The 57,671-nt window shown below is 70.6% G+C and carries 43 protein-coding genes and 2 pseudogenes (2 of these 45 running past the window's edge); 24 read left to right on the top strand and 21 right to left on the bottom strand.

All coding sequences use genetic code 11. The annotated features are described in order from the left end of the window. The 4 genes in view from ACWGKQ_RS01585 to ACWGKQ_RS01570 are tightly spaced (at most 4 nt apart) and all read right to left on the bottom strand, a layout consistent with a single transcriptional unit that may run on beyond the window. A protein-coding gene (locus tag ACWGKQ_RS01585; RefSeq protein ID WP_453289839.1) for an ABC transporter ATP-binding protein crosses the window boundary here: on the bottom strand, positions 1-338 show its 5' portion. Its footprint begins 448 nt before the window's first position; 338 of the gene's 786 nt are visible here — the first part of the coding sequence; the start codon lies at positions 336-338; its stop codon lies off the left edge, out of view. Then, positions 335-1,201 (bottom strand): ABC transporter permease, encoded by an 867-nt coding sequence (locus ACWGKQ_RS01580; protein WP_453289838.1) that lies wholly within the window; start codon positions 1,199-1,201, stop codon positions 335-337. Before ACWGKQ_RS01580 ends, ACWGKQ_RS01585 begins: the two co-directional genes overlap by 4 nt. After that, on the bottom strand, positions 1,198-2,295 hold the full coding sequence (locus tag ACWGKQ_RS01575; protein ID WP_453289837.1) for an ABC transporter permease: 1,098 nt from the start codon (positions 2,293-2,295) through the stop codon (positions 1,198-1,200). Before ACWGKQ_RS01575 ends, ACWGKQ_RS01580 begins: the two co-directional genes overlap by 4 nt. A 4-nt stretch (positions 2,296-2,299) precedes the next feature. Beyond that, entirely contained in the window at positions 2,300-3,886 is a 1,587-nt protein-coding gene (locus ACWGKQ_RS01570; protein ID WP_453289836.1) for an ABC transporter substrate-binding protein, read from the bottom strand. 229 nt (positions 3,887-4,115) lie between these two features. Here ACWGKQ_RS01570 and ACWGKQ_RS01565 point away from each other — a divergent pair, with 229 nt between their 5' ends. Next, positions 4,116-4,685 (top strand): Lrp/AsnC family transcriptional regulator, encoded by a 570-nt coding sequence (locus tag ACWGKQ_RS01565; protein WP_453289835.1) that lies wholly within the window; start codon positions 4,116-4,118, stop codon positions 4,683-4,685. Positions 4,686-5,439: 754 nt separating this feature from the next. Here ACWGKQ_RS01565 and ACWGKQ_RS01560 read toward each other — a convergent pair. Then, positions 5,440-6,624: a M20 family metallopeptidase gene (locus tag ACWGKQ_RS01560; RefSeq protein WP_453289834.1), complete on the bottom strand. Its 1,185-nt coding sequence runs from the start codon at positions 6,622-6,624 to the stop codon at positions 5,440-5,442. Between the two features lie 44 nt (positions 6,625-6,668). Next, complete coding sequence (locus tag ACWGKQ_RS01555) at positions 6,669-8,222, bottom strand: AbgT family transporter (RefSeq protein ID WP_453289833.1); 1,554 nt, start codon at positions 8,220-8,222, stop codon at positions 6,669-6,671. 139 nt (positions 8,223-8,361) lie between these two features. Between ACWGKQ_RS01555 and ACWGKQ_RS01550 the strand changes: the two genes are divergently transcribed. Next, positions 8,362-9,387, top strand: coding sequence for an Lrp/AsnC family transcriptional regulator (locus ACWGKQ_RS01550; RefSeq protein ID WP_453289832.1), 1,026 nt, complete (start codon positions 8,362-8,364; stop codon positions 9,385-9,387). A 239-nt stretch (positions 9,388-9,626) separates the two neighbouring features. On the opposite strand, the gene ACWGKQ_RS01545 is transcribed toward ACWGKQ_RS01550, so the two are convergent. The 3 genes from ACWGKQ_RS01545 to ACWGKQ_RS01535 all read right to left on the bottom strand — a co-directional run bounded on the left by ACWGKQ_RS01545 (position 9,627) and on the right by ACWGKQ_RS01535 (position 13,196). Continuing rightward, on the bottom strand, positions 9,627-11,840 hold the full coding sequence (locus tag ACWGKQ_RS01545; RefSeq protein WP_453289831.1) for a bifunctional polysaccharide deacetylase/glycosyltransferase family 2 protein: 2,214 nt from the start codon (positions 11,838-11,840) through the stop codon (positions 9,627-9,629). Beyond that, positions 11,837-12,571, bottom strand: a complete 735-nt coding sequence (locus tag ACWGKQ_RS01540; RefSeq protein ID WP_453289830.1) for a hypothetical protein — start codon at positions 12,569-12,571, stop codon at positions 11,837-11,839. Before ACWGKQ_RS01540 ends, ACWGKQ_RS01545 begins: the two co-directional genes overlap by 4 nt. Positions 12,572-12,716: 145 nt before the next feature. Further along, positions 12,717-13,196 carry a DUF1877 family protein gene (locus tag ACWGKQ_RS01535; RefSeq protein ID WP_453289829.1) on the bottom strand — a complete coding sequence of 160 codons (480 nt, stop codon included), beginning with the start codon at positions 13,194-13,196 and terminating at the stop codon, positions 12,717-12,719. A 460-nt stretch (positions 13,197-13,656) separates the two neighbouring features. Here ACWGKQ_RS01535 and ACWGKQ_RS01530 point away from each other — a divergent pair, with 460 nt between their 5' ends. Both ACWGKQ_RS01530 and ACWGKQ_RS01525 read left to right on the top strand, forming a co-directional pair. After that, positions 13,657-14,289, top strand: coding sequence for an RNA polymerase sigma factor (locus ACWGKQ_RS01530; RefSeq protein WP_453289828.1), 633 nt, complete (start codon positions 13,657-13,659; stop codon positions 14,287-14,289). Between the two features lie 86 nt (positions 14,290-14,375). Further along, positions 14,376-15,152: a hypothetical protein gene (locus ACWGKQ_RS01525; protein ID WP_453289827.1), complete on the top strand. Its 777-nt coding sequence runs from the start codon at positions 14,376-14,378 to the stop codon at positions 15,150-15,152. A gap of 889 nt (positions 15,153-16,041) precedes the next feature. On the opposite strand, the pseudogene ACWGKQ_RS01520 reads toward ACWGKQ_RS01525, so the two are convergent. Both ACWGKQ_RS01520 and ACWGKQ_RS01515 read right to left on the bottom strand, forming a co-directional pair. After that, positions 16,042-16,485, bottom strand: a pseudogene (locus ACWGKQ_RS01520) (GtrA family protein); the annotation flags it as partial. Between the two features lie 169 nt (positions 16,486-16,654). Continuing rightward, the gene (locus ACWGKQ_RS01515; protein WP_453289826.1) at positions 16,655-17,290 is read right to left on the bottom strand and encodes a PepSY domain-containing protein; all 636 of its coding nucleotides are present in this window, start codon (positions 17,288-17,290) and stop codon (positions 16,655-16,657) included. 136 nt (positions 17,291-17,426) lie between these two features. Here ACWGKQ_RS01515 and ACWGKQ_RS01510 point away from each other — a divergent pair, with 136 nt between their 5' ends. The 3 genes from ACWGKQ_RS01510 (at position 17,427) to ACWGKQ_RS01500 (ending at position 19,992) form a co-directional block, all read left to right on the top strand. Then, positions 17,427-18,104 carry a response regulator transcription factor gene (locus ACWGKQ_RS01510; RefSeq protein WP_453289825.1) on the top strand — a complete coding sequence of 226 codons (678 nt, stop codon included), beginning with the start codon at positions 17,427-17,429 and terminating at the stop codon, positions 18,102-18,104. Next, complete coding sequence (locus ACWGKQ_RS01505; protein WP_453289824.1) at positions 18,097-19,557, top strand: ATP-binding protein; 1,461 nt, start codon at positions 18,097-18,099, stop codon at positions 19,555-19,557. Before ACWGKQ_RS01510 ends, ACWGKQ_RS01505 begins: the two co-directional genes overlap by 8 nt. 108 nt (positions 19,558-19,665) lie before the next feature. Next, on the top strand, positions 19,666-19,992 hold the full coding sequence (locus ACWGKQ_RS01500; protein ID WP_453289823.1) for an SDR family oxidoreductase: 327 nt from the start codon (positions 19,666-19,668) through the stop codon (positions 19,990-19,992). A gap of 89 nt (positions 19,993-20,081) precedes the next feature. Here the strand turns inward: ACWGKQ_RS01500 and ACWGKQ_RS01495 are convergent, their stop codons facing one another. The 3 genes from ACWGKQ_RS01495 to ACWGKQ_RS01485 all read right to left on the bottom strand — a co-directional run bounded on the left by ACWGKQ_RS01495 (position 20,082) and on the right by ACWGKQ_RS01485 (position 27,497). Further along, the gene (locus tag ACWGKQ_RS01495; protein ID WP_453289822.1) at positions 20,082-22,946 is read right to left on the bottom strand and encodes a PKD domain-containing protein; all 2,865 of its coding nucleotides are present in this window, start codon (positions 22,944-22,946) and stop codon (positions 20,082-20,084) included. Between the two features lie 383 nt (positions 22,947-23,329). Continuing rightward, entirely contained in the window at positions 23,330-26,404 is a 3,075-nt protein-coding gene (locus ACWGKQ_RS01490; protein WP_453289821.1) for an FG-GAP-like repeat-containing protein, read from the bottom strand. A 604-nt stretch (positions 26,405-27,008) separates the two neighbouring features. After that, on the bottom strand, positions 27,009-27,497 hold the full coding sequence (locus ACWGKQ_RS01485) for a TetR/AcrR family transcriptional regulator (RefSeq protein ID WP_453290002.1): 489 nt from the start codon (positions 27,495-27,497) through the stop codon (positions 27,009-27,011). Between the two features lie 238 nt (positions 27,498-27,735). Here ACWGKQ_RS01485 and ACWGKQ_RS01480 point away from each other — a divergent pair, with 238 nt between their 5' ends. The 6 genes and pseudogenes from ACWGKQ_RS01480 (at position 27,736) to ACWGKQ_RS01455 (ending at position 36,077) form a co-directional block, all read left to right on the top strand. Then, positions 27,736-29,289 carry an MDR family MFS transporter gene (locus tag ACWGKQ_RS01480; RefSeq protein WP_453289820.1) on the top strand — a complete coding sequence of 518 codons (1,554 nt, stop codon included), beginning with the start codon at positions 27,736-27,738 and terminating at the stop codon, positions 29,287-29,289. A gap of 249 nt (positions 29,290-29,538) precedes the next feature. Further along, entirely contained in the window at positions 29,539-30,981 is a 1,443-nt protein-coding gene (locus ACWGKQ_RS01475) for an aldehyde dehydrogenase (protein ID WP_453289819.1), read from the top strand. Positions 30,982-31,246: 265 nt separating this feature from the next. Next, positions 31,247-31,582, top strand: a pseudogene (locus ACWGKQ_RS01470) (Rieske 2Fe-2S domain-containing protein); the annotation flags it as partial. Between the two features lie 459 nt (positions 31,583-32,041). Next, a complete protein-coding gene (locus ACWGKQ_RS01465; RefSeq protein WP_453289818.1) occupies positions 32,042-34,237 on the top strand; it encodes an MMPL family transporter in 2,196 nt (731 codons plus the stop codon). Between the two features lie 5 nt (positions 34,238-34,242). Then, the gene (locus ACWGKQ_RS01460) at positions 34,243-35,442 is read left to right on the top strand and encodes a sensor histidine kinase (protein ID WP_453289817.1); all 1,200 of its coding nucleotides are present in this window, start codon (positions 34,243-34,245) and stop codon (positions 35,440-35,442) included. After that, complete coding sequence (locus ACWGKQ_RS01455) at positions 35,439-36,077, top strand: response regulator (protein WP_453289816.1); 639 nt, start codon at positions 35,439-35,441, stop codon at positions 36,075-36,077. The genes ACWGKQ_RS01460 and ACWGKQ_RS01455 overlap by 4 nt, the downstream gene beginning before the upstream one ends. Before the next feature lie 92 nt (positions 36,078-36,169). Here ACWGKQ_RS01455 and ACWGKQ_RS01450 read toward each other — a convergent pair whose 3' ends face one another. After that, positions 36,170-36,505: a hypothetical protein gene (locus tag ACWGKQ_RS01450; protein WP_453289815.1), complete on the bottom strand. Its 336-nt coding sequence runs from the start codon at positions 36,503-36,505 to the stop codon at positions 36,170-36,172. Positions 36,506-36,525: 20 nt separating this feature from the next. Between ACWGKQ_RS01450 and ACWGKQ_RS01445 the strand changes: the two genes are divergently transcribed. After that, positions 36,526-39,927, top strand: a complete 3,402-nt coding sequence (locus ACWGKQ_RS01445) for an AfsR/SARP family transcriptional regulator (RefSeq protein ID WP_453289814.1) — start codon at positions 36,526-36,528, stop codon at positions 39,925-39,927. 142 nt (positions 39,928-40,069) lie between these two features. On the opposite strand, the gene ACWGKQ_RS01440 is transcribed toward ACWGKQ_RS01445, so the two are convergent. Further along, a complete protein-coding gene (locus ACWGKQ_RS01440; RefSeq protein WP_453289813.1) occupies positions 40,070-40,831 on the bottom strand; it encodes an ATP-binding cassette domain-containing protein in 762 nt (253 codons plus the stop codon). Between the two features lie 171 nt (positions 40,832-41,002). On the opposite strand from ACWGKQ_RS01440, the gene ACWGKQ_RS01435 reads away from it, so the two are divergent. Both ACWGKQ_RS01435 and ACWGKQ_RS01430 read left to right on the top strand, forming a co-directional pair. Next, complete coding sequence (locus tag ACWGKQ_RS01435; RefSeq protein WP_453289812.1) at positions 41,003-42,016, top strand: substrate-binding domain-containing protein; 1,014 nt, start codon at positions 41,003-41,005, stop codon at positions 42,014-42,016. Positions 42,017-42,056: 40 nt separating this feature from the next. Beyond that, entirely contained in the window at positions 42,057-43,079 is a 1,023-nt protein-coding gene (locus ACWGKQ_RS01430; protein WP_453289811.1) for an ABC transporter permease, read from the top strand. A gap of 294 nt (positions 43,080-43,373) precedes the next feature. On the opposite strand, the gene ACWGKQ_RS01425 is transcribed toward ACWGKQ_RS01430, so the two are convergent. Next, on the bottom strand, positions 43,374-43,898 hold the full coding sequence (locus ACWGKQ_RS01425) for a DUF5994 family protein (RefSeq protein WP_453289810.1): 525 nt from the start codon (positions 43,896-43,898) through the stop codon (positions 43,374-43,376). Positions 43,899-44,460: 562 nt separating this feature from the next. Between ACWGKQ_RS01425 and ACWGKQ_RS01420 the strand changes: the two genes are divergently transcribed. From ACWGKQ_RS01420 to ACWGKQ_RS01400, 5 genes are all read left to right on the top strand, one after another. Then, positions 44,461-45,702, top strand: a complete 1,242-nt coding sequence (locus ACWGKQ_RS01420) for a PP2C family protein-serine/threonine phosphatase (protein WP_453289809.1) — start codon at positions 44,461-44,463, stop codon at positions 45,700-45,702. Positions 45,703-45,915: 213 nt separating this feature from the next. Then, entirely contained in the window at positions 45,916-47,241 is a 1,326-nt protein-coding gene (locus tag ACWGKQ_RS01415) for an aminotransferase class I/II-fold pyridoxal phosphate-dependent enzyme (RefSeq protein ID WP_453289808.1), read from the top strand. A gap of 34 nt (positions 47,242-47,275) precedes the next feature. Next, complete coding sequence (locus ACWGKQ_RS01410; protein ID WP_453289807.1) at positions 47,276-48,169, top strand: dihydrodipicolinate synthase family protein; 894 nt, start codon at positions 47,276-47,278, stop codon at positions 48,167-48,169. Between the two features lie 15 nt (positions 48,170-48,184). Beyond that, positions 48,185-49,432: an MFS transporter gene (locus ACWGKQ_RS01405; protein ID WP_453289806.1), complete on the top strand. Its 1,248-nt coding sequence runs from the start codon at positions 48,185-48,187 to the stop codon at positions 49,430-49,432. A gap of 184 nt (positions 49,433-49,616) precedes the next feature. After that, positions 49,617-51,491: a DNA/RNA non-specific endonuclease gene (locus tag ACWGKQ_RS01400; protein WP_453289805.1), complete on the top strand. Its 1,875-nt coding sequence runs from the start codon at positions 49,617-49,619 to the stop codon at positions 51,489-51,491. Between the two features lie 88 nt (positions 51,492-51,579). Here the strand turns inward: ACWGKQ_RS01400 and ACWGKQ_RS01395 are convergent, their stop codons facing one another. Beyond that, positions 51,580-52,440 (bottom strand): DUF427 domain-containing protein, encoded by an 861-nt coding sequence (locus ACWGKQ_RS01395; RefSeq protein WP_453289804.1) that lies wholly within the window; start codon positions 52,438-52,440, stop codon positions 51,580-51,582. A gap of 49 nt (positions 52,441-52,489) precedes the next feature. Beyond that, complete coding sequence (locus ACWGKQ_RS01390) at positions 52,490-53,359, bottom strand: alpha/beta fold hydrolase (protein WP_453289803.1); 870 nt, start codon at positions 53,357-53,359, stop codon at positions 52,490-52,492. 234 nt (positions 53,360-53,593) lie between these two features. On the opposite strand from ACWGKQ_RS01390, the gene ACWGKQ_RS01385 reads away from it, so the two are divergent. Then, positions 53,594-54,130: a CGNR zinc finger domain-containing protein gene (locus tag ACWGKQ_RS01385; protein ID WP_453289802.1), complete on the top strand. Its 537-nt coding sequence runs from the start codon at positions 53,594-53,596 to the stop codon at positions 54,128-54,130. Here ACWGKQ_RS01385 and ACWGKQ_RS01380 read toward each other — a convergent pair. Beyond that, the gene (locus ACWGKQ_RS01380; protein ID WP_453289801.1) at positions 54,121-54,489 is read right to left on the bottom strand and encodes a hypothetical protein; all 369 of its coding nucleotides are present in this window, start codon (positions 54,487-54,489) and stop codon (positions 54,121-54,123) included. The genes ACWGKQ_RS01385 and ACWGKQ_RS01380 overlap by 10 nt on opposite strands. 196 nt (positions 54,490-54,685) lie before the next feature. Here ACWGKQ_RS01380 and ACWGKQ_RS01375 point away from each other — a divergent pair, with 196 nt between their 5' ends. Beyond that, the gene (locus ACWGKQ_RS01375; RefSeq protein ID WP_453289800.1) at positions 54,686-55,732 is read left to right on the top strand and encodes a lytic polysaccharide monooxygenase auxiliary activity family 9 protein; all 1,047 of its coding nucleotides are present in this window, start codon (positions 54,686-54,688) and stop codon (positions 55,730-55,732) included. Between the two features lie 26 nt (positions 55,733-55,758). Continuing rightward, complete coding sequence (locus ACWGKQ_RS01370; protein ID WP_453289799.1) at positions 55,759-57,396, top strand: flavin monoamine oxidase family protein; 1,638 nt, start codon at positions 55,759-55,761, stop codon at positions 57,394-57,396. Between the two features lie 75 nt (positions 57,397-57,471). Here the strand turns inward: ACWGKQ_RS01370 and ACWGKQ_RS01365 are convergent, their stop codons facing one another. Further along, positions 57,472-57,671, bottom strand: partial view of a DUF6479 family protein gene (locus ACWGKQ_RS01365; RefSeq protein WP_453289798.1) — the 3' portion only. Its footprint extends 94 nt past the window's final position; the window shows 200 of its 294 coding nt (coding positions 95-294); the start codon falls outside the window, past its right edge; the stop codon is at positions 57,472-57,474.

The following is a 57,671-nucleotide window of genomic DNA, read 5'->3' as shown; positions in this document are numbered from 1 at the left end:
TGGTCGGTGAGCTGGTGTCCGATGCTGAGCATGGGGTGCAGGCTGGTGGACGGGTCCTGGAACACCATGCTCACCGATCGCCCGCGCAGTGCGGCCAGTCGGCGTGGGGGCAGGGTCAGGAGGTCCGTGCCCTCCAGCTCGATACGACCGCCGGTGCGGGAGCCCGGCGGCAGCAGACCGAGCGCCGCCAGACCGGTCATGGTCTTGCCCGATCCGCTCTCTCCCGCGAGCCCGTGCACCTGCCCCGGCCGTACCGCGAGGTCGACACCGCCGAGGATGCGACGGCCCCCCAGATCGAGGGTGAGGCCGCTGATCTCCAGCACAGTGGCAGTGGTCATGCCACACGCTCCTTCTCCGCGCCGATCGTGCGGGCCGTGCCGGGGTCGAGGGCGTCCCGGAGCGTGTCGCCGAGGAAGTTGAAGGCGAGGACCACGGTGAGGATGGCCAGGCCCGGGAACACCCCGATCCACCACTTGTCGAACTGCTGGGTGCCGTCCGCCACCATCGCGCCCCACTCGGCGGTCGGCGGCTTCGCACCGAGCCCGAGGAAGGACAGCCCGGACAGCAGCAGGGTCGCGGTACCGATGTCGAGGGTGGCCAGGACCAGCAGCGGGCCGAGCACGTTGGGCAGGATGTCGACGCGCAGCGAACGCCAGGCGGAGAAGCCCAACAGCCTTCCGCTGAGCACGAATTCACGGTTGCGCAGCCCCATCACGAGGCCCCGGGTGACACGGGCGTACGACGGCCAGGACACGACCAGGACGGCCAGCACCGCGTTCTGCAGGCTGGCGCCGAGCGCGGCGGCGACCACCATCGCCAGGATGACGGTGGGGAAGGCGAACACCAGGTCCGCGATCCGCATCACCGTCTCGTCCACCCACCGCCCGAAGAACCCGGCGCAGGCCCCGAGCACTCCGCCGACCAGCAGCGACATGGCCACCAGCAGCAGGGCGAGCGGGATGGAGACCCGGGCGCCGTACAGGACGCGGCTCAGCACGTCCCGGCCCAGCTCGTCCGTGCCGAACCAGTGCCCGGCGCCGGGGGCGGCCAGCCGGGGCAGGTCCTGCGCGAGGGGGTCGTGCGGGGCGAGCAGCGGGGCGGCGACCACGATCACCAGCCAGAACGAGGCGACCAGGCCGCCGGTGACCGCGAGGGGACGGCGCCAGGCGGGCGGCAGCCGTTTCAACAGACTGAGTCTCACTGCACCCTCACCCTCGGGTCGATCACGCCGTACAGCACGTCCACGGCGAGGTTGACGGTCAGGTACACCAGTCCGACGACCAGTCCGACGCCCATCACGGCGGGCAGGTCGAGGGTGGTCGCGCTGCGGTAGGCGTAGGCGCCCAGGCCGGGCCAGGCGAAGATCGACTCCACCAGGACGGTGCCCGACAGCAGGGCCCCGAAGGCCAGTCCGGCGACCGTGACGACGGGGACGAGGGCTGCCCGGAGCACGTACTGGAAGAGGACGGTCCGGCCGGGCAGGCCCTTGGCCCGGGCCGCGCGGACGTAGTCCTGGTTCAGCACCTCCAGGACGGCGGAGCGGGTGAAGCGGGTCAGCAGGCCGACGGTGTACGCGGTCAGCACCAGGGCGGGCAGGGCCAGATGACCCACCGCGCTCCAGAACACCGGCCACTGCCCCGCGAGTGCCGCGTCGACCGTGTAGAGGCCCGTGACGTGCGGTGGGGCGGTCATGCCGGGGTCGAGACGGCCGCTGCCCGGGGCCCAGCCGAGCCGGTAGAAGAAGACGTAGAAGGCGAGCAGCGCCAGCCAGAAGGTCGGCACCGAAACCCCCAACAGGCTTATGACACGCAGGAGTTGGTCGGTGAAGCGGTCCCGGCGCAGCGCCGCGACGACACCGAACGCCACGCCCACGACCAGCGAGACCACGATCGCGGCCCCGGCGAGTTCCAGGGTGGCGGGGACGGCGGCGGACAGGTCGGTGAGGACCGGCTGGTGGCTCTGCTGGGACTCGCCGAGGTCGCCGTGGAGCAGGTTGCCGAGGTAGGTGACGTACTGGACCGGCAGTGGCTTGTCGAGGCCGTAGTGGTGACGGAACTGGGCGACGATCGCCGGGTCGCCGATCGCGCGCTGCCCCAGGCTGGCCGCCGCCGGATCGCCCGGGACCAGGTTGGTGAGCACGAACGTCACCAGGGTCACGCCGACGGCGAGCAGGACGGCGGTGGCGGTGCGGCGGAGCAGGAAACGGGCGAGGGGGTGACGGGCGAGGACACGGCGGCGGGGGAGAGGCCGGCCGCCGCCTCCTCCTCCGCCACCGCCCGTGTCCTCGCCGCTCACACGCTTACTTGGCACCCAGCGCGGCGACATCGATCGTCCATACGGGGTTGTAGGCGACACCGGTGACGGACGCGGCGGAGACGGTGTTGCGGCTCGGCTGCATCAGCGGGACGAAGGGGCCGTCGGTGTTCAGCTTGGTCTGGATCTGCTCGTACAGCGTCTTGCGGGCGTCGTCGCCGATCGTGGTGGCCGCCTTGTCGCCGAGCGCGGTGAGGGCGGGGTCGGCACCGGCCTTCCAGCCCGCGCGCAGGCCGACCAGGTTGCCGGGCAGGAAGGCCAGGTAGTCGCTGGGATCCGGGTAGTCCGGGCCCCAGTACCAGAGGCCCAGCTGCTCCTTGCCGCCCCGGTAGTTGTCCAGTTCCGTGGTGGTTGGCGCGGGCGCCAGCGTGACGGTGATGCCGACCTCCTTCAGCTGTGCCTGGACCCGTTCGGCGAGGGTCTGGAGGGACAGGCCGTCGACGGTCAGGTCACTGGCGTAGCCGAGCGTCACGGACGGCTTGCCGATCCCGCTCGCCTTCAGGGCCGCCTTCGCCCCGGCGAGGTCGCGGCCGGCGGCCTGGGAGCCGGGCAGCGCGCCGAGGAAGGTGGAGGGGATGATCCCGGCGGGCTGGACGGAGCCGCTGCCGGCGAGCGACAGCAGGCTCGTGTAGTCGATGCCCTTGCGCACCGCCTCCGCGAACTTCGCGTCGGCCGTCGTACTGCTGACCTTGGTGTTCTGGTTGAGGAGCAGGAAGATCACGTCGGAGGACGCACCGCTGTCCACCTTGAGCCCGCCGCCGAGCCCGCTGACCTGGTCGGAGGTGAGGTCGAGGGCGATCTGGCTGTCGCCGCGCTGCACGTTCAGCTTCTGGGTGGGCGCCTGGACGTTGCGAAGGACGATCTTGTCGTACGTGGGCTTGTCCGAGCCGGTGTACTTGGGGTTCTTCTTCAGGACGACCTGGGTGTTGGTGTCGAAGGAGGTGAGCGTGTACGGGCCGGAGCCGGCCGACGTGGTGTTGAGGTACTTCTCCGCCGCGTCCGCCGGGGTCGCCGAGCCGCCGTGGGCCTGGACCGTCTTCGCGCTGAGGATGCCGAGCGCGGGGTTGGGGAGGATGAAGGGCAGCGCCGGGTTCGCCTTCTTGGACACCAGGGTGACGGTGGAGGCGTCCGTCTTGGTGACCGTGACGCCGTCGAGCAGGAACGACGGGTTGCCCTTGAGCGCGATCACCCGGTTCAGCGAGAACACCACGTCGTCGGCGGTGACCGCGCTGCCGTCCGCGAACTTCGCGCCCGTCCGCAGGTGCAGCGTGAGCGTCTTGCCGTCCGTGGACTGCTCGTACGAGGAGGCCAGCCCCGGCACCGGCTTGGTGACGTCGCCGCCCTTGAAGGTCAGCAGCGTCTCGTAGAGCGCCTTGTCCACGATCTGTCCGGTCGGCTCGAACTCACGGCCCGGGTCGGCGGTCTTCAGGTTGAACGACGTGTCGATGACCAGGGTCTTGCCGGCCGAGGAGGCGGAGGCGCCCGTACCACCGGAGCAGGCGCTCAGCGCGAGTGCCGCGACCGCGACGAGAGAGAGTGCCGCCGGGTACGACCCGGCACTGAATCTGGGCATGCGTGCCTCCGTGAGCAGGGCGGAGCGGAAGAAGGCCGGGCGGGTGCGGGAGGTCGACCTGGACGATTCGCCGTTAGGGTGGGCCGAAACTAACCAGGACTCTCGGCCGACGGGACCAGCGCGAGACGAAAATCGACGGAGAGGCGCGAACATGGAAGATCAGTCCACTCCGGAGCCCCCGGGTGAACGGCGCTCTGGACGGATCGGCATCGGCCTTGCCCTGGATTCGGTGCATTTCAAGATCCTCGACGTCCTCCGCACCCAGGGCCGCATCTCCGTCGCGGCCCTCGCGGATCGCGTCGGCGTCTCCCGCGCGAACGCCTACACCCGCCTCGAAGCCCTCCGCGCCGACGGCGTGATCAACGGCTTCAGCGCCCGCGTCGACCACACCCGGGTCGGCCTGGAGATCTGCGCCCTGATCTTCGTCACGGTCCGCCAGGAGCTGTGGAAACAGTTCCGCACCGCGCTTGCCCAGATGCCGGAGGTGGAGTACTGCGCGGTCACCACCGGCCAGCACGACGCCATGATCCAGATCCGGGTGGCCGACGTCACCGCGGTCCATCGTCTGGTCACCGACCGGCTCTCCACGATTCCCGCGGTCCGCGCGACCGAGACCGTGATCATCCTCGACGAGGTGCTCCGCCGCCCCTACGTCCTGCCGTCCGTGCCCCGCCCCACCGATGCGGCGCCGGGTACCCCTCAGGACACCCCCGGAGCCAGCCAGTTCGGCATGACCCGCTTCATCCGCGCCGCCGAGGGACGGGCCGACCTCCAGCGCGCTTCCGAGCCGGAGGTATGACAGCGAAGGCTGTCACCATCCATGTGCGCACGCGCGACGATGCCCCTGACCGGACACCGGAGCGAGTCGCGACCCGGGGCGCCGGCCGCCCTGCACGGGCACCACCCGTCCGTTCATCGCGCCGTGCCCTCGGTGTGCCCATAAGAGCGGTCAACCGCGGTCAGTAGCGGTGCGACCGGGCGAGCGACGCGTCGCCACGACGACAGATCAACGCAGGTCGGGACCTACCAGCAGGTGCTGGTCCGTCCGGCGTACAGAGATCGGGCACGCGGAGGGCGCGAGGTCCCCGTCGGCTCATCGGCTGCCGTTTCCTCCCTCCCCAACTGCGCGGCCCGACACGGCGCTTGGCGTGAGGACGACCGGCGTAGCCGCGAAGTCTTCGACCTGTTCACCTCGCTCGGCCAAGGAGAACGGGAATGATCCAGCCCATGGCCCTCGTCGCCGGATACGACGCCGACGTCCGTCGCCGAGCCGCGCCGCTCGTCACGGGCTTGTCCGCGACGGCAGGCTCTCCTCCGTCGTCGAATACGCCGACACCCACCACGTGGCCGTGACCCTCTTCCCGGACGAGGACGCCCACAGTCCCGCCGGCACCGAGTGACCCGCACCGGCGGCGATGAGCTCCGGCCGGTCGCCCTCGCCTCCCTCACCGGCCGTCGCAGCACCCTCGTGACCCGCCCGTCGAGATCGCCGGTTTCGGGGACGGGCGCCCGATGCCGCATCGCCCGGCTGTCCCGCCGGATACGGCCGTCGCTCAGCCGCGCAGTGGTTCCGTCAGCCGTCCCAGCAGTCCGGCGACCAGGGCCGTCTGCGTGGGCACGGTGTCGGGGTAGACGAACTCGCCCTGTGCATGGGCCCCGTCGCCGACCGCGCCCATTCCGCACAGCACCGGCAGGCCGAGAGCTGCGACGAAGTTGGCGTCGCTCGCGCCGCCGACGGCGGTGTCGGGGAGCTCGCGGCCCTGTTCGGCGGCGACCTCCCGGGCGAGGGCGAGGAGCGGGGCGGAGGCGGCGTTGAGGGTCATCGGAGGCCGGTTCCAGGCGTGGTCGACCTCGATCCGCACCCGGGGGTCGGTGACCTCGATGGCGTCGAACTCGGCGTCCACGCGGGCCTGTTCGGATGCGCTGGTGACCCGGATGTCGATGGTGGCGGTGGCCCGCCCGGCGACCACATTGGTGGCCGAACCGCCGTTGATCAGACCGGTGTTGATGGTTGTACCGGCCTCCGGGCGGGCGATCTTCGAGGCGGCGAGCACGAATTCGGAGAGGGCCAGGATGGCGCTGGCCCCGTCCTGCGGCGCGAGCCCGGCGTGGGCCTCGATGCCGACGGCGGTGGCCGTGAAGATGCCGGAGCCCTTGCGGGCGGTCTTCACGGCGCCGCCCGCGGTCGGCTCGAGGACTAGCGTGACGTCGACCTTCGCAGCGACCTCCTCGATGACCGGGCGGGAGGAGAGGGAGCCGATCTCCTCGTCGCCGTTGAAGAGGAAGGTGACGGTCGGGAGCGGAGTACCGGTCTCGCGGGCCAGCTTCAGGGCCCAGATGCCCTGCGCCAGACCGGTCTTCATGTCGAAGATGCCCGGTCCACCGAGCCGCGCCCGGCCGTTCGGCACGTTCGAGGGCTGTTCCCAGCCGGCCAGCGTGCCGGTCGGCCACACGGTGTCGTAGTGGCCGACCAGGGCGACATGTCCGGGGGCGGCCCCGGTGTAGGTCAGGGTGAGGGTGTCGCCGTGCGCGCCGCCGGGGTGACGGTGCTCGTGGTCGGGTTTCCCCAGCCTGTGGACGGCGAGTTCGCGCAGGACGTCCAGGCCGGCGGCGAGACCGTGGAGGTCGTAGCTGCCGGTCTCCTGACCGACGAGCGTGAGGATGTCGGCGACGATCTCCGCGGAGACCTCCTGGGCACGGGTGGTGAGGACGGCGGCGGGTGCGGGTGTTGCGGTCATGACCGGCTTTCTCGTGGCTCGTGTGTGTGGGGGGATGAGGTGGGTCAGTTGACGCCGAACGGGATGCCGAGCAGGTACCAGGCCACGAAGAACGCGACCCAGGCGATCCAGACCACGGCGGCGATCGGAATGGTGAAGGAGGCCAGGGTGCCGATGCCGGCGGACTTCCGGTGTTGCTGGATGAAGCCGAGGGCCATGGCGAAGTACGGGCTCATGGGGGTGACGCAGTTGGTGACCGAGTCGGCGACGCGGTAGACGGCCTGGGTGGTCTCGGGGTCGATGCCGACCAGCATCAGCATCGGTACGAGCACCGGGGCGGCCAGCGCCCACAGGGCGGAGCCGCTGGTGATCACGAGGTTCATGAAGGTGATCAGTACGGCGATGCCGACCAGCACGGTCCAGCCGCTGAGCTTGAGGTCCTTGAGGGTCTCGGCGCCGTCGATCGCGATGACGTTGCCGATGTTCGTCCACTTGAAGTAGGCGAGGAACTGGGAGATCGCGAAGAAGAGGACGAGGATCGGGGCGTAGGTGCGGGTGCCGTGGACCAGTGCCTCGACGATGTCGCCTGCGGCCCGGAAGGTGCCGGCCGCCCGGCCGTAGACCCAGCCGAGGAGAGAGAAGAAGAGGAACAGCACGAGCGACATGCCGGTGATCACCGGGGACTCGACGAGGGAGCCGCCCGGGCCGCGCAGCGGGGAGTTCGCCGGGATCATGGCGGCCGCGACGAGGGCGACGAAGGCGAGCGCGGTCAGGCCGGTGAGGCGCAGGGCGCGGCGCTGCTCCGGGGTCACCTCGATGGCTTCGGCCTCCTCGGCGCTCAGCGGGGTGACCGGCTCGTCGGGGTCCAGATCCGACCGCCTGGCGATGACCTTGTCCACGACGAGGGTGATGACCAGGGCGACCAGGACCGACGAGCCGAGTGCGAAGAAGTAGTTCGCGACCGGGGTGACGGTGTGGTGCGGGTCGATGGTGCGGGCGGCGGCGGTGGAGATCGACGAGAGCAGGGTGTCGGTCGTGGTGATCGCCGGGGAGGCGTCGTAGCCGGCCGAGATGGAGACGTAGGCGACGATGCAGCCGAGCACCGGGCTGCGGCCGGCCGCCCGGTAGACGAGCGCACCGAGCGGGATGAGGGTGACGTACGCGGCGTCGCCGGCGACGTGGGCGACCATCGCCGTCATCGACACCGCGAAGGTGAGGTATCTGCCGGGGACGTGGGCGACCATGCGGCGCAGCATCGTCGTGAACAGCCCGCTGGCCTCGGCGACAGCGATGCCGAAGCCCACGATGAGGATGGTGGCCAGCGGCGGGAAGGTCGCGAAGTTGTCGACGGCCCCCTCGACCATCGTCGTGACGCCGGCCTTGCTCAGCAGGCTCTGCACCTTGATGGTCTCGTGCGTTCCGGGGTGTACGGCGCTGACCCCGGCCGCCGCCAGTATCGCGCTGAGGACGGCGACGACGCCCGCGAGGATCCAGAACAGCCAGAAGGGGTTGGGGAGTCTGTTGCCCACCTTCTCGATCGCCGCGAAACCGCGGAACGCGGCGCGCAGGACCCTGGACGGCGGCTCGGACGGACGGGGTTCGGTGACGGTGGCACTCATGGGTACCTCTTCACGCGTTCAAGGAGGCGGCGGGAGGGGAGGGGGGAGAGATGTTTCCGCAAACCTTGGCATCGAAGTGGGAGATTTAATAGATCTGACGTGTAACGGTGGGATTAATCGGCGGCCTAAGGTGTGCGCTATGACTCGCCCTCTGCTCGACGAGCTCGACCGACGCCTGATCGGCGCGCTGCACCTGGCACCCCGGGCCACCTGGGACGACATCGGCGCGATCCTGTCCGCCGACGCCGGCACGCTGAAGCGCCGCTGGGACCGGTTGCACGAGGCCCGTATGGTCCGCGTGATCGGGCAGGCCGACTGGGGCATGCACTCCACGGCGATGCCGGTCCACGTCCTCCTCGACATCACCGGCGAGACCCCGCTGGCCGTCCTCGCACGCCTGCGCGACCTGCCCCACCTCCAGCTCCTGGCGCAGATCTCCGGCGACTACCCGATCTATGCCGTCGTGCACGCCCCCTCCGAGGCGGCCACCAGCGAGGCCATCGACCGGATGTTCTCCGTGCCGGGCGTCCGGCGGGTCAACGCCCTGCCCGCCCTGAGCACCCTGCGCCGGGGCATCACCTGGGACCCGCAGTTCCTGACCGGCACCGAACGGGCCGAGCTGCTGAAGCTGACCGGCGCCCGACCGGAGGGCACGGCCACGGCGACGCCCCCGGCGAAGCCGCTGAGCGAGGCCGAGCGCACCGTCGTAGCCCTCCTGATGCGGGACGGCCGCGCCTCCGCCGCGAGCGTCGCCCGCACCGCCGGTCTCGCCACCTCCACGGCGCACCGGGTCGTCCGCCGGGTCCTCGACGAGCAATGGGTCAAGCCACGCCTGGAGGTCGTCTCGGACTGGCTCGGCTTCGAGACCCCGTTCGTCCTGCGCCTGCGCGTCGCCCCCGGCGACACCCCGGAGGTCATGCGCCGCATCGACCGGCTCCCCCAGACCCGGCTCGCTGCGCACGTCGCCAGCGACATGTCCGTCCTGTGCACGGGCCTGGTCACCGACCGCTCCGCCCTGGCGTCCTTCATCGACGGCGAACTGGCCAGGATCCCCGGCATCCTCGCCGTCGGCGTCGGCGTCATGCTCGCCGAGCCGCGCCGCTACTGGCTGGACCGGGACCGGGCCTGCGGGCTCGGTGACTTCCATGCCCCGGAGCTGCTCTGACGGCCTGTTTCGAGAGACGACCGAGGGGGCACCGAGTTCGATTCTCGTCACCCGCTCCACGGAGCAGGCCCAGGTCGCAAGCCTGGGCCTGCTGCTGCCCGTCGTGATCAGTCGTCGTGTGCCAGATTCATGCCAGAACGCTGCACGCCTTCGACGCACGACGGCTCACGGATGTCACCTGCGGTGCAGGAATCCGGTGCGGAGGGTGTCGTCCTGCCGGGCCCGGGGCAGGCCCTGGTTCAGGCAGGAATCCGTGGAGGGCGGTCCTCGCCGGGTGTCTCCGCGCCTGCCGGTGCCCGCAGGGTGCCGTAGCGTTCCATGCGCTGCCACCGCAGCCGTGAGCCCGACACGGCGGTGAAGACGGACTGGATGACCACCAGGTACATCAACTGGCGGTAGACGAACTGCTGTAGCGGCAGGCTCCACAGCGGGCCCGGGCGTTCTCCGTCCAGGCGGAACGCGTACAGGCCCATCAGCAGTTGCAGGAGCAGGAAGGCGAGCCAGAGGGCTGTGATCCGCAGCGGGTCGAGGAAGAGCAGGCCGTAGACGGCGAAGACGTCGACGACGGGGGCGAGCAGGGGCAGCAGGACCTGGAAGAGGAGGAGGTAGCCCAGGCCGCGGCGGCCGAGCTTGCCGGCGGCGCCGCGCTGCGCGAGTGCGCCTCGGTGTTTCCACATCGCCTGGAGGGTGCCGTAGCACCAGCGGTAGCGCTGCCGCCACAGGGCGTTCAGGGAGGCGGGTGCCTCGGTCCAGGCCACCGCGCGCTCCTCGTAGACCACGCGCCAGCCGGCGCGGCACAGTGCCATGGTGAGGTCGGTGTCCTCGGCGAGGGTGACGTCGCTGACACCGCCGAGGGCGAGCAGCGCCCGGCGGCGGAAGGCGCCGACGGCGCCGGGCACGGTCGGCATGCATTCGGCGAGGTCGAACAGGCGACGGTCGAGGTTGAAGCCGACCACGTACTCGATGTGCTGCCAACGGCCCAGCAGACCGCCGCGGTTGACGACCTTCGCGTTGCCGGAGACGGCACCTACCCGGGGGTCGGCGAAGGGCTGAACGATCATGCGGACGGTGTCGGGTTCGAAGACTGTGTCGCCGTCGACCATGACCACCAGGTCGCAGGTGGCCGCGGCGAGTCCCGTGTTGAGTGCGGCGGGCTTGCCCGCGTTCGACTGCCGGATCACCCGCACCCGGGGCAGACCGAGGGCCTCCACCAGGTCGGCGGTGCCGTCGGTGGAGCCGTCGTCCACCACGATGATCTCGACCGGATGGTCCGAGGCGAGCAGGGAGCGTACGGCCGCCTCGATTCCGGCGCTCTCGTTGTAGGCGGGGACGATGACGCTGACCGGTTCGGTCACCGGCGGTCCCCATGACCCGGCCCGGTGTCTGTTGCGCTGGCGCCGGTGCCGGCGGGCCGCGACCAGCACGACCGCCGCGCGCAGCACGCTGATCGCTCCGGCCGTGTACATCAGCCAGCCGAGCAGCCGTACGGCCCAGTCGCCGCCCCGCAACAGGCCGATGAGGGCCATTCCCTGGAGGTGGTCGCCCAGGCCGGCGGGTTGTACCGGGCCGGCCATGCCGACCGCGGCGCCGACCGTCGCGAACCGGTAGCCCTGTGCCTTGAGCCGGGGGATCAGGGTGTTCAGCGCGGCGACGGTCTGGGAGCGGTCGCCGCCGCCGTCGTGCATCAGCAGGATCTGCCCGGCCTTGCCGTGCGGTGTCGCGTTCGCGAGGATGCGGTCCGTGCCGGGACGCTGCCAGTCCTCGGCGTCCTGGGTGGACAGGACCGTGACGTACCCGGCCGCGTCGGCTTGCTTCAGGACGGACCAGTCGGCGTTGTTCAGCGCGTCGTTCTCGGAGGAGTACGGGGGTCTGAGCAGTGCGGTGGTGACTCCGGCCGCGCCGGCCACGGCGAGCTGGGTCTCGCGCAGTTCGAGGGAGCGCTGCCACGGGGCGAGGCGGGACAGGTCGGGGTGGGTGAAGGTGTGGATGCCGATCTGGTGGCCGTCGGCGACGATCCGGCGGACCAGCTCCGGGTGGGCCACAACCTCGGTTCCGACGACGAAGAAGGTCGCCTGCACGTGGTTGCGGTGCAGCACGTCGAGGATGCGCGGCGTCCAGGTGGGGTCGGGGCCGTCGTCGAAGGTGAGGGCGATGGTGCGGGTCCTGGGCCGGGCGGTGTGCGGGGAGCCGGCGGCGTCCGCGATCACCGGGCCGCCGTCGGTCACCTGCCTGGGCACGGCATCGCTCCGGCCGCGGGGGCCGGTGACGGCGTCCGAGGTGATCCCGAACATGTGGTGGGTGTAGCCCTGCAGCAGCAGGGCCAGTGACAGGGTCACAACGAGCACGCACAGCAGTAGCCAGTGCGTGCGGGGGGTGACCTGGCGGTCACGGCCCCGTGGGCGGGGCGCAGCGGTGCGGCGGCGGCGATCGGTCACGTCAGGGCCTTGGCTCACTTCACGGGCTTGTGGGACGAGGCGTTAGAGCGCCCCTTGGCGGAGTGCGCGGTGGTGGGGGTCGCGCTGGGAGTTGCGGTGGTTGTGGCGGTCTGTGAGGCAGTGCCGGTCGGCGTCGCCGCGGGCCCGGACGTGGCCGCAGCTGAGGTCAAGGTGGTGGGGCGGCCTGCCGCACCGGAGGTGGCCCCCGGCGCCGTGCCGCGGGAACTGCCGTGCGCGGCACCGGAGCTCGCGGTCCCCGCCGCGTGGCCCGTGCCGGACGAGGAGACGGAGCCGGGGGCGGTCGCGTGGGGCGCGGCCGGGTGCGTCGTGTCCGGCAGCGGCACGAACGGGGAGCTGATGGTGGGACCGCCCAGGACCGTGCTGATCAGCAGGGCGACATAGCCGACGGCGGGAATCACCAGCAGCCGTGCGGCGCGCCGCACGCGGCGCTGGCGGCGTCCCGAGGCGTCCACGAAGACGGGCCGCACCGGATCGTCCTCCGGCGTGACCTGGTCCGGGGGCAGCACGGTGATGACGTCACCGTGCGGAGAGTCCCACTCCGTCGTGGCGAACTGGTCCGGCTCGGTCCGGGGGAGGTGCGTGCCGGTGCTCCAGGGCTCCGGCACGCCCGCCTCCGTGATGGTGGTGGCAGTGATGCCACCGCTCTCGTGGCTGTGGGCACGCCCGTACCAGACATCGCCGTACGACTCATCGCCGTACACTTCGCCGCCTTCGTCCTTCACCTGCACGAGCCCCGCCCTTGCCCTGGCCGACGACCGACCTGGTCGCCCGCATGGAAAGAGCGCGAGAGGCCGAAACTGTTACACCTCCCACCTCGGACAGCCACACGTCCCCCTTCGGACACTCACGTGTCCTGCCGGGGACGGCCGCCCTTCACGCCTCGGCCGGCCACTTCACCACCGCGTCCCCGTGCTCGGCGGTGTGCGCGTAGAACGCCGTCAGTTCCCTGTGCGCCTCGGCGCACACCCGCCGTGTCTCGGGCTCCGCGCTCTCGCCGCCGTAGCGGGGCAGCAGTGTGTCCCGGGCGGTGTCCCACAGGGCGTCGAAGTCTGCCGCCGTCAGGAACCCGGCCACCCTGCGGGTCTGGGCGGCCGTCAGCACCAGCAGCGGCGGTCTGCGCCGGTCGGCGCGGAACACGGGGCGGCCACCGAGCACCACGTCGGGACCGTACGGGAGAGCACCGGCGTAGATGCGCTCCTGGTCCAGGCAGCGCTTGTCCAGCACCCCCTCGCAGTGCCGGCCGGCCCGGTGCAGGACGGTCTCCGAGTCGCCTGCGAAGAGCCGTTCCAGCCAGGTCGGGCTGTTGCGCAGCGCCGGGGCCGGTATCGCTCGCAGACGGAGGTATGCGCTCATGCCAGGAGGAGCGCACAGGGGAGGCGAAGCATCACGCGGTCGGGTGGCGCCGGTTGACGGCCCGGCCGCCGGACAGGCACGAGGGGCGGCCGGAATCCCGCACAGTGATCGGGATCCCGGCCGCCCCATCCCTCTCCGTGCCGCTCACGGGGGGAGACCAAAACGGCACGGAGAGGAGTCCGGGGAGCGGGCCGCGGCGTCGGCGGCGGGCCGGCCCGCACGGTTCCGCGCCCGGCTACTCCCCCAGCGCAGGGCTCGGGGGAAACGTCACCCGGCCCGGACGGTGCCGGTCCGGCTCCGCCATCCGCACACCGGATCCAGCGGCGAAGACGTGGGGAGGCTCCTGGGGCGTTGTGACACTTCTGTGAGGATGCACGCTGGTCACCTTGGGGCCGTCGATGCGACCGGAGCACGGCGGGCGGCGTGAATTCTGCTGTGATCGGTGCGAACGAGGGCAATCTTGGGCCAGGTACGGCAAACCCGGCGTGTGCGGGAGTACGACGGGGAACTGGGCGCTGCGGTCGCGCGGGCCCAGGACGGCGACGAGGCCGCCTTCGAGGCCGCTTACCGGATCGTGCAGCCGGGCCTGCTCGGCTACCTTCGCGGAGTCGTCGGCGACGATGCCGAGGACGTGGCGTCCGATGCCTGGCTGGAGATTGCCCGCGATCTCGGGCGTTTCAAGGGCGACGGGGCCGGCTTCCGCGGCTGGACCGCGACCATCGCCCGGCACCGGGCGCTGGACCACCTGCGTCGCCGGCGCGTGCGGCCCCAGGCCGGCGGTACCGACCAGGACGTACTGGATCTGGCCGGCCCGCACAACACTCATGAGCAGGCCCTGGAGTCCCTCTCCACCGAGCGGGCCCTGGAGTTGATCCGCGGACTGCCGCGGGACCAGGCCGAGGCCGTGCTGCTGCGGGTCGTGGTCGGTCTGGACGGTCCCGCCGCGGCGCGGGTCCTGGGCAAGCGCCCGGGCGCGGTGCGCACGGCCGCCCACCGGGGCCTGAAGCGCCTCGGCCGTCAGCTGGGTATCGGTGGCGAAGTCGGGGAGGGTGTGACGGATGTGGCTTCCCACGCGCTGGGGGAGTCGACATGAACGACAACCGCGACAGGACCGGCAGACAGGCGTCGGAGCCGGGGCAGCGGACGGATCGAAGCGGTCGGACAGGAACGGAAGCGGACATGGGTGAACGGCTGGGCGGCGACGGGGTACGGGGCCGTCGACGTGTGCGGCCCGGCGGCCCCCTGTCCGACCCCTGGGACGCGGGTGACGACGCCGCGCTGGAGACGGCACTGGCCGCCGCCTTTCGTGCGGGCGGTCTCGTGTCCCAGGGCGAGCGGCAGGCCGTGGCCGCGTTCCGGGCCGCCCGCGCCTCGGGTGCGCATCGCGCACGTACGAGGCGCCGTGACGACTGGCGGCCGACGGTCGAACGGCAGGCCCGGCGTCCGGCGAAACTGACGTTCGGCGTGGTCTTCGCCAGCCTCGCGCTGGGGGGTGTGGCGGTCGCGGCCATCGGTTCCGCCGGCTCCGCCGGCGAGGGCGCCGGCGACGGCCGGGGAGCGGTGTCCCCGTCGGCGGCCGCCTCGCTCCGGCCGGGAGGCGGGGTCGTGTCACACCCGTCCGGTGGTGCTCGGCCGACGGACCGGCCCGCCACCGCCCAGGACACCGAAGCCCACTGCCGTGCCTACGACCAGGTCCAGGGACGCGGCAAGGCGCTGGGCGCGACGGCCTGGCGGCGACTGGTCGCGGCAGCCGGTGGTGCGGACAAGGTTGCCGCCTACTGTTCCGAGCAGCTGAGACGAGAGACGGCCAAGCCGAGCCACTCGGCCGGTGCGGGCAAGTCCGGCCAGGGTGCAGCGAACTCCGCCAACGGCACGGCGGGCGACACCGGCGCCTCCGGCAACGCGTCTGCCGACAGCGAGGCGAACGGCGGGCAGGGCAACGGCAAGAAGAAGTAGCCTCCGCCTACCCGCATGGGCGGGCCGTCGTCGTCGACCGCGGGTGTGACTGCGGCGCACACGAGAACACACAGCCTGGTCGGCCGCGGCGACGGGGGGACGTGCGTCTTCTCTGACTTCTCGGCCCTGCCCGACCGTGTCGTCGCCGACTACCGGGACTACCCGGAGCGCCTGTTCGATGCGCATACGCAACACACCGTTCAGGAGCCCCAGGTGTCCGGGCGTCCCGCGCGTGGAAGCAGCTCGAGGTGCTCGACAGCAGAGGGGCATTCCTCGTCTGCTGTCCGGCTCCGTGCCACAGCGTGCCCACAAGGGCGGACAACCGCGGTCAACAGGGAGGCGATCCGGTCAGGACAACCACTCCGACGGGAAGGTGTCTTCGCAGGTCAGAACCGTAGAGCCCGCCCAAGCGCCGTCGCTTCCCAAGCTGAGAGCGCGAGTTCGATTCTCGTCACCCGCTCCATATGTGAGGCCCAGGTCGGAGACCGAGGCCCTGTTGTCATGTCTGGCGGTCAGCCGCCGCGTGCCGGATTCGCGCCAGTTGGGTTTCCCGTGCGTGCGCAGCTGATGCCCGTGGGCGAAGATCACGACCTGTGCGCGGTCCCGCAGTGTGCGGCTTCGCGGTGGCCTCGGTGAGGAACAGACGTCCGGCGATCTCGGCGTTGGCCGGGCCGGTGGCGAGGGGGCGGGGGACGTCCTTCTCGCGGGCCGCCGGCCGGTCGGAGAGCGCGCCCGCGGTGTCGTCGTGGGGCCAGGGTCCGATCTGGGCGAAGCGGTCGACGAGGCCGCGGACGGTAGGCGAGGTGAGGACGCCGTCGCCGGAGGCCACGGTGCGTATCCCTGGTGCAGCCCGGCCGGTACGACGTCCTTGATCCGGCGCCGCGATCCGGGTCCTGCCCTGAGCGGAATCGGCGAAGACGAACAGCCGCAGCACCAGGAAACGTCCGGTTCCGGCAAGCCCGGCGGCGCTGAGGTAGACGGCCTGCTCGGAAAGGACCCCCGGCGACGGCCGCACCATGTGCAGAACGGCCATCGCGGCGCAGGTCACCGCGTAGGCGGCAGCGGCCGACCCCGCGGACTGCCAGTGCCGGCGCCATCCGGCGCGCCGCCCGGCCCCGAAGGTGAAGCGTGCGTGGAGCTCCGTACAGAGGACGGTGGAGGCGGCGGTTGTCAGCGCGTTCGCCAGCACCCAGGGCATCAGAGCGGCGCACAGCGACACAGCGGCACTGGAGGCGACCCCGACACCGCCGCCACACAGGACGAAACGGGCGAAGGCGGCGGTTGGGCCGGGAACGACCGGGGTCCACCGTCCGTCGTTCCGGTCGGTCGCCATCCGCCCCGTACGCGGCGTGACCCGTATGCCACACCGTGTTTCGCGCGCCGTCTCCGGCTCCGACGCGAGCGGCGACTTCATGGGTTTCCTTCCGGACGAGGTAGCCGTGAACCTCTGGAGCGGGCCGAGGGCGGGCCGCCCCGCGCCCTCGGCCCAGGGGGCCGCGCCGTCAGCTGGTCGTGTCCGAGGTGGCCGGCGCGACGGTGTTGCCGGTCACCGTGCCGGTGGCACCGTCGACGGTGACCAGGTGCCGGACGCCGTCGGTGCCCAGCACCTCGACCTCCCACGCGCTTCCGCCACCCTGCTCGGCGACCACGCGCAGCGCCTCCGTCTTGCTGTCGGGAACCGCCTTGCCGGCCGCCTCGATCGCCGCCGCGGCCGAAACCGCCGGCAGTGGCGCGGGCGCGAGGGTCCCTGAAGTGCTCTGACCGCTCTGGCTGCTCTGACCGCTCTGGGTGCCCTGGCTGTTGCCATCGAGCCCGGATTCGCCGTTCCGGCCGCCGCGACCGCCTCGTGCCTGCCCGTATGCGCCCTGCCGGTCGTCACCGCCGCCGGCCCGACTGTGCTCTGCCGCGAACCGGCCGTGGTCGGCCTTCTCACCGTGGTCGTGGTGGGCGACTGCAACGGTGCCGGCCGCGGCCGCGGCCACCAGGAGAACCGCGACGCCGAGGACGGTCCCACGACGCCGGCTCACCCGGGGGAGACGCGCCCGGAAGGTCCTGGCCGACTCGGTTGACTTCGGCAGCTCGACCGGTGAGTCCGGCGTCGACTCGGGCTGCTGCTGCGGCGGTTCGGGTTGGGACATGCTCGGGCTCCTGATCGCCTCGACCGGCCCGGTGCCGGCGGCTGCGATCAGCTTGGAATGCCGTTGCTGAAGCCAGGCTGAAGGTGGCTGAAGGCGTCTTCAGCCACCGCCCGTCCGGCGTGCGAGGCTGTATGCCGTGCGCGTACTGGTGGTCGAGGACGAGAAGCGGCTGGCCGCCGCCCTGCAGCGAGGTCTCAGGGCCGAGGGGTTCACCGTCGATGTCGCCCACGACGGGAACCAGGGACTGTGGCTCGCCCTGGAGCACAGCTACGACGTGATCGTGCTCGACATCATGCTGCCCGGTCTCAACGGCTACCGGGTCTGTGCCAGGCTGCGCTCGGCCGGGAGCGACACCCCGATCCTGATGCTCACTGCCAAGGACGGGGAGTACGACGAGGCCGAGGCGCTGGACACCGGTGCCGACGACTTCCTGTCCAAGCCGTTCTCCTACGTCGTCCTGGTCGCCCGGCTCCGCGCGCTCCACCGTCGTACCGGCCACCGGGTCCCTCCGGCCTTCCGGCTCGGTGACCTGGTGATCGATCCGGCCGGGCACACATGCGTCCGTGATGGCACCGAAGTCCGGCTCACGGCACGGGAGTTCGCCATTCTGGAGTACCTGGCCCGCCGGGCCGGCGAGGTGGTGTCCAAGCGCGAGATCCTCGAACACGTCTGGGACTCGGCCTTCGAGGCGGACCCCAATGTCGTAGAGGTCCACGTCAGCGCCGTACGCCGCAAGATCGACACCGCCTTCGGGCGCTGCGCCCTGGAGACCATCCGCGGTGCCGGCTACCGGCTGGCGGCCGACGGTGGCTAGGACCCGGCCGGGACGACTCGTCCCGCGCGCCGGCGAGATGACGGCGGCGATCCGGCGCCTGCGCTTCGCCGCCGTGCGGCTCGTGAGGCTCGTACGACACCCGTGGCCGGGATCGGTGCGGGCCCGGGCGACGCTCGGGGCGACCGCGGTCGTCGCCCTCGCACTGACCGCGGCCTCCTTCGCGCTGTTCGCCATGTTGCACACCGACCTCCAGCGCAACGCCAACGACGCGGCCACCGCGCAGGCGGACACCGTCGGTCAGCTGGCCGCCGAGGGCAAGCTGCCCGACCTGCTGCCCCTCTCCCACGGCGCCGACTTCATCCAGGTCGTCGACAGCAGCGGGCGCGTGGTGGCCGCCAGCCAGAACCTCGTCGGCCGCCCGGCCGTCGCCCACCTGCGCCCGCACGAGGGCAAGCTGCGCGCCACCTGGTCCGGCGAGCCGTTCGGCGAAGGACACCGCCAGCGGATCGTCGCCGTCACCGCCCAGACGCCCGGCGGCAAGGTGACCGTGTACGCGGGCACGTCGCTGCGGGACGCGGACGCGGCCGACGAGATCACCAAGGCCGCGCTGGGCATCGGCACACCGCTGCTGCTGGCCACGGTCGCCCTGGTCACCTGGTGGGTGACCGGCCGGGCCCTGCGTCCGGTGGAAGCCATCCGCTCCGAGGTCGCCGAGATCACCGGACACGCTCTGCACCGCCGCGTCCCGGTACCGGCCGCCCAGGACGAAGTCGCTCGCCTCGCCCGCACCATGAACACCACCCTCGACCGCCTGGAGGACGCCGTCGTCCGCCAGCGCCGGTTCATCGCCGACGCCTCGCACGAACTGCGCAGCCCCATCACCGTCCTGCGCACCCAGTTGGAGGTCGCCCTCGCCCACCCGGACCCGGCCCTGTGGCCCGACCTGGTCAGTGACGCCCTGGAGGACACCGTCCGGCTCCAGGACCTCGCCTCCGACCTGCTGCTGCTCGCCCGTCTGGATGCCGCCGAGCCGGTCAGCCGCGTCCCGCTGGACATGGCCGAACTCTGCCGTACGACCGTGGCCGCGCGGCACGGCGACCGGCTCCCCATCGACGCCAGGCTGCAACCCGGCCTCATCGTGGAGGGCAACCGCGGCTGGCTGGTCAGACTCCTCACCAACCTGCTCGACAACGCCCAACGGCATGCCGATCGCCGCATCGAACTGGTGCTGCACGCCGACCCGGACGCCGGCCTTGCCGTACTGGAGGTGACCGACGACGGACCCGGCATCGCCGAGGCCGACCGTGAGCGGATCTTCGAGCGCTTCACCCGCCTGGACGACGCCCGCAGCCGGGACCTCGGCGGAGCCGGCCTCGGGCTGGCCATCGCCCGCGACATCGCCCGTCAGCACCACGGCACTCTCCGCGTCGAACCCCGCCCGTACGGCGCCGGCATCGTCGCCCGCCTCCCGCTGTCGCCATCCGGGCCCTGAAGCGGACGCTCGGGTCCGAGGGCGATCGCAGCATCCGCCACGCTACGTCGAGTGCATCGCCGCCGTGACCGGACAGTCGCTCCGGTGGTACGGGTCCGAGGCAGGTAAGTGACACCGGGATTCACCGCGGCCCTGTGCATACGCGAAGGCTCGTCGGTGCCGTACGCGGCGAGCAAGGCCGCGCTGAACCACGTGACCCGGCTGCTCGCGGCCGCGGTCGGGCCCGAGGTACGGGTCAACGCGGTGGCACCGGGAGCGGTGGACACGCCGATGACGAAGGACTGGGCGCAGGCGCACGAGCTGTGGCGGGAGCGCGCGCCCATGCGCCGGCCGGCCCAGCCCGCCGACGTGGCCGATCTGGTGGCGTCGCTGATCGCCAGTACCTATCCGACCGGCGAGGTCATCGTGCTGGACGGCGGGCTGAATCTGACCTGAGAAGCCATCCGCCTTGCCGCGGGCTTGCGTTCACCGGCAGGGCCGAGACGCGAGGCCGTCCAGCGGCCGGAGCCGGGGTGGGTTCGCGGTCAGCCGATGTAGCCCTCGAGGTCGGTGACGACGTTGAGAGATCCGTTCGCGTTGTGGATGTGGATGTTGCCGTTGGCGTCGACGGGGACCACGGCCAGTACCGGGCGGGTTTCGCCGGTGCTCAGGTTGTCGTTGTACACGGTGGGCAGGCTGCCGGCGCCGTACGCGGTGAGGTGGGTGCCGGTGGTCGGGGCGACGCCGGTGAGGTTGACCAGTACGGCGGTTGCGTCGGCCGGGACGCCGTGGACTCCGGCGGCCTTCACGGTGAGAGTGCTGTTCGCGCCGAGCGGCTTGGCAGGGGTGCCCGTGCCGTTGCGGCTGTCGAGGATGCGGGTGGGGTTGACCGGCACGAAGGGGCTGCCGACAGGAGCGTTGTCGCCATCGGCGTTGTAGTTGGTGTAGACGCCCTGGAGGTCCGCGATCAGGTTGACGCGTCCGCCGCTGTTGTAGATCTTGATCTTGCCGCCGCTGCACACCTTCGTCACGACCAGGTTGGAGACGGTCTGCCCGGTGCGGTAGTTGAGGTTCGACGCGGTGGGGCGGCTGCCGCAGTAGACGGTGACCACGCCGCTGCCGGTGCCCCCCGTCACGGTGACGTCGAGGACGGCGCCGATGGTCTCGACCGCCTGTCCTTCCTTCGGCAGGGTGACGGTTGTCGTGCTGCCGGGGGCGACCTTGCTCTTGGCCGCACCGGTGCCGTAGCGGGTGTCCAGGACCCGGGTCGGGGCGACGGGGGCGAGGTTGCCCATCTGGTCGTTCCTGGTGATGGCCTTGGTCGTGAAATAGCCCTGCACGTCGGCGATGAGATCGACGTAGCCGTGGGCGTTGTACAGGTCGATGTAGCCGTCCGTGCCCACCCGGACCGTGACCAGGTTCGGGTTGGTCCGCCCGGCGGTGAAGTCGAGGCTGGACGCGGTCGGGCGGCTGGAGCCGTACGGGTACACGGTGACGTAGCTGCTCGCGGTGGCGTCGGCGTCGGTGACGTTCATGGTCACCGCGGTCACCCCGGAGGCCGGGACGCCGCCCACGCCGAGGACCTTGAGACGGACCACGCTTCCGGGCCCCACCCGCCGTTTGGCGGCGCCCGTGCCGTTGCGGGTGTCGAGGATGCGCTTCGGGCTGGCGGCGACGTATGCCGGGCCGACGGTGGTCCGGGTGGTGTCGGTGGCGGTACGTCCGTCGGAGTCGGTGAGCTGCTGGGTGACGGTGTACGGGCCGGCGGCGGCGTACGTGTGCTGCACATACCCCTTGGAGCCCGTGACGGAGACGGCCGCCGAGCCGTCGCCGAAGGTGATCCGGTCACTGGTGATCGGGTAGCCGCTGTAACTGGAGGCGTCGAAGTGGCAGACCGCGGTGTCCGGCAGAGCCGGGCCGGTCTGGCAGGTGAGGTTCCCGGTCAGCGGCGGGACCGGCCTGACGGAGAAGTAGTAGCTGACCTCGGTGCCCATCTTGGTGCCGTCCGGCCGGTACACCGTGACCGTGGCGTAGATGTCGGTGCTCGTCGTGGGCTGCGTGTACGTGTGCGTGGCCGAACCGGTGGTGGACGGGGCCGTGGTGCCGTCCCCGAAGCCGAACGTGTAGCTGTAGCCGTCGAGGGAGTCCGACCACGGGTTGACGAGGTCGGCCGAGAAGGTGACCGGCTCGCCGACGTACACGGCCTGGGACGAGCGGCCGGCTGTCCCGAGGCTCAGCGGGTCCTGGAACTCGACCGCGCCCCGGTCATGGGTACCGGCGCCCGCGCCGGTGTCGGTGACGAGTGGGTCGTCGACCCGCTGCGCTCCATGGAGGTCGGTGGGGAGTTCGCCGGGAGCGTCGGCGTCGGCCGAATCGATCAGCGGCGAGTGCTCCGAGGGCGCACCGTACGTGGCGGAGAGCGTCACGTCCCTCTGGTCCAGGTCGTGGGCTCCCTGACCGGTGCCGGTCAGGAACGCCTGGCTGGTGGCGTAGGCGGCGCCCGCCCAGTCGTAGTCGATGCCGGTCGACAGGGGGTTGATCGCGTTGTAGTCCGCCGTGACGTGCGGTGCGGAGGCGGCGTCCACCGCGATTTCGGCGGGGGTCCCGGTGCCGGAGCAGGATGCCTCCGGGTCGGGGAGCATGACGGTGTTCTCCACGGTCCCCGAGCTGCCGTCGGTCAGGTTGACGGCGTTGCCGCAGACCGTCCGGATGGTGTCACCGGCCAGGTGGAGGCCCGTGGTGCCGGCGGCCGAGATGCCGCCACCGAGCTGCGTGAGGTCGTCGGCCAGCGTGATGTCCTGTGCTCCGGCCGCGCCGGCGAAGGCCAGACCGCCGGACTCGGGGGCGATATTCAGACGGGTGAGCGAGATGCCGGAGGACGAACCGTCGACGCTGATCGTCGTCGCGGTGCTGGGGGCCGCCTGAGCCGTGCTGACCCCGCCCGCGTCGTAAGTGATGTGCTGGGACTGGGAAACCACCAGGGTGCTCGTCCCGATCGACGAGAGGCTGAATCCGGTCACGTCGACGTACTGGGCACCGGAAAAGGTCATCGCCGGAATCGCGGTGTTGCTCAGGACGGCGGCGCGGGTGGCCGTCGGGTTGTCGCCGGGATCCGTGACGAAGGTGACGGGTGCGTCCACGGTGCCGGCCGATCTGATGGTCACCGGGGCATACCGGGTCTTGTTCCGTGCCACGTACACGGTGTCCCCGGGCGTCGCCTCATCCGCGGCCGGCTGGATCTGACAGAAAGGCACCGCCTGCGAGCCGGGTCCGGTGTCGCTGCAGCCGGCAGCGTCGTCGTCGACGTACAGGGCCGTGCCGGTGTCGGCATGGGCGACGCCGGTACCGAGACCGCACATCAGTACGGAGAGGACGGCAGCGGATGTCGCGAGCAGCCGCTTACGGCTCATGAACGTGTTCCCCCCGGGCCATGGGATGTCGGCGCGCACAGCCACTGAGATCCAGTCACCTGTCTGCTGGAGTTGGCGGAACGATATGGCACATCAGGTGCGGGCAGATCGTCCGAATGCGTCTCGCCTGCCGTCCGCGAGCCCCTTGAGACAAATCTTGATCAATCAAAGAGCCTTGCACTGCAGACTTTTGGGCCTTCTATTACCTCGCGCACTCCCCGGTCAGCGCCCCTGTGAGCCGGTCCAGGCGCAACAGCCACCCAAGAGGCGCTCGAACGCCACTCCAGGCCACTCGCGCCTCGATTGCCTCAAATCGGGAGACGCATTTCCCGTGACCTGCACCCTTGGACGAGTAAATAGTGGCGGGTCACAATGCGCGGCCGTCAGAACACGCCTTTGTACACCTGCCAACCCGAGGCGATCTTCGTGCGGGGCCCGAACGAGCCCGAGCCGTTCCCGGTGTTGCGCCATAGGTTGCCCGAGGTGTCGCGGGAGACGATGTCCGCTCTGCCATCGCCGGTGATGTCGCCGACGCCCACGACGGCGTTGTACGACGAGCCCCAGCCGGAGGCCACTTTCACGCGGGACTTGAAGCCGCCGGAGCCGTTGCCGTCGTAGCGCCAGAGGGCGTTGGAACGGTCCTGGGCCAGGAGGTCACCGCGGCCGTCGCCGTTGAAGTCGCCGACGCCCACGATCTTCTTGTAGCCCGACCAGTTCCCTGCGATCTTGACCCGCGCCGACAGCTTCCCCGCGCTCGTGCCCTTGTACAGGAACAGTTCTCCCGTGGACGCCTTGCGCGCGATCAGGTCGGGGCGGCCGTCCCCCGTGATGTCGCCGGGCGAGGTCAGCAGGTTGTACTGGTTCCAGCCGGTGCCCAGCGACGTGTGCGGGGTACTCGTGAGGAAAGCCTGACCGCGCATGGTCCGGTACACCCGCAGCTCGCCACTGCTGAACCGGACGAGGATGTCGTTGCGCCGGTCGCCGCCCAGGTCGCCGAACGGGACCAGCGTCACGGAGGAGGGCCAGCCCGAGGCGGACATGGCCTTGTCGAAGCCGCCCGTCCGGTTGCCCGGGCGGTAGCTGATGACGCCGGAGGAGCTGAGGGTCATGGCGTCGCCGACGCCGTCGGGCGCCCAGGTGGCGCTGTTGGTGAAGTCGTGGCGTACGGCTGCTCCGTCGGACACGTTCACCGTCTGGGTCACCGTCAGCGCCGGCCCTGAACCGTCGGCGGTCGGGGCCGTGAGCTTGAAGGTGTACATGCCGTTGGGGACGAGTTCGCCTGTGGTGTTCCGCGTGTCCCACCGTGCGGTCAGTGTGCCGTCCACCTCCCCGCCGGTGAGCGTGCGGACCACGGCGCCGGTGGCCTTGCTGGTGAGCGTGGCCGTCCAGGAGGCGGCGGGCTTGGAGAGCAGTCCGCGCCACTGCCACCACGGGCTGCCGACCGCGCTGCTCTCCGACGCGTTGTCGGTCGCCTCGGACTCGACGGCGGAGAGTCGCTGGGTGGCGACCCCGCTGGGCACCAGGTGGATCCGCTGGTCCGCGTCGACGTAGGCCGCAGGTCCGCCGAACTTGTCCACGGTCCAGGTCACCCCGCGCAGGCTGGAGTTGCCCGCCGCGAGGTCGCCGATCTTGCGGGTGGTCGCGGTGCCGTCGGCGAAGGAGGTGAGGAGGAGCGCGCCGGCCGAGGTGTCGTGCCGGACGAGGTAGCCGTCGCCGAGCAGTGCTTGGCCGGACGGGACGGGAATGTTCTTCTTCGCCGTTCGGTCCCAGACGCCCGCCGTCGAGGTCGGGCCGCAGGACCAGTAGATCCAGCGGCCGACCGCCTGCAGTTCCTTGGGGACGCACGGGGCGCCGGTGCTGACGGTGTCGGTGACCTTGCCGGTCTTCAGGTCCTTGGCGGTGACGACACCGGTGCCGGAAGCCGGCGTCCACAGGCTGGTGCCCCAGACGGAGGCGGCCGTCACGGAGCGGGTGACGATGGGCTCGAGGCTGTTGTAGACGCCGAGGTCGCCCACGTACTGCTTGGCGGGAGAGGAGCCGTTGACGATGGCGTAGCGGCCGGTGACATCGAGGACGGACCCGGAGGCCGAGGGCAGGTAGAAGAAACCGGCCTGGTCGTTCTTGTCGAGGGACTGGACGAACGAGCCGACGGGGTCGGACTGCGCGGTGAACGTCACCGCACGGCCGTCGCCGGTGGCGTACGGGCCCACACCGAGGCCGTTCCACTTCCGCCAGGTCGGAGTGCCCGGCGTTCCGTCGGCGGCGATCGGCCGGGTGTAGTAGGCGCCCATGAAGCTGCTGTCGGGCTCGTCGGTGGCCAGGGTGCCGTTCTGCAGCGACAACCGGCTGATCTTCGCGGCCGCAGGCGGTACGGCGGTCAGCTCCGTCAGCGTCGGGCTGCCCGTCCCCGTGTCGGTGACCCTGCGTACCGCCCAGTGCCCGGCGTCGGTGCCGCCCACGGTCAGCAAAGTGCCGTCCGGTGCCGTGACGAGGGAACTGTTCGCGTGCCGGAGCAGGGTGACCGGGTCACCACCCGTGAGGGGTACGGCCATCAGCCGCTCGCCGGGCTTGTCGGCCAGATCGTTCGGGCTCGTCGGCACGGACCGGGCCACCACCAGCCAGCGTCCGGCGATGCCCGCGTACGCGGTGCCCTCCGTGCCGGGCAGCGTCACGGTGGTCTCGGCGGCGGAGAGGTCGGTGCGGTCCAGGACGTGTGCCACCGGGTTGTCGGACCGGTACCAGACCAGCCGGTCGGCGCTCAGCGCCACAGCCGTGGGGGCGAGGGACACGGTCACATCGCCGGTGACTCTCGCGGCGGCCAGGTCCACCAGGGCCAGGTGCCGCTCGCCGTTGCCCAGCGCGTAGCCGATGACGGCGGTGCCGCTGTCGCCGCCCAGCACGCTGAAGTTGGCCGTGATTCCGGCCGGCCATCCGGCGACGGGGGTGCCTTCGGCGGGCGCGCCGTCGCCGTAGAGCCACAGCACCCGGTTGCCGTCGGCGTCCCGGGCCTGGGTCAGCACATGGGTGCCGAAGGTGGCCTCGTACGCGCCGTGAGTGAGGGCGACATCCGTGGTGGTGCCGGCGGACAGGTCCCTGAGGACGACCTTCTGCGTGGGCGAGACGACATCGGCCACGACATCGGACGACGACCCCAGGTATGCGGGGAGTTCGAGTCGCGCCAGGTCGCCCAGCTCGGTCGTCGTACCGGTGTCGTACGACGTCCACAGGTAGCCCGAACGACCCTCCTGGGCATGCAGATAGCCGCTGGGGCCGGCGCTGTAGATCCGGTCCCGGCGCGGTGTGTAGCGGTCCGCCTGGAAGACTTTCTCCGCCGCGAGGGCGGTACCCCCGGCACCGTTGTCCGCGTCGGCCGTGACGGCGAAGGGGCCGGGACCGGCGGTCACGGTGAGAACTGCCAACGCGGCGACAACGCCACGGGCGGTGGTACGACGGACCATCGTCGTCTCCTGGGCCTCTCGACGGAAAAGGCATGACGGGACGGCGGCGACCGATCAGGCGCGCGTCTACAGCGCTGCGAAATTGCCCAGCCCCCCAGCTGCCCCCCATGCAAAGCGGCACGAGAATAACAGCAAGCCCAGACACCTCAGGGGTACCGGGGGAAGGAGAGCACGAAGTGGCCAACAGGTCAGCCACCGAGCGGGGCCCGGGGCTCAAATGCCTTTGCAAGACGGCATGTTGGGCGACGGATGCCGCGCCGGCGTAATGTCGGACCCGTGGGCACCACGGCGGTGGCCCACGGCGCTGCGGTGACCAAGTGCGGTGGGCGAGCGTGAGCAGAAGAAAGCCGAGCGTCGGGCGATGCCGCTGCCGTCGTCCCGTCTGGCGCTTTGCCGGGATCGCATCCGTCCTCGTCCGGCCACTCACGTGGAGTGGTCACACCGGCGAACTCCCCTTCGTCGAAGGCGCGTTGAGTCGTCCGAAGGTCGGTCGGCCGCCCGCCGTGCGGCGAGGAGGGGAGGCGGGAGGCCTCCGGTAGGGGTCTGACGTCGGAGTCCGTCGAGTGAGGTGGAGCGGCGGTCGGCGCCCAGGGGCACCGGTGTGTCAGGGCGCTCCGAGGCCGTGCAGCAGGGTGTCGACGACGATGTCGGCGGCCTGTCCGGGGCTCAGCTCCGGCAGTTGCCGGGACACCAGGTGCATCAGCTGGGGCAGTAGCGCGCTCGCCCACCCCTTTGGCAGTCCGGGGCGCAGCAGGCCCTCGTCGGTGGCCCGTTCGAGGAAGGTGTCGATCTCGCGGACGGCTGCGTCCCGGCGGTCGCGGACGCTGTCGTCGGTGAGCATGCGGGCGAGGTCGACCGGCCAGGTGCGGTTGACGGTGATGATGTTCTCGACGTAGCGGTGCAGTGCGACGGCGACGGGGGCCTCGCGCAGCCGGGCGTCCTCGACGGCCTGTTCAATGGCCGTGAGACGGGACTCGTAGATGGCCGCGAGGAGTTCCTCGCGGGAGGCGAAGCGCCGGTAGACGGTGCGCCGGTCCACGCCGGCCTCGGCGGCGATGCCCGCGATGCTCGCGCCGGGATCGGCGGCGAGCATGCGGGCTCCCGTGGTCAGGACGGCTTCCAGGTTGCGTGCTGCGTCGGCTCTCACGACGTCGATTCTAGCCGTCGATTGTGAAACCTGAGACATGTAGCGCCTCACATCTGTGTATCCACACCCAGTAAGTGCTACATTCGAGTGACAGATAGGGCGGATGTCGCCTATCCATTGAGACCCAACGCCGTATTGCGGCAGCTCACCGCGGCTGTCGCCCCTTGGAGAGAGGCCGAGTTCGATGCCGAAGACACAGCAGCCCCCGTCACCCAGGTCGGGCGGCATCGCTGCCGCGATGAGCGCCCTGATCCTCGCCGTCCTGCTGGCGGCTCTGGACCAGACGATCGTCTCCACCGCCCTGCCCCGGATAGCGGAGGACCTGAACGGGTTCGACAACATCGCCTGGGTCAGCGCCGCGTATCTGCTCGCGTCCACGGCGGTCACCCCGCTGTGGGGCAAGCTCGGTGACATGTTCGGCCGCAAGCGGCTCTACCTGGCTTCGACCTCGGTCTTCCTGATCGCCTCGGTAGCCTGCGGCCTGGCCCGGAACCTGCCCGAGCTGATCGGCGCCCGGGTGCTCCAGGGCGTGGGCGGCGGCGGCATGATCGTGCTGACCTTCGCCCTGGTCGGCGACATCGTCGCACCGGGTGAGCGGGGCCGGTACCAGGGCATGTTCGGATCGGTCTACGGCGTCGCCAGCATCGTCGGCCCCTTGCTGGGGGGCGTCTTCACGGACCAGCTGTCCTGGCGGTGGGCCTTCCTGGTCAATCTGCCCTTCGGCATCGTCGCGCTGGCCATCGCCGCCCGCGCGCTGCCCGCGGCCGCCCGGGGCGCCAAGGCCCGTATCGACTACCTCGGCGCCACCGTCCTGGCCGCCATCGCCACCGGCCTGGTTCTGATCACGTCCTTCGGCGGGCGCTGGGGCTGGGGATCGCCGGGCATCGTTGGGCTGATCGTCGCCGTCGTCGTGCTCGCCGTACTGCTGGCGCCCGTCGAGCGCCGGGCCGCCGCCCCCGTCCTGCCGCCGGCCATGCTCGGCTCCCGGACCGTGGTCTTCTCCTCGCTGATCGGCTTCTTCGCCAACGCCGCGATGTTCGCGGTGCTGGTCTACCTGCCGACCTACCTCCAGATCGTCCGCGGCGTCTCGGCCACCCTGTCCGGCATCTCCATGCTGCCGCTGGTCGCGGGTCTGGTCGTCAGTCAGTCCCTGGCCGGACGCTGGGCCGCGCACGTCGAGCGGTTGCGGACGATCCTGCTCGCCGGTCTGGCCGCCAACCTTGCCGGACTGCTCCTGCTGGGCACCATCGGCGCCGCCACCGGCACCCTCGTGCTGAGCGTCTACTTCCTGATCACCGGTGTCGGCATCGGGATGGTGCCCATGGTCGTGCTGACCACCGTCCAGAACAGCGTGCCCGCCGCCGACCTCGGCGCCGCCAGCGCCGTCGTCACCTTCGCCCGCTCCATCGGTGCCGCCTTCGGAGTCGCCGTCTTCGGCACCCTGCTCAACACCGGATTCGCCGGCCGCACCCACGCCCTGCCGACCGCCGGCGGCTTCGACGCGGGCCGCCCGGACACCATCGGACAGCTGCCCGCCGCCCTGCGCGACACCGCACTGGACGCCTTCGCCCACGCCACGGCCATGGGTTACCTCTGGATCGCCCCGACCCTCGCCGCCGGCATCCTCCTCGCCCTGTTCCTCCGGCCGGCCCGGACGGCCGGGAAGGCCGCGGGCACCCCCGCCACCGCGGCCGACGGTGTTCCCGCCACCGCCGAGGACACCGTCACCGCGGCCTGACCTCTCCGGCAGCGCTCCCTCGAACGGCCGACGCCCTCATCGGGCGCCGGCCGTCGGCGTGTTCCCGGGTGCCAGGCTCTGTCCGGCCGCCCCCTCCGCGGGGCGCCCTCGGACGGTCTCGGTATCGACATTGGGGAGAATCAGAGCTGTACAGCTTCTACAGTGTGCATTTAACGAATGTAAGTGCTACATTGAAGTGACAGATGGATGGCACGTCCGAACGATCCGACACAGGAAGAGAGAACGCGCATGATCACCTACGACCGGCTTTTCATCGGAGGTTCCTGGACCGAGCCGAGCAACCCGGAACTGCTCGACATCGGCTCGCCGCACGACCGGTCGGTGGTCGGCCGCGCCGCCCAGGCACGGCCCGCGGACATCGATCGCGCGGTGGCCGCGGCACGGGCGTCCTTCGAGGCGGGCGAGTGGCGGCTGACCCTGCCCGAGGAGCGGATCGCGGTCCTGCGCAGGTTCAACGCGCTGCGTGAGGAGAACGCGGAGAAGATCGCGCACCTGATCTCGCTGGAGAACGGCTCGGCCGGATGGTTCACCCGCGCTGGACAGCCCGGCCTGACCCGCCAGGCGAACGCCTACCTGAAGGCGGCGGAGGAGTTCGGCTGGGAGGAGACCCTGGTGCCCTCCGACCCCGCCTCCCCCGTGCGCAGCGTGGTGCGCCGGGAGGCGGTCGGCGTCGTGGCCGCGGTGATCCCGTGGAACTCGCCGTTCTCCTCGGCCACCTCGAAGATCATCCCCGCCCTGGTCGCCGGCAACTCCGTGGTCCTCAAGGTGTCCCCGGAGAACTCGCTGAGCATGGGCTTCCTGTCTGAGCTGCTGGAGCGGGTGGGCCTGCCCGAGGGCGTGATCAGCGTCCTGCCCGCCGACCGCGAGACCAGCGAGTACCTGGTCTCGCACCAGGACGTCGACAAGATCGCCTTCACCGGCTCGACGGGCGCCGGCCGCCGTATCGCCTCGATCGCGGGCGAGCAGCTCAAGCGCGTCAGTCTGGAGCTGGGGGGCAAGTCCGCGGCCATCATCCTGCCGGACGCCGACATCCAGAAGGCGGTCGCGGGCCTGAAGTTCGGCTCCCTGCTCAACAACGGCGAGTCGTGCATCGCGCAGACCCGCATCCTGGCCCCGCGCGAAACGTACGAGGAGGTCGTCAGCGCGCTGAAGGAGCTGGTGGAGTCGCTGAAGGTGGGCGACCCGAACGATCCCGACACCTTCATCGGCCCGATGATCCGCCCCGACCAGCAGGAGCGCGTGCGCAGTTACATCCAGCTCGGTATCGACGAGGGCGCCCGCCTGGTCACCGGCGGCCCGCAGATCCCCGAGGGCCTGGAGAAGGGCAACTACGTCACGCCCACCGTCTTCGCCGACGTCGACAACTCCATGCGGATCGCCCAGGAGGAGATCTTCGGACCGGTCCTGGTCGTCATCGCCTACGACGACGAGGACGACGCCGTCCGCATCGCCAACGACTCCGAGTACGGACTCTCCGGCGGCGTCTGGTCCGCGGACGAGAGCCACGCCCTGGAGGTGGCCGGCCGGGTCCGCACCGGCACCGTCACGGTCAACTGCGCCTCCGTCGCCTTCGACGGCCCGTTCGGCGGCTTCAAGGCCAGCGGCATCGGCCGCGAGTACGGCGCGGTCGGCATCGGCACCTACACCGAGTACAAGACCATCACCGTCTGACCCGGCACCGGTGATGCACAGACCATCGTCGATCCGAAGCTCCGGACGGCCGTGGCCCGCCGCGACCGGAGCGGACGAGCAGCCGGTCCCGGCGACCACGCGTCACCGGGACCGGCCCTCGACACCCACATCACTCGGACGCCGAGATCGACCGCCCCGCAGCCCATTCCACAGCGTCGGACAGCCGGAACCGCCAGTGTGGTGTGCACCGCTGTTACGCCGACCGTGACGGACCCTTTCCCGTCTCGGAGGGGGAGGCCGATGCCTGACCGCCGTCGCCCTCACCACCCCCGTCGACGACCGCACGAGCGAGATGCGGATGCTGTACTACATCCGCAAACCGGCCCGGTTCCCGTTCCTGACGCCCGCGCTCAAGGTCGTCTTCCGAACGCAAGCCCTGGGCGAGGTGCGTGAGGAGCTCCGGATCTGGGATCACAAGATCCACCGACCGCACCCGATCCTGCTGCCGCACGAAAAGGGCATCAAGGCATTGCGTCGCTGGTACGCGCAGTTCTACCCGTCCGGCCTTCCCCTCGCGCAGTCGCGCGACCTCACCTCGCCCGCCGGGACCCGGAGCAGCGGCCCGACAGGGAGCGACTAGCTATTTCTCCAGTGCCACAGGCCGCCGTGGCCCGGGCCGGCCAGCCCGGTCCCGCCCTCGTCCTGCCGCACGGCACCGTCCCGTTCCCCGACGTGCCTGTCTCGCCGCCCTTGGGGCCGGACCCAGGGCCTGCCGCGCGCGAGGTCGTCGGACGCGGCAACCCATGTGCGGTCGCAACGGTCCCCGAAGGTGCTGCCCCGCACGCAGAGCGGCCCTGCGTAAGCGGCCTCCTGATGGCACGCGTCTTCCGAGTCCCCGTGTCCGTGCCCTCCGCCTGCCTCATGTTCCGGCACACCGCCGCTGACCTGCGGCTCCCCGGAGAGCGCTGCCGGACGGTTCGCCGTGCGCGGGACCCGACTCGCGGGAGCCTCTCCCGGTCCGCGTCCACCGATCGGTGGACGCGAAGTTCAACCGGGTGCCTCTGTCTGCCAACTACCCGGGACAGCAAGGCTTTTGGGCATGAGATCACTCACTGTTCGCATGGCGCGTTGGAGCGCCCGGCATCCCTGGCGGGCCATCGTCGGCTGGCTCGTGTTCGTGGTGCTGTGCCTGGCGGTCGGCAGTGCCGTCGGCACGCACAGTGCCACCACGGCCGACTACCGGGTCGGCGAGGCCGGCCGGGCGGAGGCGATGGCCGCCGAGGGCCATCTGGAACGCAGGTCCACCGAGCAGGTGCTGATCTCCGCCAGGTCGGGCCACCTCGACCAGGCCGCGGCCGAGGCCGCCGCGAAGGACCTGACGGCCCGGATGAAGCGGCTGCCCGAGGTGGCGGGCGTGGCCGACCCGCTGCTGTCCGGGGATCGCCGGATCCTCATGGTCGAGGTGGCCCTCAAGGGCGAGGAACGTGACGCGAAGGACAAGGTCGACGCGCTGCTCGCCCAGACCGAGGCCGTGGGGAAGGCGCATCCCGGGCTGCTGCTGGAGGAGACCGGGAGTCCCTCCATCAGCAAGGGAGTCGACCAGCAGCGCGGCGACGACCTGGCGCTGTCGGAGGAGATCACGCTGCCCATCACCCTGGTCACCCTGCTGGTCGTCTTCGGGTCCGTGACCATGGCGGGGGTGCCGCTGCTGCTGGCCCTGTCGTCGATCGCGGCGGCCGTCGGGCTGTCGATGGTGGCCTCGCACCTGTCCCCGGACGCCGGGGTCGGCACGAACGTCATCCTGATGATCGGCCTCGCCGTCGGCGTCGACTACACGCTCTTCTACCTCAAGCGGGAGCGTGAGGAGCGGGCCCGCGCGGCCGGCCGACTGAGCTCCGAGGCGCTGGTGGAGCTGGCCGCGGCGACCTCGGGGCGGGCGGTCGTGATCTCCGGACTCGCGGTCGTGGCCTCCACCGCGACGCTGTATCTCGCCTCCGACGTCATCTTCTCCTCGCTCGCCACCGGCACCATCGTGGTCGTCCTGGTCGCGGTGGCCAGCTCCCTGACGGCGCTGCCGGCGCTGCTGGTCAAGCTCGGCCAGCGGGCCGAGCGCAGGGCCCGGCGGCGTGCCGAACACGGAAAGCCGGCGCGCCCGATCCGGGGCGACGGCGGCGGCCGGGTGTGGGCCGCGCTGCTGCGGCCGGCGAGCAGGCACCCCCTCGCCACCCTGTGCGTCTCGGTTCTTGCCTTGCTCGCCCTCGTGACCCCGCTGGCAGGCCTGAAGATCACGGAGATGAGCCGGGACACGCACTCCCGCGCCATCCCCGCCATGCGGGTGTACGACCGGCTCAACGAGGCGTTCCCGGAGCAGCGGGTCACGCACCAGGTCGTCGTACGCGCCGACGCCGCGCGCGCCGCCGAGGTCGCCCGGGCGCTGCGCGAGCTGGCCCGGCGCGCCGACGCCGACCCGCTGTTCGCCGGTGCCTCGGGCATCCGGACGTCGGCCGACCACCGGATCAGTGTGCTCGAACTGAAGGTGCCGTACCTGGGCAACTCCGAGCAGGCGTACGAGTCCCTCGACCACCTGCGGGACGACTACCTGCCCGCGACCGTCGGGCGGATCGACGGGGCGGAGTCCGGAGTGAGCGGGGACGTCGCCCGGTACACCGACTATCCCGCTCACCAGAACAGCAGACTCCCCCTGGTCCTCGGGGCGTTGCTGCTGGTCACCTTCGTGATGACGGCGTACGCGTTCCGCTCCGTGGTGCTGGGTCTGATCGGTGTCGTACTGAATCTGCTGTCCGCGGCGGCGGCGCTCGGACTGCTGGTCCTGGTCTTCCAGGGGACCTGGGCCGAAGGGCTGCTGGACTTCCGCTCCACCGGTTCCATCGGCTCGCGCGTACCCCTGTTCCTCTTCGTGATCCTCTTCGGGCTCTCGATGGACTACCAGGTGTTCGTGGTGAGCCGGATCAGGGAGGCCGTGCTCGCGGGGGTGCCCACCCGGCAGGCCGTGCTGGAGGGAATCCGCAGGTCGGCGAGCGTGGTGACCAGCGCCGCGGTGGTGATGACGACGGTGTTCTCGAGTTTCGTCTTCCTGCACATCATCGAGATGAAGCAGATCGGTTTCGTCCTCGCGGTGGCCGTGCTGCTCGACGCCTTCATCGTCCGGATCATGGTCCTGCCGTCGGCGATGCTGCTGCTCGGCGAGGCGAGCTGGTGGCCCTCGCGGGCGGCAGGGCGCACGGGGGCGGCGGCTCAAATCGCCGACGGGGAACTGGTGGTCGACGTACGTTGATCGGTATGACCGCTCTCGCCGACCCCTTGGCCGACGCCTTCTGGGCCACGTCGCTGCGCCGGTGGAACACGGTGTGCTGGGCACTGTTCGGTGCGATGGCCGTCGGACTGGTGACGGCGGCTCCGTCCGGCGGGAGCAAGTACAAGGCGCTCGCACTGCTCGGCTGCGTGGTGCTGTGCTACGCGGTTCTCGACCGCTTCCCGGGGAACCCCGTCGTACGTCCGCAGGTCTATCTCTCGGTGCTGGTGCTCGCACTCGGCGGACTGGCGTATCTGGGCAGCAGCTATGCGGCGCTGTTCATGGTGACGCTGCCGCACTACTGGATGTTCGGGCGTACTCCGAGGACTTCCATGGGGTTCCTCGGAGCGGCCACCGGAGTCACGCTGACCGGGGCCCTGGTCCGGCAGGGCTGGTCGGCGGAGTTCTTCGGCGAGACGCTGGTGTCCACCCTGATCGTGGTCGCGGTGGGTGTGCTGATCGGCCTGTGGGCGCACTCGGTCGTCGCGCAGAGCAGCGAACGGGCGCGGCTGATCGAGGAGTTGGAGCGGACGGAGGCGCAGCTGTCCGAGGCTCACCAGCGGCAGGGCGCGGCGGACGAACGGGAACGCATCGCACGGGACATCCACGACACGCTCGCCCAGGGCTTCGCTTCGATCATCGTCCTCGCGGAGGCGGCACGGGCGGGCATGTCCGACGATCCGGCGCGCAGTGCCCGGCAGCTGTGGTCGATCGAATCCACCGCGCGTGAAAACCTCGCCGAGGCCCGGGAGTTGGTGGGCTCGGCGCGGCAGCCGGGTCCGGGCCGGGCGGCGGCCGGTACGGTGGCGCAGACGCTGCGCCGCACTCTGGACCGCTTCGCGGAGGACACCGGGCTCGCCGTGGACGCCGACCTGGCGGACCTGGAGTGCGACCAGCAGACCCGGATCGCGCTGCTGCGCTGCACCCAGGAGTCCCTGGCCAACGTGCGCAAACACGCGCGCGCGTCCACGGTGGGGGTGGTGCTGGTCCGGCGTCCGTACGGAGTGGAGCTGGAGATCACCGACGACGGCAGCGGGTTCGTGGCGGGGGAGTCGGCGGGCTTCGGGCTCGACGGCATGCGCAAGCGACTGGCGGAGCTGGGCGGGAGGCTCACGGTGACGAGTTCGGTGGGCGACGGTACACGGATCCTGGCGACGATCCCGCCGGCGAGTGAGGCGGAGGCATGAGGGAACGAGGTCTGCGCATCGTCGTGGTGGACGATCACACCGTGATGCGGGCCGGAGTGGTCGCCCTGCTCGCGGCCGAGGACAGCATCGAGATCGTCGGCGAGGCGGGCGACGGACGCGCGGCGCTCGAACTCGTCGAGCGGTACGACCCCGACGTCGCCCTGGTCGATCTGCGGATGCCCGAGCTCGACGGGGTGGCCACCACGACCGAGATCGTCGCCCGGTATCCGCGTACCCGGGTGCTGATCCTGACGACGTACGACACCGACACGGACATCGAACGCGGGGTGGAGGCCGGAGCCATCGGCTATCTGCTCAAGGACACCACCCGCGAGCAGCTCGTCGACGCCATCCACGCGGCGGCACGCGGCGAGACGGTGCTCGCTCCCCGGGTCGCCGAGAAGCTCGTGGCGCGGATGCGGCGTCCCGTCCAGGACCCGCTGACCGACCGCGAGACCGACGTCCTCGACGCGGTGGCCGACGGCCTCACCAACGCCGAGATCGGCAGACGCCTCGTGATCGCCGAGGCCACGGTGAAGACGCATCTGCTGCGCCTGTTCGCCAAGCTCGATGTGAACGACCGGACGAGGGCGGTGGTGGTGGCCATGGAGAGGGGGCTCCTGCGACGGCCTTAGAAGCGCCTTGGCCCGCAGCGACACCGGAAGCTCCCACAACCGCCAAGCCTCTCCACTGTCGAGATGGTGTGAGCTCCGCCCGGAAGCCCGGGTCAGGAGCCGGCGGCGGCCACGGTGATGTGCCCTGTCCGGCGGTCCGCGCGGAGCACGTTGCGGGCCGCCGCGAGGATCTCCTCGTCCATGTCCGTTCCGGAGGCCGTCAGAACCTGGAGCAGGCGGGTCCACCACACGTCGGGGTCCGTCTCGTACGCGTCCAGCACCCGTACCCCATAGCCGCCCGGCACGCCGTTCCCGCCATCGCCCAACCGTCGGCGGACTGCCTCTCTCAGCGCGGCGTGCAGGTCGTCGATCACTCCGCGTGAGGTGCCGGGGAGTCCGGGCGCCGCCCCCGTGGCCAACGCGGTGGCCACCAGTTCCACTTCGATCACTCGATCCTCCCGTTCGGGTTGTGCGGGTTGTGCGATGTCGTCTCCGCCACCATGACCGGGGGTGCTGCAATGCTGATGAATTTTCGATGACCTACGGGAGCGGAGGCTTCGCGGTGGACGGGGGATCTCCTCAGCTGCTTCGGTTCGAGGTGCTCGGGCCGTTACGGGCCTGGCGGGGCGGAACGCCCCTGATACTGGGCCCGTTGAAGCGACAGGCCGTACTGGCCGCGCTGCTGCTGCGCCAAGGGGCCGTGGTCAGTCATGAGCGGCTGCTCGACGCGGTGTGGGGGCCGGAGCCGCCCGCAGGCGGCCGCAAGGTGCTGCCGACGCACGTCAACTCGTTACGCAGGGCCCTTGATCCGGAAGGCACCCAGCCCGCGGAGTCGGTGATCCGCAGCGGCAAGGGCTGGTACCGCTTCGTCGTCGAGGGGATCCGGCTCGACACGGCGGATCTGGACGTGCGGAGCGATGAGGCGCTGCGCACCGTCGCGTCGGGCGATCTGGTCACGGCGGCGGGGCAGTTGTCGGCGGCCGTCGAGCTGTTCCGGGGCGAGCCCCTCGCCAACCTGCCGGGACCGTTCGCACAGGAGGAGCGGCAGCGGCTGGAGGAGCGCCGGCGGACGCTCCGGCTGGAGCGGCTCAAGTGCATGGTCCTGCTGGGCCGGTTCGCCGAGGCCCTCCACGACCTCGGTGGACTGTCGGCGTCTTCGGCGGCTGACCGCTACGACGAAGCGCTGACGGCCTTGCGCCTGCGGGCTCTGTACGGCTGCGGACGTCAGGCGGAAGCACTCAAGGCCTACGAGGACATACGCGTACGACTGCGTGACGAGCTCGGAACCGATCCCGGTGAGGAACTGCGCCGGGTGCACGAGGCGGTGCTGCACCAGGACGACGCCTTCCTCTTACGCCCGCCGGCTTCCTACCCGCCCAGGCCCGCCAAGCCGCGCGAGACCCCCGTGCCCGCCGAACTTCCGCACGACGCCCCGGGCTTCGTCGGCCGCACAGGCGAACTCGCCCGGCTCCATGCCCTGCTTCCGCCCGTGCAGGACCGGGGGACTGCGAACACCGTGATCATCTCCGCCATCGGCGGCGCCGCCGGCATCGGCAAGACCGCGCTGGCCGTGCACTGGGCACATCAGGTCCGCGACCACTTCCCGGACGGCCAGCTCTACGTCAACCTCCACGGCTTCGACCACGACCGGCAGCCCCTCCAGCCCGGCGAGGCCCTTGAGTTGCTGCTGCGCAGCCTGGGGTTCACGGCGTCGGAGATCCCCTCGCACCACGAGGCCCAGGGCCGCTTGTTCCGGACCCTGATGGCAGACCGGCGCATTCTGGTCCTGCTGGACAACGCGGCCTCGGCCGAGCAGGTACGTCCGCTGTTGCCGTCCAGCCCGACCTGCTGTGTCGTCGTCACCAGCCGCAATCGCCTCGGCGACCTCGTCGCCCACGACGGCGCCCATGCCCTGCCACTGAACCTCCTGAACCCGAACGAGGCCCGCGCGCTGCTGAGTCGAACCCTCGGCGCGGACCGGGTGGCCGCCGACGAGCGTGCGGTCGGCGAACTGATCCGGCTGTGCGGCAGCCTTCCGCTGGCGCTGCGGGTGGCCGCCGCCAGGCTGGCGGGCGATCCGGGCCTGCGGGCGGCCGACCTGGTCGCCGAGATGACCGAGGGCAACAGGCTGCAGGCGCTGGAGCCGGAAGGCGAGGCGAACTCGCCCTTGCATACGGCCTTTTCGGTGTCGTACCGGGATCTGGTACCAGGCGCGCGCCGGCTGTTCCGCCTGCTCGGCCTGTGCCCGGGCGCGGAGTTCACCGCCGAGGTCGCGGCGGCCCTGCTGGACGCACCGCTGTCGCAGGCCCGGCGTCTGCTCGGTGCGCTGGCCGCCGCCCACCTGATCGAACCGGTGACGGTGGGGCGTTACCGGTTCCATGATCTGCTTCGCGAGTATGCGCAGGAGCGGGCGCTGATCGAGGAGACGCCGGTGGACCGCGACGCCGCGTCGGAGCGGCTCATGATCTGGTACCTGAACGCCACTCGCCGGGCCGCGGGAACCTGGTTCTTCCCGGAGCTGCCCCCCGACCTCCGCCCCGGCGGGTACCCGGGCAGGCACTCGGACCCCGGATCCGACCGGTGGTTGGAGGCGGAGGTGGCGAACCTGCTCGCCGCCATCAACCATGCCGGTCGCCACGGCCCCCGCCCCGTCGCCTGGCACCTGGCCAACGCACTGTTCGGTCATTTCTGGCACCACCTGCCGCGGGCGACGTGGCAGACCACGGCGGAGACGGCGCTGGACGCGGCCACGGCCGAAGGCGACCTGTTCGGCCAGGCAGCCATGCACATGAGCCTTGGAGTGATCAAGTGGGACCGGGGGCATGGCAGGCAGGCGATGGATCACGGCGCACGCGTACTCGACATCAGCCGGCAGCTCGGTTGGGCGACGGGCGAGGCAGCCGGCCTCGGCGTCAGAGGTTTCGTGGAATGGAGCATGGCGCGCCTCGACCGTGCGCACGAGCATTTCACCGCCGGCCTGCGCGGCTTCCGGGAAGCCGGTAACCGCTACTTCGACGGGTTCGGGGTGGTCGGCCTTGCCATGACCTGCCGGGATCTGGGCCGGCTGCACGAGGCCGCCGATCACCTCGAACGCATCATCAACGCCGAGGAAGAGCTCGCCTGGTCGAACAAGAACGGAGCCCTGCAGATTCTGGGCTGGGTCTACTGGGAACTCGGCCGTCTCGCTGACGGCCTCGACGTCCTCGGCCCCGCGGTGGCCGCCGGCAAGAGGGCCCCTTATCGCCCCGGCCGCGCGATGATGCTCGACGCCATCGCGAAGATCAATATCGAGCTCGGCCGCCAGGGCGACGCGCTGATACTGGCCGGGCATGCCTTCGCCACGGTCAGACACACAGGACGCCAGTGGATTCAGTCCGGCATCCTCAACACGGTGGCCGCCGCCCACCGCAAACTGGCACATCCGGAACAAGCTCTTCAGGCCGACGAGCAGGCTCTCACGCTGGCCCGCGAGGCGAGATTCAAACGCGCCGAGGCGGACAGCCTCGTGAGCCTCTCCCTCACCCACAGGCAACTGGGCCGTTACGGCGAGGCCCGCACCCATTCCGAACAGGCACTGCGCCTGGCACGCGACCACTCCTTCCGTGTGGTGGAGGGCCAGGCCCTGACAGCACTGTCCGAAACAGCGGAGTCCGAGGGAGCACACGCCACAGCCGTCGAGCTGGGCCAGGAGGCCCTGGCCGTACACCGCGAGACCGGCCACCGGCTCGGCGAGGCCCGCACGCTCATGGCGCTCGCGCACGCCCACCGGATGACCGACGGTGCCGCCGCCGAACTGATGAGGCGGCAGGCATGGGAGGTCTTCTCGGACATCGGGGTGCCCGCGAAGGAGTACCAGGATCTCGACCGGTGACGTCTCGGCGGCCGTCCAGGGGCACGACTTCCCGGCGGGAGCAGGTGCTTGGCCGCCGAGGATCTCGTGTCGGTGTCGTAGTCGGCCGCAAGGGCCACGTTCACCGTGTGGAACGTGGCACGCGGAGGCCAGGCGGTCAGGGTCAGTTGTTGCTCGTGACGCCGACGATGGAGGAGAAGATCCTTTCCTGCGGTGTGGTCGGCACGTGGAAGAGGCCGTTGTTGCGGCCCAGCCGCAGCACCGCCGCCTCGTCCGCCACAGCCTTGACGTCTCCCAGACTGTGGCTGATGAGAATCACCCCGACGCCCTGTTCGCGGAGCTCGTCGACGAGATCGAGGACATGACCGGCCTGGGAAACGCCCAGCGCCGCGGTGGGCTCATCGAGGAGGACCACCTTCGGCCGGCCGAGAAGCGCGCGGGAGATCGCCACGGTCTGCCGCTGGCCCGCCGACAGCGAAGCGACCGGAGCACGCACGTCGGGAACACGGATGCCCAGTGCGTCGAGCAGCTGTCGAGCCTCCCCGCGCATGCCGTCCTTGTCCATCAACCGGAACAGGCGACCCCGGGCACCGGGGCACCGCCGCTCCCGTCCGAGGAAGAGGTTCTCGGCGACATCGAGGTAGTCGCACAGCGCCAGGTTCTGGTACACGGTCGCGATGCCCAGGCGCTGAGCGATCCGAGGGGTCCTGATGTGGACGACCTGGCCCTCCCACTCGATGACGCCCTTGTCGGCGGGGTCGACACCCGCGATGACCTTGATGAGGGTGGACTTGCCGGCACCGTTGTCGCCCAGAAGGGCGACAACCTCGCCTCTGCGGAGCTCCAGATCCACATCCTGGAGGGCTTGGACGGCACCGAATCGCTTGGAGATTCCGTGTAGTGACAGCAGGGGTGGCTCAGTCACGCGAATCTCACCCTCTCCGCCCCGCTCGCAGAGGACTCCCTATGTCGAATCATCATCTTTCGCGCCTCTCGGGGCGGGTGCAAACCGTCGGCCGACAGGTCGCTGAGGAGAAGACTGGAATGATGGCGTAGTGGGATATTTATTAACAATATGGGCACGCTTATGTGGATCATGGAGGCTTCCAGGCGCCGGCCCCGGCAGGGGGTCACGCTCCTCCTGGTGGGCACGTTGCTGCTTGCCGTCGGCTGCGGCGGGAGTCAGGGCGACTCGGGTGGCGGCGGGCACCGTAAGGTCTCGATCGGTCTGGTGACCAAGACCGACACCAACCCGTACTTCGTGACCATGCGCAAGGCCGCCGCGGAGGCGGCGAAGAAGAACGGCGCCGAGCTCATCGCCCTGGCCGGCAAGTTCGACGGCGACAACGAGGGCCAGGTCGACGCGGTGGAGAGCCTCATCGCCCGCCATGTGCAGGGGATCCTGATCACGCCGTCGAACACGACGGGGATCCTGGGCGCCATCGCGGAAGCCCGGCGGGAGGGCATCCTGGTGATCGCGCTGGACACCGCCACGGACCCCGCGGACGCCGTGGATGCCACGTACGCGACCGACAACCTCGAGGCCGGACGCCTCCAGGGCGCGTATGTCAGGGCCGTACTCGTCGGCCGGCCCCCCGAGCTGATCATGCTGGACGGTACGGAGGGCTCCTCGGTCAGCCGGCAGCGCCACGACGGGTTCCTCGACGGCTTCGGGATCAGGAACGACTCACCGGCGATCCGCGGGCAGGCGAGCACCAATGGCGACCGCAACCTGGCGCAGACCGCGACGGAGAACCTGCTGCAGCGCACGACCCACGTGAACTCGGCCTACACCATCAACGAACCGGTGGCCGACGGTGCCTCCGCGGCCATCGCCGCCCGCGGCCTCACCCGGCAGGTGACCATCGGCACCATCGACGGCGGATGCGACGGCGTGCGGGCCGTCAGAGCCGGCAAGTACGCGGCCACCGTGATGCAGTTCCCGGTCAGGATGGCCGACGAGGGAGTGGCCGCGGTCGCCGAGTTCGCCAGGAGCGGGAAGAGACCGGTCGGCTTCACCGACACGGGCACGCAGCTCATCACCGACAAGCCGGTGCGGGGACTGGCGTCCCGCACCACGGACTGGGGACTCCGGCACTGCTGGGGATGACCCTCGGGGGCCGACCGGTGGAAGGAACCAGTAAAGGATCATGAGATCTCCCGGTACCACCAGCACTGCCGCCGAGAGAGAGCCGGGCGCCCTGTTGCGGGAGGCGCTGCGGTACGCCCTGCGCACGCCGACGGTCGGTCCCCTCGCCGCCCTGGCCGTCGCCGTACTGGTCTTCTCGCTCACGACGGACACGTTCATGACGCCGGAGAACCTCTCCCTGGTGCTGCAGCAGACCGTTGTGATCGGCACCCTGGCGCTCGGGCAGTCCCTGATCATCCTCACCGCGGGCATCGACCTGGCGAACGGGGCCATCGCGGTTCTCGGCACGATCGTCATGGCCAAGCTCGTCTTCGACGGGGACAGCCCCGCGGCGGCGCTGCTGTTCGGCCTGGCCGTGGCGACCTTCCTCGGGGCCGTCAACGGCCTGCTCGTGGCCCGGCTGGACCTGCCCCCCTTCATCGTCACCCTCGGTGCACTCAGCGTCGTCTACGCCGCGAGCAGGCTCTATTCCGATTCCCGCAGCTATCCGGTGACCAGCGATCTGCTCGTCTTCTGGGGACATGGCGTCCACCTCGGCGGCGTACTCGTCACCTGGGGAACGTTCCTGCTCCTCGGTCTGTACGCGTTCTTCTGGTACGTGCTCACCAAGACGGGCTGGGGCAGGCACATCTACGCCGTCGGCAACGCGCCCGAGTCCTCCCATCTGGCCGGCATCGACGTCCCGCGCACGGTTCTGTCGGTCTACGTCATCGCCGGTCTCCTCTACGGCATCGCCGCCTGGCAGGCCCTCGGCCGCATCCCCAACGCCGACCCCAACGCGTACCAGACGGCGAATCTGGAGAGCATCACCGCCGTCGTCATCGGCGGGACCAGCCTCTTCGGCGGCCGGGGAAGCATCGTCGGAACGCTGATCGGGGCACTCATCGTCAACGTGCTGCGCTCCGGTCTCACCCAGGCGGGTATCGACAGCCTCTATCAGGACATCGCGACCGGGACCCTCGTCGTCGTCGCGGTCGGCATGGACAAGATCCTGCGCAGGGGCGGCACGCGCGGACACCGGTGAACGACCGTCCAGCGGGCGGGGCTGCCGCCAAAAAAATTACCCCAAATGTATTGACTTTTGGCATTTGCGGTAGAAAGTGATTACTAGACCGCAACACCGGAAGGGCCACGAAGTCGGTGAGGACGTCTGGTCGGCGGAGTGACTCGGACAGGATGTGGTTCAGGCCCCCGGCAAGCCGGCGCGATACCGAGGCAACGGTGACGACTGAAGCTTCAGGACACGCGCAGCACTACCGGGGACTGTCTTTGCCCTCGGAGCCTTCGTGCACGCCTGACCGCAGCGCGAAGGCTTCAGTCACTCTGCGTCCAACGGTCGATGCGAGGCCGCCCGGTCGGTCTCGGACACCGTCCGCAGCCGCGCCGCCTCCTCCATCAGCCGGCTCGCGGTCGACGTACCCAGCGGGTCGCTCGCGGCGGTCATCAGCCAGGCGGCCGAGACGGGGTCCGTACGCGGCGGGACCACGAGGAGGTTCCAGCGGCCCATGCGGTAGGAGAGCAGCATGAGCTCGTGCGGGTCCTGCTCGGTCAGGAACCAGCCCACCTTCACCACATGCCCGGCGACGGGCACCTTGCGCGGAACGACCGGCCAGTGGGTGGGATTCACCGTCACCCGGGTGATCCGCCCCCACAGCGGATCCAGCACGGCGGTCAGGGTGGGGAGTTCCGCCCCGAGATCACGGGAGCGGGGCCACCATGCGCCGTCCAGGAGGGCAGGTGCGGGACCGACGGGAGCCAGCGACAGGCGGAGAGGGGGCGAAGAGGGTGGGGGAGACGGCAACCGGTCTTCGAGTGTCGGCGAGAGGGAAATGGTCGCAGTCATGACGCGAACCCTGCCCCGGGCCGACCGCAGTCGGCCCGGCCTATTGGATCGCCGAAAACGACACGAGCGTGGTGGCCGGTGCGCGAAATATCCTCGGTGATTCCACCGTACTCCTCGGACAAGGCCCTTGAGCGGAGCACGAAGCCCCTGATGCCCGAAACGCGCATGAGGCATAGGGTGAAACCGGGTCGGCACACTCTCACGTGCGACCGGCCTGGAAGGGCGACCCCGGTGTTCATACGCCGGGGTCGTTGGATGACGGCCGGCGCGCCGTCGGAAGCAGGCCATGGCCGCCGTCGGCCCCGTTCGATCAGACCGGTACCCCGGACCCGGCTCGCTCGCCGGCCGACATGCCGCATATGGCGTAATCGGCTCGTCGGACCAGTCGGCGGTGCAAGCCTGGGCCGGTCCACAGCGTTGTGCCACGCCGATCGCCGATGACCGCCGGGCCGCGGTTCGACGAGGCCGGGGCACCGGGCCGCTTGCGAACACCGTGTGGACACGGCCGCCCCATGAGATTCCCAGGCAGATCGCGCCCCGGGACGAAGGGAAGCAAGCAGCGATGACGGACGGTGGGCACAAGCCGGGCGGGATCGGGGTGGACCGGTCGGAGGGGTTCGGCGAACGACTGCTGGGTGTGCTGCTGGACCGGGCCCACGAGATGCCGCCGGAGTTGATCGCCCCACTCGTCGCGGAGGAGGTGGCCAGGGTCGGCGGGCGGGAGGTCTCCATCCTCCTTCAGGACTACGAACAGGTGCTGCTGGTGCCGCTGCCGGGCCGCAGGCTGAGGGTCGGCGGCCCGGAGTCGGTCGAGGACTCGCCCGCCGGCGAGGCGTTCCTGAGCCGCAGAACGGTGGAGGTGCCACAGGACGGCAGCGTGCGGATGTACCTGCCGCTGCTGGACGGCAGCGACCAGATCGGGGCGATGGCCGTCACCCTGGACAGGGTCGATGACGACGACCGGCGACTGCTCCGCAGACTCGCCGGTCTGGTCGCGGACATGATCGTCACCAAGGACGCCTACACCGACCTGTTCTTCCAGGCCCGGCGCAGCGCCCCGATGAGCGTGGCCGCGGAGATCCAGTGGTCGTTGCTGCCCCCGCTGTCGATGACCGTTCCCCAGGTCGAGGTGGCCGGAATCCTGGAGCCCGCCTACGACGTGGCCGGAGACAGCTTCGACTACGCCCTCAACGGCGAGATCCTGCACGTGGCCATGATCGACGCGATGGGCCACGGACTGGACGCCGCGACCATGGCGACGGTGGCCATCGGCGCCTACCGCCACACGCGACGGTCCGACACGGATCTGTCCCGGGTGTACGCGTTCATGGACAGGGCCATCGACGAGCAGTTCGGCCCCGACCACTTCGTCACCGCGCAGATGATGGTTCTGAACATCGCCACGGGACAGCTGCGCTGGGTCAACGCCGGCCACCCGGCCCCGTTCCTGATCCGGGACCGCGCGGTGGTGGACCGGCTGGAGAGCCCGACCACGTTGCCGGTCGGCTTCGGTGGCGAGGAGCCGGTGGTCAGCGAGCGGATGCTGCGCCCCGGGGACCGGCTGCTGTGCTTCACCGACGGCCTGATCGAGGAGCATCAGGCCGGCGGGGAACAGTTCGGTGAGGAGCAGCTCGTCGAGTGGACCAACCGGATCCTCCGCGACCGCACCGAGGTACGGGCGGTGGTGCGAGCCCTCTCCCACGCCCTGAAACAGGAACGCGGCGGCACCACGAGCGACGACGCGACCATCTTCCTCATCGAGTGGCGAGGCGGCGACGCCGACCATCTCGCCGCCCTCGACTGAGCCCGCGACGAGGGCGCGGGGCCTGGGCGGGTGCCGCGGCCCCACGCCTCGCCGGATCGAAGGTGCCGCGGCCCACGAGGTCGAGAACGGCGCCGTCGCTCGCGCCCCCCGGGGGGGGCATGACGCTGGCGTCGGAGGCCGTTCGTGGGTTACGTTTGGCATAGGACAAACTTTGGCATAGGACAATTCTTGTGTTCGGGCGGAGCTGATCACGTGCGTATCCGGGGCACCACCGCGGCCGAGATCGCAGGGAGTGTGCGGGACCAGGTCGCCTCGGGCGAGCTGGCGCCGCAGTCGAGCCTGCCCCCGGTGCGCGCGCTCGCCGCCGAACTGGGGGTCAACCGGAACACGGTCGCCCTCGCCTACCGGCGGCTGGTCGAGGCGGGAGTGGCCGAGACGCGAGGTCGCGGCGGCACGGTGGTCGCGGCGGTGCCGCAGCTCGCACGCGAAGGCGTCGGTGTCGGCGTCGGTGGCGACCGCATCGACCTGGCCAGCGGCAACCCCGACCCGGAGCTGCTGCCCGACACCCTGGCCGCCGCCCGGCGCGGAGACTACGACCGGCCGCTGTACGGTGTGCCCGCTGTCGACGCGGGGCTGGACGCGTGGGCCCGTGCCGATTTCGCCGAGGACATCGACCGTCCGTTCCGCACCCTGGTGACGCACGGAGCGGTGGATGCCACCGAGCGGCTGCTGGACGCCCACCTCACCCGCGGGGACCTGGTGGCGATCGAGGACCCCTGCTTCCTGGCGAGCATCGGCACCCTGCGGCTGAGCGGTTACCGCTCGGCGCCCGTCGGGGTCGACGGCGCCGGCATGCGCCCCGACGCTCTGCGGGCCGCTCTTGAGGCCGGTGCCCGCGCGGTCGTCTGCACGCCCCGTGCCCACAACCCGACCGGTGCGAGTCTCACCGCGGAACGGGCGGCCGACCTGCGGGCGATCCTCGCCGAGCACCCCCAGGTCCTCGTGATCGAGGACGACCACTTCTCGGCGGTCTCCGCGCGGCCGTACCACCGGATCACACCACCGGGCAGTGCGCGCTGGGCGCTGGTGCGGTCCGTGTCCAAGTTCCTCGGGCCGGACCTGCGGCTCGCTCTCGTGGCCGCCGACGCCGAGTCCACCGCGCACCTGGAGGCACGGCTGAGCGCCGGCACCACATGGGTCAGCCGCCTGCTGCAGCACATCGCCCGTGAACTCCTGCTCGATCCCCGCGTCCACGAACTCCACGAACAGGCCCGCGAGGTCTACGCACGGCGCAGCGGTCTGCTCGTCGAGCGGCTGCACGCCCACGGCATCGAGGTCCCGCACCGGCCTGACGGACTGAACGTATGGGTCCAGCTCGACGTCGACGCACGGGCCGCGGTCGCGGCCCTGGCCGAGCGCGGCTGGGCGGTACGGCCAGGGCACCTCTTCTCGCCGGATCCGGCCGCCCACCCGGGCGCGATCCGGGTCACCTCCGCCACCGTCACCGAGCCGCAGGCCGAGGCCTTCGCCGCCGATCTCGCCGCGGTCGTCGCGGAACTGCGCTCGCCGGCCGGCTGACCATCACGGAATCCCACCCACTCAAGGAGCCACCATGTTCCGCGGCCTGAGCGCCTTCCCCCTCACACCCACCAGCGAGCAGGGCATCGACGAAGCGGCGTACGCGGCGCTCGTCGCCCGCCTGGCCGCCGCCGGCGTGGACTCCATCGGCGCGCTCGGCTCCACCGGCGGCTACGCCTACCTCACCCGGGAGCAGCGCGCCCGCGCCACGAAGATCGCGGTCGACGCCGCCGACGGGGTTCCCGTCATCGTCGGTATCGGCGCGCTGCGTACCTCGCACGTGCTGGAGCTGGCCGAGGACGCCCAGAAGGCGGGCGCCTCTGGAGTACTGCTCGCCCCGATGACCTATCAGCCGCTCACCGAGGAAGAGGTGTTCGGCCTGTACGAGGACGTCACCCGCGAGCTCTCCGTACCGCTGTGCGTGTACGACAACCCCGGCACCACGCACGTGCACTTCACCGACGAACTGCACGGCCGTATCGCGCAGTTGCCGAACATCGGGTCGATCAAGATCCCCGGTGTCCCCGACGACCCGCGCGAGGCCGAGCTCCGTGTCGACGCACTGCGCGCGAAGATCCCGACCACCGTCACCATCGGGGTGAGCGGCGACTGGACGGCCGTCCGCGGCCTGAACGCCGGGTGCGACGCCTGGTACTCGGTGATCGGCGGCACCTTCCCGCGCACCGCCCTCGTCCTCACCCGCGCCGCCCAGGCCGGCCACGCGGGCCCGGCGGCGGACCTGTCCCGGGAACTCGAACCGCTGTGGGCCCTGTTCCGCCGCCACGGCAGCCTGCGCGTCATGTCGGCCGCCGCCTCCCACCTCGGCCTGACGGAGGAACCCAACCTGCCGCGCCCCTTGCGGAGCCTGGACGGGACCGCCCGCCAGGAGGTCGTCGCCGTGCTGGACGCCCTCGCGCTCACCTCCTGAGCCGAAACGGACGCCATGAGCCGGCAGCGCACAGCAGGCACGCCGCGGACCCGGCAGGCCCTGCATCCGCCCGTGAAGGAGAGCAGCGGCCTGGCGCGCTACGTCCTCGCCGCGGCACTCGCCCGCACCGCCGACGGCGGGGCCGTGGTGGCCGTCGTACTGCTCGTCACCTCGTCAGGTGGCTCCGGGACGCTCGCCGGGGTGCTGGGTGCCTGCATCACCGCCCCGCACCTGCTCGGCCCGTTCGTCGCGCGGCCGCTGGACCTCGCGCGGGACGGCCGCAAGGTCATCGCGGCGGCCTGCCTGCTGTACGCCGCCGCGCTGGCCGCGGGAGTACTGGCATACGGGCACGCGCCGGCCGTACTGACCGCGTTGCTGCTGGCCACGGCCGGTACCTGCGGGCCTTTGCTGACCGGCGGCATCAGCAGCCGGCTGCCCGCCATCGTCGGTCCGCGACTGCGCACGCAACGGCGGGCCCAGGGCTGGGACGTGGCCACCTACGGCATCGGCGGCACCGTCGGCCCGTCCCTGGTGGCTGCCCTGTCGGGCTGGGTCTCGCCCACCGCGGCGGCACTCGCGCTCGCGGTGGGGGCCGCCACGGCTGCGGGTGGCGTCCTGCTCCTGCCGTACGCCGAGCCGTCCCACGGCGGCGACAGGACCGCGGTCCTCAAGCCGGGAGCGACCCTCGCGCTGATGGCCCGCACCGGCGATCTCCGGCGTACCGCCTATCTGACGATGGTCGTCGCCCTGAGCGTCGCCGCACTGCCGATCACCGCGGTCCACCTGACGAAGATCCTCGGCACCGCGCCTGCCACCGCAGCCGTCCTGACCGCCGCCTACGGCCTCGGCAATCTCACCGGGTCCATGGCCGTCATGGCCTTCCCGCTCACCGGCACCCCCGGCCGGCTGATGCGCCGCCTCGCCCTGGGCGTCGCCGCCGGCCTCCTCACCGTCACCCTGAGCCCCGCCTTCGCGGTGAGCGTCGCGGCCTACGCGCTCACCGGGATTCTCAACGCCTTCTTCTTCGCCGCCACCCTCGCGGCCCGCACGGAGTACGCACCGCGCAGGGCACGCAGCCAGGTCTTCATCTGGGTCGCGGCCCTGAAGATCACGTCCGGATCCGCCGGAACGGCGCTGGCCGGCTCCCTGACGGGCATGACCGTCAGACTGCCGCTCCTCGTCGGCCTGCTGGCCGTCTCGTCCGCTGTCGTCGCCGCGACCGTCGAGGCGCGCCTCGCGGGAACCGGCGAGAAGAGCCCATGACGGTGCGGGGACGCGTCGATCACCTCCGACTCTCTTGGGTTACCAAATAGCGGCATATGCCGCATAACGCTGATTCGATGAGATGTCGAACAGTGGACGCCCAGGGGGACGCCGGGCCGGCTCCGGCCGGTTCGCGGTGCACGTGGTGCGTGCCGCTCCTTCCGCGAAAGGACGTTTGGGACTCATGACCGTCAACGGCAAGAAGAAGGCCGCGTCGCCGCCGAGGAAATCCGCCTCCGCCCAGGACAAGCTGATCGACTCCCTGAAGCAGTACATCCGCACGCGGGGACCGGACCTGCTGAAGGACCCCAACGTGTCGTCCGTCGGCATCGGCCAGAAGATCAAGAACGGGGTGCGGGGCAAGCAGGTCGTGCTGCAGTTCACCGTCGACAGCAAGGCCGAGCCGGAGGCGCTGGAGGCACTGGGCACGACCCGGATACCGGACACCGTCACGGTGGACGGCGTACAGGTGCCGACCGACGTCGTCCAGCGCAGCTACGCGCCGCACTTCCGGGTGGTGGCCGAGGTGGAGCAGCCGGAGCGCAAGAGACACCTCGACCCGATCATCCCGGGAGCGAGCGTCGGAGGTGTGACCGTGACGGCCGGCACCATCGGCTGCATCGTGTTCGACAAGACGGACGGCACCCCGTACGTGCTCAGCAACTGGCATGTGCTGCAGGGCCCGGACGGTCAACTGGGCGAGGAGATCGTGCAGCCCGGCCGGTTCGACGACAACCGCGTCTCCCGCAACCACCTCGGCGCCCTCAAGCGCTCCCACCTCGGCCCGGCCGGTGACTGCGCCGTCGCGACCATCGACGGCGGACGCACCTTCGACCCGAAGATCCTGGACCTCGGTGTGGCACCCCAGGAGCTGGGCGAGCCGGAGCTGGGCGACAAGGTGATCAAGAGCGGCCGCACGACGGGCGTCACGCACGGGATCGTGCGCCGTATCGGGACCATGGCCAAGATCGACTATGGGGGCGACGTCGGCGAGCGGACCATCGGGTGCTTCGAGATCGGGCCCGACGACGAGCACCCGGCCGCGGACCGGCAGATCAGCAGTGGCGGCGACTCGGGCGCGGCATGGCTGTTCAAGCAGAACGGCCGGCCGGGCAAGGTCATCGCCGGACTCCACTTCGGCGGTGAAAGCGCCGGCGACCCGGACGACCACGCACTGGCCTGCCTGTCGAGCTCCGTGTTCGAGAAACTCGGCATCACCCTGCAGCAGCCCACCCCCGAGGAAGTACAACCCCTGCTGGGCTACAACCCGCAGTTCCTCGACGAGCAGATCGACGTCCCGCGCCTTTCCGCACAGCTCAGTGGCGATGCCGTACGGCTCGACGGCACCGAGGTCATCGACTACACGCACTTCTCGCTGACGCTCAGCAAGAAGCGGCGCCTGCCCATATGGGTGAGCTGGAACATCGACGGCGCGAGCCTGAAGAAACTCAGCCGCTCCGGGATCCCGTTCACCAAGGACCCGCGACTGCCCGCGAACACCCAGGTCGGCAACGAGCTGTACGAGACCAACCGGCTCGACCGCGGTCACATAGCCCGCCGCGCCGACCTGCTGTGGGGCAGCCTGCCCGAGGCGCACAAGGCGAACACCGACTCGTTCTTCTACACCAACATCACCCCCCAGAAGGACGACTTCAACCAGAGCGCCAGGGACGGCCTGTGGGGCGAGCTGGAAGACGCCGTCTTCGCCGACGTCGACGTCGACGACCTCAAGGTCAGCGTCTTCGGCGGACCGGTCTTCCAGGAGGACGACCGCGTGTACCGCGGGGTGAAGATACCCCGCGAGTTCTGGAAGGTCATCGCCTTCGCCGAACGGGGCGAGCTGAAGGCCAAGGCGTTCTTGCTCACGCAGAACCTGGACCAGCTCGAAGTCCTCGACCTCGACGAGTTCCGCGTCTTCCAGGTCACCCTCGACGAGCTCGAACAGCGCACCCACCTCCGCTTCCCCACCACCCTCCACAAGGGCGACCACCTGCTCGTACCCGAGTCCGTGGCCGAGCGGATGCCTTTGGACACGCTGGCCGACATCCACTGGGGCTGATCCGCCGGATCCCCCGGACCGTGCGCATGGGTGTACCCCGTCCGCCTCACGGACGCGGTACACCCACAGCACCCGTAGTTCGTCCGGGTCAGTGGGCCTTGATCTCATTGACGTCCAGGCCGCGGTCGACGCCGTGGGGGACGACGTTCTGGCCGGGTTCGGGGTGCAGGCGCGTACCGTCGAGACGGACCTCGACCCTGTCCGCTTCGAAGGACACCAGGTCGCCGATCCGGTCGACCTCCCGGTAGGCGTTGCGGTACGACCAGGCGGCGCGGTGCACGTCGCCGATGTCGTAGTAGTTGCACAAGCCCTTGTAGGGGCAGAAGGTCTGCCCTTCGACGGGGCGCAGCCGGGTCTCGTCGACGTCGGCGCGCGGAACGTACCAGCGCGGGGCGAATCCTGACTCGAAGAGCACCACGGGGTGCTCGGAGCGGGCGATCACGCTGTCGCCGAGGCGGACTTCCAGCGTGCGGGAGGTGTCGCGGATGTCGATGCGGTGGTAGGGGTCCGCGGCGTGTCCCAGGATGCGTTCGTCCTCTTCGTAGAAGGCGTCCATCGCCCGCCACGCGAAGGCGATACGGCCCTGGAGCTCGCAGGCGTGCCCGGGCAGTGCCGTGAATTCCCAGGCGGCACGTTCGGTGGTGCGGTTGCCGGCCTGCACCGCGTACCAGGCGGTGTCGCCGAGGTCCTTGTGGTGGGTGACCTTGCCGCTGGGGACCAGGGCCGGCTCGTTGACGTCCTCGCGGGGGAAGTAGGCGACGGGATAGCGGCCCGGCTCGTGGAGCAGGACGACGTTCTCGCTGTCGGCGATCCAGGTGTCGTCGAACCTCACGCGCATGCGGCGGCGCAGCCGTTCGGCGAACAGGAGGCGCTCGGGCAAGGGCTCGGGGGTGAGGAAGCGCCCGATCGCGCCTGTGGCGAGGGGGCCTTGCTGCCAGGACAGTCCCATGGGGCTCCTTCCGGGTACCGGGTCCTTCGCCGCCTGGATCCTCTGCGCGTCAGGCGAGGAAGCGGGCGAGGAAGTCGCGGATGTGTTCGGTGATGGTCTCGAGGTGGCTTTCCAGGGCGAAATGCCCGGACTGGAGCAGGTGGACCTCGGCATCGGGCAGGTCCTGGCGGAACGCCGTGGCGCCGTCGGGGCCGAAGATCTCGTCGTTCGCGCCCCAGACCGCCAGCAGCGGGACCCGGGAGTCGCGGAAGTACTGGTGGACCTGCGGATAGAGGTCCACGTTGGTGGGGTAGTCGCGGAAGAGCCTGAGCTGGATCTCGTCGTTGCCGGGCCGGTCGAGGAGGGCCTGGTCGTGGACCCAGTTGTCGGGGCTGACCAGGCTGGGGTCGGCGACACCGTTCACGTACTGCCAGCGGGTGACCTCAGGGGTCAGGGCCCCGCGCATGGGCGCTTCGGTGTCCGGCCCGGGGGACTCGGCGTAGGCGAAGACGCCGTCCCAGAAGGGCTTGACGAAGCCTTCCTCGTAGGCGTTGCCGTTCTGGGTGATGATCGCGGTGACGCGGTCCGGGGCCTGGATCGCGAGCCGCCAGCCGATGGGGGCGCCGTAGTCCTGCACGTACATCGCGAACCGGTCGACGCCCAGCTGCTGGAGCAGGCCGGCGGTGACCTCGGTGAGGGCGTCGAAGGTGTACGGGAAGTCCTGAAGGCTCGGCATGGCGGACTGGCCGAACCCGATGTGGTCGGGGGCGATCACGCGGTATCGGTCGGCGAGCGCCGGGATCAGGTTGCGGAACATGTGCGAACTGGTCGGGAAGCCGTGGAGGAGGACCACGACGGGGGCCTTCGGGTCGCCGGCCTCCCGGTAGAAGACCTCGAGACCCTTGACCGTGGCGGTGCGGTGGTGGACTGCGGAGCTCATCTAGCTAACCTTTCTGTCGAGTTTGAGTGGTTACACATCCAGTCGAGCACGCCTGTTTTAACCTGTCAAGATGGTTTTACTGGTTAGGGTGACAAGGGTGGGATCGGGGGAATCGCCGCGCCCGGCGGTGTGGCGTCGACGTGACTCGAGCCTCTGTCCGTGAAGGGTCGTCGGCCAGTGCGGACCTGTGGTCATGTAACCTTTCAAGTGAGTGCAAATGGTTAGGAGGGGGCAATGGTGGCCGGTCGGGAACAGCAGGACGCATTGCTGGAACTCCTCAACACCACGCCCGTGGTCAACGGGGTGGTCCGGGACCGGCTGGCGGATCCGAAAGCGGCCGGCTCCTGGCAGCGGGCCCACGGTGGCAGTGGCAGCGCAGAAGAGCACCGCCATGTCCTGGAGGTGCGTGATGCCTTGCAGGACCTGGTGCGCGGCAGCCGGTCGGCCGCGTCTCTGGCCCCGCTTCTGAGGGATGTCACCTCCCGTCCGCACGTCTCGTCCGCGGGGGTGTCGTGGGAGCTGGACGTTCCCGCAGAGCGCCGGATGGCGGTGGAGGCCCTCCTGGCCTGGAGTGCGCTGGAGGAGACCATGCCGGGCCGGCTGCGGCCGTGCGCCAACCCGGAGTGCCGGCTGTTCCTCATCGACCGCAGTAAGACGAACAGGGCCCGCTGGTGTTCGATGGCCGTCTGCGGCAACCGGATGAAGGCAAGGCGCCACTACCAGCGCACCCGCGACGTGCAGCCGGGTGACAGCTCCGGCGGTCACGTCTGATCCGTACCGCCACGTCGACGCTTCACCTCGGCGATCTCGCCGGCGATCACGGCCGTGCCGGCCGCGGGAAGCAGGGCACCGAGCAGGGTTCCGGCGCCGAGCCGGGCAAGGGCGAGCTGGAAACGTCGGCCGACGGCTGTCGCACCGGCCTCTGGTGCCGGACGCTCCTTCGCGAGCAACCGTGTGGCATTACTCCGGCGGTGCAGGGGATGCACCCCGGCACTGCCGGTGCGACGGCCGGGCAGGCCGGTACGTTCCGGTTCGCGTCGGCCGGGCGCATGGATCGGCAACGGTGCGGAGTCAGCTCGTCGCGCGATGCCGGAGACGGTGTATTCGCAGGTCAGCAGTGATGCCGCCACCCAGGCGCCGTCGCTTCCCGAGCTGGGAGCGCGAGTTCGATTCTCGTCACCCGCTCCCGCGGAACCCCCCGGCTTCGAGTCGCCGCACTTGCGGTATGCATATGCCCGAATACAGTGAGTGGTGGCATTTGGGGCGTTTCAGTGCGGTTTGTTCGCGATGGACCACCCATTCTGTGCGACTGAGAGGAACACCCAGATGCAGCCCCACCCTGAGGACCTGCGTGCGGAGGCGACCTACCGCGACGACGGTCACGTCAAGCTGGAGGGCATCTCCCTCACCTGGCAGATCGGCCAGAACGTCCCTGGCCAGGGACTCACGGAGCCGCCCGACTGGAACAACGGCCGGCCGGACTACCCGCACCACTACGAGGTGTGGTTGGACGGGCGGCTGGCACAGACGGTGGACCTGTACTGGGCGGCCTGGTATCCGCACTGGCAGGCGGCGAACCGGCACTGGGTGTGCCTGGGTGAGGCTCCGGCCCGCGAGTACCGGGTGAAGATCCGGGCCCGGCACACGGACGGCTCGTGGGGGCCGTTGACGGACGAGCTCACCGTCGACACGTCCACGTCCAAGCCCTACAACGTATTCATCCCCGCGCGCACCGAGGAACGGCAGGAGGGCGGCCGGGAGCGGCACGGGAGTCTGGAATTCCCGGTCAGCAGGGCGATCCGGGCGATCCGTGACGAGGACGATTCGCCGATCTGCCGGCAGGCGCGCGCGCTGAACACCTCGACCACCTGGCAGGAAGTGGTGCCTCCCGGCACGGTCGGCGATCCGCCGTGGAACGAGGCCCGCGGGTACCTGGAGTACCGGAAGTTCTTCCGGGGCGCCGACGTGGCGTCGGCTGCGAATCCCGCCTTCCAGGGCCTGGACCTGCCCGGCGGGGACGGCCTGGGTGACTGGCCGACCAGCACGCTGGAGGCCGTCGACGGGCGGCACACCTTCACCTACAACTACCGGCAGAACCACATGGGTCCGAAGTGGACACACCAGTGGTTCATCACCTCGGAGGGCTGGGACCCGGCGCAGGGCATCTCCTGGGACGTGCTGGAGCCGACTCCCTTCATGGTCGAGTACCACGGCAGCGGCACGCACGCCGACCAGGAGCTGCAGTACACGACCGAGGCACTGGCGTCCCGGCGGGGACGGCATGCCATCGTCAACATCTGGGGTGGCGGCGACGCCGGACACGACTCCGTGGGCGAGTTCTTCGTCAGCGTCTCCGACGTCGACTTCCACTAGCCCCCTCGTCCCCCGAGAGGAGAGCCATGAGCACACGCAAGTCCGCCACCCCCGCCGCACAGTCGCTCTACCACGCCATGTCCGGCCTGGGCGGCCCGCTGAGTTCCGGCGAAGGCGCCGCGCCCGACTTCGCCGCCGCACCGCGCGCGGCGGCCGGCGAGGAGCCGTCGGTACTGATCCTCGGCGCCGGGGTCGGTGGCCTCACCGCCGCCTACGAACTGGGCAAGCTCGGCTACCGGTGCACGGTCCTGGAGCCCCAGCCCCGCACCGGCGGCCGCAACCGCACCGCCCGCAAGGGTGACAAGCTGTACGAACTCGACGGCGAGGGCAACAGCCCGGTGCTGACCCACACCTGCGCGTTCGACCAGGGCCTGTACCTCAACCTCGGCCCCGGACGCATCCCTTACCACCACCGCCGAGTCCTCCGGTACTGCACCGACCTCGGGGTGCCGCTGGAGCCGTACATCATGGAGACCACGGCGAACGTCCTGCACCGCGCGGGACACACCCCGCCCGGCCGGCCCTGGCGCAACCGGCGGATCGCCAACGACACCCGCGGCCACCTCGCCGCGCTCCTGTCCGCCACCCTGACCGAGAGTGACGAGTTCACCGGGCTGCTGCGGGACCTGCTGAGCAGGTTCGGCGACCTGGACGAGGAGAACGAGTACCACGGCTCCACCCGCTCCGGCTACGACGAGCCGCTCGACGTCCACGAATTCCCCCGGCCCGCACCCCCGCTGCCCCTCGCCGAACTGGTTCGGTCGGAGTTCTGGAAGCACAGGTTCTACCAGCCGGTGGACTACCTGTGGCAGGCCACGATGTTCCAGCCGGTCGGCGGCATGGACAAGATCGTCCACGCGCTCACCGAGCGGATCACCTCCGAGTACGACGTGACCGTCGAACTCAAGGCCGAGGTCACATCGATCGACCTGGCGGGCGATGCGGTCAGCGTCACCTACCGCTCAGGTGGACAGGAACTGACGACGACGGCGGACTACTGCGTGAGCAACATCCCGCTGCCGGTGCTCAAGCAGCTCACGCTGACCGGCTTCTCCACGGCGTTCCGGAACGCCGTGAAGGCGGTGGGTTTCGCGCCGACGTGCAAGGTCGGCTGGCAGGCGAACCGGCGGTTCTGGGAGGACGACCACAACCAGATCTACGGCGGCATCAGCTGGACCGACCACCCCATCACCCAGTTCTGGTACCCGTCCAACGACTACTTCTCCGAGACGGGCACCCTCACCGGGGCGTACAACTTCGGCGAGTACGCCGAGGACATGGGCAAACGCACGCCGGCCGACCGGCTGCGGCTGGCCCGCGACGGAGCGGCACAGCTGCACCGTGAGTTCCTGGAGAAGACCACCGTGCCCCAGGACCTGGGGGTGACCATCGCCTGGCACAAGGTGCCCCACCAACTCGGCGGCTGGGCAGACTGGGACCCGGCCGACCCCGACCACCAGGTCGCCTACAAGCAACTCCTCCAGCCCGAGGGCGACGGCCGCTTCTACGTCGTCGGCGACCAGGCATCCCCGCTGCCCGGTTGGCAGGAAGGGGCCATGATGTCGGCGCAGTACGTCGTCGCCCAGATCCTCGGCCTCCTCCCGCGCACCGCCCCCACGGCCGTCCAGGTCCCCGACGCCGCCTTCCTCACCCAGGGACTCTGACCACGGCACGGCGCCCTGGGCCCGGATCCACGGCTGACGTACGGGTTCCGGTGGTCAGAACCAGGAAGGCCCAGGTCAGAGAACCGGCCTTTTAAGTGCCGCGGAAAAGCGAGTCCCGATGATGAGGGCCGGCGCGCGCGAGTCGGTCATGTCGCGCCGCCGCCTCCGCCGCCGGAGGATCTGCTGGAGCCGGGCTGCCAGCGCGGGGTGGTCACCGCGGCGAGGGGGTGCGGACTCCCTGCGTCGTACGCCGATACCGAGGCGTACGGCGGCCA

The organism is Streptomyces sp. NPDC054770 (assembly GCF_053611985.1).
The sequence above is the reverse complement of the archived record's forward strand: the minus strand, read 5'-3'. Positions and strand labels throughout refer to the sequence as shown.

What these genes read in the sequence shown, in the direction of transcription:
- ACWGKQ_RS01410 (WP_453289807.1), top strand. Translation starts at nt 47,276, where the DNA reads ATGTTCCGCGGCCTGAGCGCCTTCCCCCTCACACCCACCAGCGAGCAG.
- ACWGKQ_RS01555 (WP_453289833.1), bottom strand. Translation starts at nt 8,222, where the DNA reads ATGAGTGCCACCGTCACCGAACCCCGTCCGTCCGAGCCGCCGTCCAGG.
- ACWGKQ_RS01370 (WP_453289799.1), top strand. Translation starts at nt 55,759, where the DNA reads ATGAGCACACGCAAGTCCGCCACCCCCGCCGCACAGTCGCTCTACCAC.
- ACWGKQ_RS01570 (WP_453289836.1), bottom strand. Translation starts at nt 3,886, where the DNA reads ATGCCCAGATTCAGTGCCGGGTCGTACCCGGCGGCACTCTCTCTCGTC.
- ACWGKQ_RS01485 (WP_453290002.1), bottom strand. Translation starts at nt 27,497, where the DNA reads ATGCTCGCCGCCGATCCCGGCGCGAGCATCGCGGGCATCGCCGCCGAG.
- ACWGKQ_RS01425 (WP_453289810.1), bottom strand. Translation starts at nt 43,898, where the DNA reads ATGACTGCGACCATTTCCCTCTCGCCGACACTCGAAGACCGGTTGCCG.
- ACWGKQ_RS01395 (WP_453289804.1), bottom strand. Translation starts at nt 52,440, where the DNA reads ATGGGACTGTCCTGGCAGCAAGGCCCCCTCGCCACAGGCGCGATCGGG.
- ACWGKQ_RS01525 (WP_453289827.1), top strand. Translation starts at nt 14,376, where the DNA reads ATGGGTGAACGGCTGGGCGGCGACGGGGTACGGGGCCGTCGACGTGTG.
- ACWGKQ_RS01385 (WP_453289802.1), top strand. Translation starts at nt 53,594, where the DNA reads ATGGTGGCCGGTCGGGAACAGCAGGACGCATTGCTGGAACTCCTCAAC.
- ACWGKQ_RS01480 (WP_453289820.1), top strand. Translation starts at nt 27,736, where the DNA reads ATGCCGAAGACACAGCAGCCCCCGTCACCCAGGTCGGGCGGCATCGCT.
- ACWGKQ_RS01405 (WP_453289806.1), top strand. Translation starts at nt 48,185, where the DNA reads ATGAGCCGGCAGCGCACAGCAGGCACGCCGCGGACCCGGCAGGCCCTG.
- ACWGKQ_RS01455 (WP_453289816.1), top strand. Translation starts at nt 35,439, where the DNA reads ATGAGGGAACGAGGTCTGCGCATCGTCGTGGTGGACGATCACACCGTG.
- ACWGKQ_RS01560 (WP_453289834.1), bottom strand. Translation starts at nt 6,624, where the DNA reads ATGACCGCAACACCCGCACCCGCCGCCGTCCTCACCACCCGTGCCCAG.
- ACWGKQ_RS01475 (WP_453289819.1), top strand. Translation starts at nt 29,539, where the DNA reads ATGATCACCTACGACCGGCTTTTCATCGGAGGTTCCTGGACCGAGCCG.
- ACWGKQ_RS01435 (WP_453289812.1), top strand. Translation starts at nt 41,003, where the DNA reads ATGGAGGCTTCCAGGCGCCGGCCCCGGCAGGGGGTCACGCTCCTCCTG.
- ACWGKQ_RS01460 (WP_453289817.1), top strand. Translation starts at nt 34,243, where the DNA reads ATGACCGCTCTCGCCGACCCCTTGGCCGACGCCTTCTGGGCCACGTCG.
- ACWGKQ_RS01420 (WP_453289809.1), top strand. Translation starts at nt 44,461, where the DNA reads ATGACGGACGGTGGGCACAAGCCGGGCGGGATCGGGGTGGACCGGTCG.
- ACWGKQ_RS01430 (WP_453289811.1), top strand. Translation starts at nt 42,057, where the DNA reads ATGAGATCTCCCGGTACCACCAGCACTGCCGCCGAGAGAGAGCCGGGC.
- ACWGKQ_RS01515 (WP_453289826.1), bottom strand. Translation starts at nt 17,290, where the DNA reads ATGTCCCAACCCGAACCGCCGCAGCAGCAGCCCGAGTCGACGCCGGAC.
- ACWGKQ_RS01375 (WP_453289800.1), top strand. Translation starts at nt 54,686, where the DNA reads ATGCAGCCCCACCCTGAGGACCTGCGTGCGGAGGCGACCTACCGCGAC.
- ACWGKQ_RS01535 (WP_453289829.1), bottom strand. Translation starts at nt 13,196, where the DNA reads ATGAGCGCATACCTCCGTCTGCGAGCGATACCGGCCCCGGCGCTGCGC.
- ACWGKQ_RS01390 (WP_453289803.1), bottom strand. Translation starts at nt 53,359, where the DNA reads ATGAGCTCCGCAGTCCACCACCGCACCGCCACGGTCAAGGGTCTCGAG.
- ACWGKQ_RS01490 (WP_453289821.1), bottom strand. Translation starts at nt 26,404, where the DNA reads ATGGTCCGTCGTACCACCGCCCGTGGCGTTGTCGCCGCGTTGGCAGTT.
- ACWGKQ_RS01465 (WP_453289818.1), top strand. Translation starts at nt 32,042, where the DNA reads ATGAGATCACTCACTGTTCGCATGGCGCGTTGGAGCGCCCGGCATCCC.
- ACWGKQ_RS01400 (WP_453289805.1), top strand. Translation starts at nt 49,617, where the DNA reads ATGACCGTCAACGGCAAGAAGAAGGCCGCGTCGCCGCCGAGGAAATCC.
- ACWGKQ_RS01495 (WP_453289822.1), bottom strand. Translation starts at nt 22,946, where the DNA reads ATGAGCCGTAAGCGGCTGCTCGCGACATCCGCTGCCGTCCTCTCCGTA.
- ACWGKQ_RS01550 (WP_453289832.1), top strand. Translation starts at nt 8,362, where the DNA reads ATGACTCGCCCTCTGCTCGACGAGCTCGACCGACGCCTGATCGGCGCG.